This is a genomic window from Mesoflavibacter sp. CH_XMU1404-2, from assembly GCF_037029465.1.
In the GTDB taxonomy this organism is placed as follows: domain Bacteria; phylum Bacteroidota; class Bacteroidia; order Flavobacteriales; family Flavobacteriaceae; genus Mesoflavibacter.
The window spans coordinates 57,672-99,447 of sequence record NZ_JAYMEM010000018.1; the positions used below are offsets into that span (position 1 = coordinate 57,672).

At 31.3% G+C, this 41,776-nt stretch carries 43 protein-coding genes (1 of these 43 running past the window's edge); 15 read left to right on the top strand and 28 right to left on the bottom strand.

Features of this window, described 5'->3' with window-relative positions:
• The 3 genes from WA327_RS08160 to WA327_RS08170 all read right to left on the bottom strand — a co-directional run.
• Positions 1-627: the start of a sodium:solute symporter family transporter gene (locus WA327_RS08160; protein WP_336068467.1), read on the bottom strand. It extends 1,080 nt beyond the left edge of the window; only the first 627 of its 1,707 coding nucleotides appear in the window; its start codon is at positions 625-627; its stop codon lies off the left edge, out of view.
• A gap of 11 nt (positions 628-638) precedes the next feature.
• The gene (locus WA327_RS08165; RefSeq protein ID WP_336068470.1) at positions 639-1,949 is read right to left on the bottom strand and encodes an MGH1-like glycoside hydrolase domain-containing protein; all 1,311 of its coding nucleotides are present in this window, start codon (positions 1,947-1,949) and stop codon (positions 639-641) included.
• Positions 1,950-2,033: 84 nt separating this feature from the next.
• The gene (locus WA327_RS08170; RefSeq protein ID WP_336068473.1) at positions 2,034-4,700 is read right to left on the bottom strand and encodes a TonB-dependent receptor domain-containing protein; all 2,667 of its coding nucleotides are present in this window, start codon (positions 4,698-4,700) and stop codon (positions 2,034-2,036) included.
• A gap of 114 nt (positions 4,701-4,814) precedes the next feature.
• Between WA327_RS08170 and WA327_RS08175 the strand changes: the two genes are divergently transcribed.
• The 4 genes from WA327_RS08175 (at position 4,815) to WA327_RS08190 (ending at position 8,160) form a co-directional block, all read left to right on the top strand.
• The gene (locus WA327_RS08175) at positions 4,815-5,837 is read left to right on the top strand and encodes a LacI family DNA-binding transcriptional regulator (protein ID WP_336068476.1); all 1,023 of its coding nucleotides are present in this window, start codon (positions 4,815-4,817) and stop codon (positions 5,835-5,837) included.
• Between the two features lie 38 nt (positions 5,838-5,875).
• A complete protein-coding gene (locus tag WA327_RS08180; RefSeq protein ID WP_336068478.1) occupies positions 5,876-6,670 on the top strand; it encodes an undecaprenyl-diphosphate phosphatase in 795 nt (264 codons plus the stop codon).
• Between the two features lie 4 nt (positions 6,671-6,674).
• A complete protein-coding gene (gene truB, locus WA327_RS08185) occupies positions 6,675-7,370 on the top strand; it encodes a tRNA pseudouridine(55) synthase TruB (protein ID WP_336068480.1) in 696 nt (231 codons plus the stop codon).
• 73 nt (positions 7,371-7,443) lie between these two features.
• The gene (locus WA327_RS08190; RefSeq protein WP_336068484.1) at positions 7,444-8,160 is read left to right on the top strand and encodes a TonB family protein; all 717 of its coding nucleotides are present in this window, start codon (positions 7,444-7,446) and stop codon (positions 8,158-8,160) included.
• 51 nt (positions 8,161-8,211) lie between these two features.
• Here the strand turns inward: WA327_RS08190 and WA327_RS08195 are convergent, their stop codons facing one another.
• Positions 8,212-8,829, bottom strand: coding sequence for a thioredoxin family protein (locus WA327_RS08195; protein ID WP_336068486.1), 618 nt, complete (start codon positions 8,827-8,829; stop codon positions 8,212-8,214).
• Positions 8,830-8,906: 77 nt separating this feature from the next.
• Between WA327_RS08195 and WA327_RS08200 the strand changes: the two genes are divergently transcribed.
• Positions 8,907-9,470: a DNA-3-methyladenine glycosylase I gene (locus WA327_RS08200; RefSeq protein ID WP_336068489.1), complete on the top strand. Its 564-nt coding sequence runs from the start codon at positions 8,907-8,909 to the stop codon at positions 9,468-9,470.
• A 9-nt stretch (positions 9,471-9,479) separates the two neighbouring features.
• Here the strand turns inward: WA327_RS08200 and aat are convergent, their stop codons facing one another.
• The 3 genes from aat to WA327_RS08215 all read right to left on the bottom strand — a co-directional run bounded on the left by aat (position 9,480) and on the right by WA327_RS08215 (position 11,650).
• Positions 9,480-10,106 carry a leucyl/phenylalanyl-tRNA--protein transferase gene (gene aat / locus WA327_RS08205; RefSeq protein WP_336068492.1) on the bottom strand — a complete coding sequence of 209 codons (627 nt, stop codon included), beginning with the start codon at positions 10,104-10,106 and terminating at the stop codon, positions 9,480-9,482.
• 269 nt (positions 10,107-10,375) lie between these two features.
• Positions 10,376-10,750: a DUF3127 domain-containing protein gene (locus WA327_RS08210; protein WP_336068494.1), complete on the bottom strand. Its 375-nt coding sequence runs from the start codon at positions 10,748-10,750 to the stop codon at positions 10,376-10,378.
• A gap of 45 nt (positions 10,751-10,795) precedes the next feature.
• Complete coding sequence (locus WA327_RS08215; protein ID WP_336068496.1) at positions 10,796-11,650, bottom strand: flavin reductase family protein; 855 nt, start codon at positions 11,648-11,650, stop codon at positions 10,796-10,798.
• Positions 11,651-11,771: 121 nt separating this feature from the next.
• On the opposite strand from WA327_RS08215, the gene WA327_RS08220 reads away from it, so the two are divergent.
• Together WA327_RS08220 and WA327_RS08225 are read left to right on the top strand one after the other, a co-directional pair.
• Positions 11,772-12,956 carry a HAMP domain-containing sensor histidine kinase gene (locus WA327_RS08220; protein WP_336068498.1) on the top strand — a complete coding sequence of 395 codons (1,185 nt, stop codon included), beginning with the start codon at positions 11,772-11,774 and terminating at the stop codon, positions 12,954-12,956.
• 2 nt (positions 12,957-12,958) lie between these two features.
• Positions 12,959-13,309, top strand: coding sequence for a hypothetical protein (locus tag WA327_RS08225; protein WP_336068500.1), 351 nt, complete (start codon positions 12,959-12,961; stop codon positions 13,307-13,309).
• On the opposite strand, the gene WA327_RS08230 is transcribed toward WA327_RS08225, so the two are convergent.
• Both WA327_RS08230 and greA read right to left on the bottom strand, forming a co-directional pair.
• Positions 13,300-13,689 (bottom strand): HIT family protein, encoded by a 390-nt coding sequence (locus WA327_RS08230; protein ID WP_336068502.1) that lies wholly within the window; start codon positions 13,687-13,689, stop codon positions 13,300-13,302. The two genes, WA327_RS08225 and WA327_RS08230, sit on opposite strands and share 10 nt — an antisense overlap.
• A 113-nt stretch (positions 13,690-13,802) precedes the next feature.
• Complete coding sequence (gene greA / locus WA327_RS08235; RefSeq protein ID WP_336068505.1) at positions 13,803-14,276, bottom strand: transcription elongation factor GreA; 474 nt, start codon at positions 14,274-14,276, stop codon at positions 13,803-13,805.
• A gap of 159 nt (positions 14,277-14,435) precedes the next feature.
• Here greA and WA327_RS08240 point away from each other — a divergent pair, with 159 nt between their 5' ends.
• Positions 14,436-14,879 (top strand): hypothetical protein, encoded by a 444-nt coding sequence (locus WA327_RS08240; RefSeq protein WP_336068507.1) that lies wholly within the window; start codon positions 14,436-14,438, stop codon positions 14,877-14,879.
• Positions 14,880-14,944: 65 nt separating this feature from the next.
• On the opposite strand, the gene WA327_RS08245 is transcribed toward WA327_RS08240, so the two are convergent.
• The 8 genes from WA327_RS08245 to WA327_RS08280 form a co-directional block, all read right to left on the bottom strand.
• A complete protein-coding gene (locus tag WA327_RS08245) occupies positions 14,945-17,074 on the bottom strand; it encodes a TonB-dependent receptor domain-containing protein (RefSeq protein ID WP_336068508.1) in 2,130 nt (709 codons plus the stop codon).
• 333 nt (positions 17,075-17,407) lie between these two features.
• Positions 17,408-17,815, bottom strand: a complete 408-nt coding sequence (gene arfB, locus WA327_RS08250) for an alternative ribosome rescue aminoacyl-tRNA hydrolase ArfB (protein WP_336068510.1) — start codon at positions 17,813-17,815, stop codon at positions 17,408-17,410.
• The gene (locus WA327_RS08255) at positions 17,815-19,368 is read right to left on the bottom strand and encodes a DUF4301 family protein (protein ID WP_336068511.1); all 1,554 of its coding nucleotides are present in this window, start codon (positions 19,366-19,368) and stop codon (positions 17,815-17,817) included. The genes arfB and WA327_RS08255 overlap by 1 nt, the downstream gene beginning before the upstream one ends.
• Complete coding sequence (locus WA327_RS08260) at positions 19,352-19,942, bottom strand: ATP-binding protein (RefSeq protein WP_336068513.1); 591 nt, start codon at positions 19,940-19,942, stop codon at positions 19,352-19,354. The genes WA327_RS08255 and WA327_RS08260 overlap by 17 nt, the downstream gene beginning before the upstream one ends.
• Positions 19,903-20,535, bottom strand: coding sequence for a nicotinamide riboside transporter PnuC (gene pnuC, locus WA327_RS08265; RefSeq protein ID WP_336068515.1), 633 nt, complete (start codon positions 20,533-20,535; stop codon positions 19,903-19,905). The genes WA327_RS08260 and pnuC overlap by 40 nt, the downstream gene beginning before the upstream one ends.
• Complete coding sequence (locus WA327_RS08270; RefSeq protein WP_336068517.1) at positions 20,519-20,779, bottom strand: thiamine-binding protein; 261 nt, start codon at positions 20,777-20,779, stop codon at positions 20,519-20,521. The genes pnuC and WA327_RS08270 overlap by 17 nt, the downstream gene beginning before the upstream one ends.
• Position 20,780: 1 nt before the next feature.
• Entirely contained in the window at positions 20,781-21,506 is a 726-nt protein-coding gene (locus tag WA327_RS08275; protein ID WP_336068569.1) for a geranylgeranylglyceryl/heptaprenylglyceryl phosphate synthase, read from the bottom strand.
• Complete coding sequence (locus WA327_RS08280) at positions 21,503-22,129, bottom strand: 4'-phosphopantetheinyl transferase superfamily protein (RefSeq protein WP_336068520.1); 627 nt, start codon at positions 22,127-22,129, stop codon at positions 21,503-21,505. The genes WA327_RS08275 and WA327_RS08280 overlap by 4 nt, the downstream gene beginning before the upstream one ends.
• A 136-nt stretch (positions 22,130-22,265) precedes the next feature.
• On the opposite strand from WA327_RS08280, the gene ahcY reads away from it, so the two are divergent.
• Positions 22,266-23,582, top strand: coding sequence for an adenosylhomocysteinase (gene ahcY / locus WA327_RS08285; protein ID WP_243473700.1), 1,317 nt, complete (start codon positions 22,266-22,268; stop codon positions 23,580-23,582).
• A 147-nt stretch (positions 23,583-23,729) separates the two neighbouring features.
• Here the strand turns inward: ahcY and WA327_RS08290 are convergent, their stop codons facing one another.
• From WA327_RS08290 to WA327_RS08310, 5 genes are all read right to left on the bottom strand, one after another.
• Entirely contained in the window at positions 23,730-24,743 is a 1,014-nt protein-coding gene (locus WA327_RS08290) for a phytase (protein ID WP_336068524.1), read from the bottom strand.
• The gene (locus WA327_RS08295; RefSeq protein ID WP_336068527.1) at positions 24,743-27,601 is read right to left on the bottom strand and encodes a TonB-dependent receptor; all 2,859 of its coding nucleotides are present in this window, start codon (positions 27,599-27,601) and stop codon (positions 24,743-24,745) included. Before WA327_RS08295 ends, WA327_RS08290 begins: the two co-directional genes overlap by 1 nt.
• A 194-nt stretch (positions 27,602-27,795) precedes the next feature.
• Positions 27,796-28,056: a 50S ribosomal protein L27 gene (gene rpmA, locus WA327_RS08300; protein ID WP_304145841.1), complete on the bottom strand. Its 261-nt coding sequence runs from the start codon at positions 28,054-28,056 to the stop codon at positions 27,796-27,798.
• A gap of 65 nt (positions 28,057-28,121) precedes the next feature.
• Entirely contained in the window at positions 28,122-28,775 is a 654-nt protein-coding gene (gene rplU, locus WA327_RS08305) for a 50S ribosomal protein L21 (protein ID WP_336068532.1), read from the bottom strand.
• Between the two features lie 97 nt (positions 28,776-28,872).
• Positions 28,873-29,325, bottom strand: a complete 453-nt coding sequence (locus tag WA327_RS08310) for a DUF4199 domain-containing protein (RefSeq protein WP_336068533.1) — start codon at positions 29,323-29,325, stop codon at positions 28,873-28,875.
• Positions 29,326-29,514: 189 nt separating this feature from the next.
• Here WA327_RS08310 and WA327_RS08315 point away from each other — a divergent pair, with 189 nt between their 5' ends.
• A complete protein-coding gene (locus tag WA327_RS08315) occupies positions 29,515-30,837 on the top strand; it encodes a pitrilysin family protein (RefSeq protein WP_304145831.1) in 1,323 nt (440 codons plus the stop codon).
• A gap of 49 nt (positions 30,838-30,886) precedes the next feature.
• Positions 30,887-32,965 (top strand): pitrilysin family protein, encoded by a 2,079-nt coding sequence (locus WA327_RS08320; RefSeq protein ID WP_336068536.1) that lies wholly within the window; start codon positions 30,887-30,889, stop codon positions 32,963-32,965.
• Between the two features lie 35 nt (positions 32,966-33,000).
• Here WA327_RS08320 and WA327_RS08325 read toward each other — a convergent pair whose 3' ends face one another.
• Positions 33,001-33,897, bottom strand: a complete 897-nt coding sequence (locus tag WA327_RS08325; RefSeq protein ID WP_036227636.1) for a DMT family transporter — start codon at positions 33,895-33,897, stop codon at positions 33,001-33,003.
• Between the two features lie 99 nt (positions 33,898-33,996).
• Between WA327_RS08325 and WA327_RS08330 the strand changes: the two genes are divergently transcribed.
• Both WA327_RS08330 and WA327_RS08335 read left to right on the top strand, forming a co-directional pair.
• The gene (locus tag WA327_RS08330; RefSeq protein ID WP_336068541.1) at positions 33,997-34,509 is read left to right on the top strand and encodes a heavy metal-associated domain-containing protein; all 513 of its coding nucleotides are present in this window, start codon (positions 33,997-33,999) and stop codon (positions 34,507-34,509) included.
• Between the two features lie 99 nt (positions 34,510-34,608).
• Positions 34,609-35,436 carry an alpha/beta hydrolase-fold protein gene (locus WA327_RS08335; RefSeq protein ID WP_336068543.1) on the top strand — a complete coding sequence of 276 codons (828 nt, stop codon included), beginning with the start codon at positions 34,609-34,611 and terminating at the stop codon, positions 35,434-35,436.
• 1 nt (position 35,437) lies between these two features.
• Here the strand turns inward: WA327_RS08335 and gldD are convergent, their stop codons facing one another.
• The 4 genes from gldD to mutY form a co-directional block, all read right to left on the bottom strand.
• Entirely contained in the window at positions 35,438-36,019 is a 582-nt protein-coding gene (gldD, locus tag WA327_RS08340; protein ID WP_336068545.1) for a gliding motility lipoprotein GldD, read from the bottom strand.
• A gap of 16 nt (positions 36,020-36,035) precedes the next feature.
• Entirely contained in the window at positions 36,036-37,340 is a 1,305-nt protein-coding gene (locus tag WA327_RS08345; RefSeq protein ID WP_336068548.1) for a gliding motility-associated protein GldE, read from the bottom strand.
• A 10-nt stretch (positions 37,341-37,350) separates the two neighbouring features.
• Entirely contained in the window at positions 37,351-37,806 is a 456-nt protein-coding gene (locus WA327_RS08350; RefSeq protein ID WP_336068550.1) for a single-stranded DNA-binding protein, read from the bottom strand.
• A gap of 92 nt (positions 37,807-37,898) precedes the next feature.
• The gene (gene mutY / locus WA327_RS08355) at positions 37,899-38,939 is read right to left on the bottom strand and encodes an A/G-specific adenine glycosylase (RefSeq protein ID WP_336068552.1); all 1,041 of its coding nucleotides are present in this window, start codon (positions 38,937-38,939) and stop codon (positions 37,899-37,901) included.
• 137 nt (positions 38,940-39,076) lie between these two features.
• On the opposite strand from mutY, the gene WA327_RS08360 reads away from it, so the two are divergent.
• Both WA327_RS08360 and WA327_RS08365 read left to right on the top strand, forming a co-directional pair.
• Entirely contained in the window at positions 39,077-39,367 is a 291-nt protein-coding gene (locus WA327_RS08360; RefSeq protein WP_019386001.1) for an HU family DNA-binding protein, read from the top strand.
• 309 nt (positions 39,368-39,676) lie between these two features.
• Complete coding sequence (locus WA327_RS08365) at positions 39,677-41,221, top strand: ribonuclease E/G (protein WP_336068561.1); 1,545 nt, start codon at positions 39,677-39,679, stop codon at positions 41,219-41,221.
• A 212-nt stretch (positions 41,222-41,433) separates the two neighbouring features.
• Here the strand turns inward: WA327_RS08365 and WA327_RS08370 are convergent.
• A partial coding sequence (locus WA327_RS08370) for an OmpA family protein (RefSeq protein WP_336068563.1) occupies positions 41,434-41,776 on the bottom strand: 343 nt, incomplete at its 5' end.

A 41,776-nucleotide genomic window follows, 5' to 3' on the forward strand; every position in this document is an offset into this window, starting at 1 on the left:
GCCTGTAAATGTTCCGGTATCTTCCATTAAAGAATAACCAACAATAAGGCAAATTATTAATCCTGAAAACAGAATTATCATTTGTATTGCGTCGCCCCAAACAACAGCTTTCATACCACCTTGATACGAATAGATAAGTGTTACAATACTTATAATAATTAACGTCCAATGAAAACTTATACCTACTACAGCTTGTATAATTAACGCCATAGTAAATACCATTACACCTGTTCCTAAAGCTCTACTAATTTGAAAAACAACACTAATTAATTTTCGAGTTGATTTAGAAAAGCGACGTTCTAAATATTCATAAATACTAACAATACCAGATTTGTATAAAGGTGGAATTATGAAAAACATTATACCAATCATAGCTAGAGGAACACCAAACTCAAAGGTTAGCCATTTTAATCCTCCGTTAGCTTTTAAACCAACAAAAGCTGGTGCTGAAATAAAGCTAATGGCAGATAATTGGGTTGCCATAGTTGATAAACTTAGCGGAAACCAACCTAAGCTTTTTCCTCCTAAAAAATAATCTTTAGAATCTTTATTTTCTTTGAAGAAATAGCCCATAGCCACAAAACCTATGAGGTAAACAATTATAATGGTGTAATCTAGCCAATTCATTTAGTTGCTTTTTAGTCTTTTAATAAATCTAGTAATAATGCTGCACTCCAAGAAAAGTTATTTCCTCCGTAACCAGCATTTTCTGTTACAGATTTTCTAGAATCTAAATATTCGTAGAAACCATATTTTTCGATTAGCGTTATAGAATCTTCTTTTACACGATTAGCAATATCTGTAAACCCATAATTATTTAGTCCGTTATAAAGCATCCAATTAAGGTTTATCCAAATTGGTCCACGCCAATATTTTTTAGGGTTAAATCTATCACTTTCTGGATCGAAAGATGCACAAAGATAACGGTCTTCTCCTCCAAATTTTTCAATTAGCGTTTTTACCATTACCTCAGCGTGTTCTTTTGTTGGTATATTAGAAAATAAAGGTGCAAAAGATGAAGACGAAAGATGTTCTATCTGCTTTTCATTTCTTAAATCGTAGTGTACGTAACCTCCTAATTTTTCGTTATAAAGCTTTTCGTTAAATCTTGTTATTGCCTTTTCTTGCCAAGCTTTTAATGTACTTATTTTATCTTCGGAATCGCCAATCATTTCATACAACTCAATTAATGCTTCGTTAGATTTAATAAGCATAGCATTAAATAATGGGTCTTGTACTAAGAATGGTGATAATTCTGCAATTTTTGCATCATCGTAATTATGCGCTTTTGCAATTTCAATTAAATGAAGATAGTAATCATACTCTCTATTTGTTGGTCTTTGTGCTGCATCGACGTGAGTGGTATCTCGTCTTTCAAACTTATAGTTTGGCGGATCCATAGTCTCCCAAATATCGTCCCAAATTGGTGAATTATCTGTACCAGATTCCCAATTATGGTATATGAAGACTAAACCTTCTTGATTTGGGTCTCTGTGATTGTAAAAATGTTGATGGTTAAAGAAAACTTTGTCTATGTTTTGCTTAATAAAATTTAGCATATCCTCTTTATCATCTACAATATCATAAATTTCTTTAAGTACAAACCCTAGTACTGGCGGTTGTGTCATACCAGTTGTTCTATGACTTTTTGATGCTAATGGATGAAGTTTTGATAAGTGAAAATCTGGACCTGGAAAATAGGTATCACTATCATTATGAAATACAATATGAGGGATAAATCCGTTTTCCCATTGTGCACTTAATAACGCTTCTATTTCTCGTTTTGCTTTATTGCTATCGTAATGGGCAAATCCGATAGCTATGAAGCCTGAATCCCAATTCCATTGAAAAGGATATAAACCTTCACAAGGAATTGTAAAACCTTTATCTTCATTAAAATTAGCTTCAAGAATATGTTTTGCTTTTTCTTTTAGGTTTTCTTTACTCATAGTTTGTTTTGATATAAAAATTGTAAAAAAAGCATCGGCATTACGATAAATAATACCAATGCTTTAAGACATAATTAAATAATTTTAGAAATTAAATGTAGTGGTAATAAATAATCGTCTTGGTAATATTGGTCTTCCGTAAAAGAAGTCACCATCTGCAGATTGTCCTGCAATACCAGCTCTTGGATTTCCTTCTGTAAGTCCAGAACTATCAAATAAGTTAAATACAGAGAATCCTACTCTTAAATTACTATTGTCTTTAGTTTTAAAAGTATATCCTGCACCTAATCTTGCTATAGTGATTGCGTCTAACTCTACGTTATTAGTATCGTCTGTAAATTTTGCACCAGTATGGTTAAGAGAAAATAAAGCGTCAAATTGGCTATTGTCATAATTTAGAGCAAACGACCCTAAAAAGTTAGGTTGCCTTCCTATTTCATTTCCTTCGTTAATTGTAGTGATGCCTCCATTAACTAAATCTTCTGTTTGATTTGTTGTAATTTCATGATTTTGATACGTTAATGTTGCTGATGCTGTAAATGCATCTGTTATTTTATAGTTACCTGTTGCTTCTAGTCCTAATGTTTTTGTAGATTGTTCGCTACGACCTTGGTCTACTAACTCTCCGTTAACAATTGCTTGATCAATTCTAATACGATCACTTAACCCTACGTAATAAGCTGCAGCAGAACCTGAGAACTTAGATGTACCAAATTTTGCTCCTATTTCTCCTTGTAAAATTGTTTCAGCGTCATAATTTGTGTCTCTAATTCCTGGCGTTGGTGCAAAACCACGTTGTTGTGGGAAAAAGAATCCTCTTGAGAAGTTAGCATATAAATTTGTAGACGCTGTTAGCTTATATAAACCTGCAAGTGATACAGCCCAATCTGTTGCTTCAATTTCACCTGTTGTAAATGTACCGTCTGTATATCTTACGTTTTGAAGATCTGAAGTTAAATTAGCATCATCATAAACTTGGCTTTCTGCTAAGTTTCCTCTTCTAAATGTTCCTTTTGTAGATTCTATTCTAAAACCAACATCAAAACGCCATTTATCTAAAACCATCTCGTCAGTAATATAAAATGCTGTTCTACTTTGGTTTAAAAAGTTATTAGTTGTCATACCTATTCTGTTATATAAACCTCCTTGAGAGTAAATAACATTATCTCCACCAGCATTTGTATAACTTAAGTTTATAAGACGTGGATTATTATTAAATTCTGAAAGCACTCTATATTGATAATTAACATCTTCTGCTTCTGTACGTGCCAAGAATGTACCCGCTGTATAAGTATGTATACCGTTTTCTGATTTAAAAACTAAATTAGCCTCTCCAGAATAGTCTGTCATTGGTCTTAATCTATCAATGTGTAAATTTTCAATTACTAAATCATTACCATTAATTTGTTGTCCTGATCCACCTAAATAATTTGCAGTATAATCTATGTTATTTGGTGCTACAGCAGTTACATAATCTGATAAAGTAATAGGATTACCATAATTACCGTCACCTCCAACATATAAAGCAAAATTGTGTTGATAGTTAGCATATTTTACTTTAGACTTAAATTTTAAATTATCTGTTAAATCGTAATTAAAGTCTGCTAAAATATATCCTCCTTTAGTGTAAACACCATCTCCTATAGGGCTGTCATAATTTCCGCCAGGTGTTAAAAAAGATGTGTTAGCCAATTCTCCTGTTAATAAAGATTGTACCTCATCACCATCATTACCATTTAATCGCTCTCTTGATCCTCCTTGAAGAGGTAAAGGCATAAAAAATTGTGCGCGGTCATTTATAAACTGACCATGTACTGTAAAAAATCCTTTATCAAATTTTTGTTTAATATTAGCTCTTAATTGAAATCCTCTAGTATCTAATCCTGTATCTATAGGACCTTCGTCTTTTCTAACAAAACCAGTTACTGCGTAGTAAGTATTCGAGTCTTCTCCTCCTAATTGTCCTCCTGAGTAGAATTCAGTTTTTAATCTTCCATCTGTACCATACTCTAAATTAAGGATATTTTCATCATTAGAATCTCCTGTTTTACTAGTGTAATTAATAATACCTGCTACAGAACCAGCACCGTATAAAACTGCTGCTCCACCTCTAACAAATTCTACACCTTTAAATCCTAAATCTGGTCTTGCATACACATCATGAGCAGAAGAGTTAAGACCAAACGTACTCATTAATGGCATACCATCGTATTGTAATGGATTAAATACGTATTGCCCACCAGAAGGTAAACCTCTTACAAAAAGGTTAGTAGCTGTTTCTCCTCCACCACCTTCTGCAGTAATACCAGGAATACTACGTAAAACATCTGCCTGGCTATTTGCAGATAACTTTGTAATGTCTTTTTGTTTAACAGAACTTATAGACATTGGTGTCTCTTTTTGAGATCTAAAAGTAGAAGACGCTGTAAGCACAACTGTTTCTAATGCATTTTCTCCTTCTTGTAAAACAACGTTAATATTCACTTCACTGTTATTACAATCAATACTTTGTTCGAAAGTATCAAAACCAACGTAAGACACTTGTAAAGTCTGTTGACCTGTCAAACTTGTAGTAAACGTAAAATTACCCTCAAAATCTGTAACAGCTCCAAAGTCACTATTCTTAATAATAATATTAGCTCCCATTATAGGCGTATTATTTGCATCTGAAACTTTTCCTTTAATGACAGTCTGAGAAAAGGCAGAAATAATACTAATCATCATTAAAGATGTAAGTAAAAATTTTTTCATGTTATATATATTTTGTGTTAGTGAGGCTAAAATATTATCAAATAGTTAAATTTTTATCAAAAAAATTAATAGATTCGCACGCAAACGATTGCGGTAACGATTGCATCAATAAACATGAAAAAAAAGATAATAACCTTAAAAGACCTAGCTAAACGTCTAAATATTTCTCCATCTACAGCTTCTAGAGCTTTAAATGATCATCCAGATATAAGTATAGAAACTAAACAAAAGGTAAAAGACCTTGCAAGAAATTTAAATTATGTTCCCAATCTATTTGCTAAAGGATTTAGATCTCATAGAAGTAACATTTTAGGGGTAATTGTACCTAATATTACTCATTATTTTACGACTACTTTAATTAGAGGAATCTTAGAAGAAGCAAATCTTCAAGGTTATAAAGTCATTATATCAGAATCTAATAATGATGTAAAAAAGCAAACCGAAATGCTAAATACTATGTTACAATTTGGTGTTGACGGCGTACTAATGTCTATCTCTAAGATGACAAAAGATGTTGATGATATTCTTAAAGTATTAAATACTGTACCTCTTATTTTATTTGACAAAGCCTCTAACAAAATACCATGTACACAAGTAGTTATTAATGAAGAAGAAGCTGCTTTTAATGCAGTTGAGCATTTAATTAACATTGGAAAAAAAAGAATTGCAATTATTAAAGAAACAGAATATTCTTTTACTTCTGAAAAAAGGTATCATGGTTATTTAAGAGCTTTAAAAGAAAATAATATTCCATTAGATAGTAAAATAGTTTTAAGTGTAGAAGACATTTCTATGCATCAGGGAAAGAGAATGACCAATATATTACTATCCTTAAAAGAAAAACCAGATGCAATTTTTGCTATAACGGATAGTGCCGCTATTGGAGTAATTAAAACTTTAAAAAAACTTAGTATAAAAATTCCAGAAGATATAGCTGTAGTAGGATTTAGTAATTCTACAAACTCACAGATAATAGAGCCTAAATTAACAACAATAGACCAACCTGGACAAAAAATAGGGTCTACAGCAGTAAAACAAATAATTGAAGAAATAAACAGCACTAATCAAATTAACGTCAATAAAACTATAGAAATAAAAACAAACTTGATTATTAGAGATTCTAGCTTCAAAATTTAAAAAACAAATGTTTACTTTTGGCCAATTAATTTATTTAAATGGAGGTTTTAGATTCTATTTTATTGGGAATTATACAAGGTTTAACCGAGTTTTTACCTGTATCTTCAAGTGGTCACCTAGAGTTAGGCAAAGCTATTTTAGGCGATAGTAGCGTACCTGAAGAAAGCTTATTATTTACCGTTGTACTTCATTTTGCTACAGCTTTAAGCACTATTGTTGTCTTTAGAAAAGATATTTGGTCACTTTTAAAAGGTATTTTAAAATTTGAATGGAACGAAGATTTAAAATTTGCTTCAAAAATTGCAATATCTATGATTCCTGCGGTGATTGTAGGCTTATTTTTTGAAGAGCAATTAGAGCAACTTTTTGGAGGAAACATCTTATTAGTTGGCTTTATGTTATTAATTACAGCTATCCTTTTATTTTTTGCAGATAAAGCCAAAAACACCAATAAAAATGTATCATTTAGTAATGCGTTTATAATTGGCGTTTCTCAAGCTATTGCTATGTTACCTGGTATTTCAAGAAGTGGCGCAACAATTTCTACATCTGTATTGTTGGGTAATGACAAAACTAAAGCAGCACGGTTTTCGTTTTTAATGGTTGTTCCATTAATCTTCGGTAAAATTGCTAAAGATATTTTAAGTGGAGATTTAAGTTTAGAATCTCAAAATTTTACAGCATTATCTATTGGTTTTATAGCTGCGTTTATTTCTGGTCTTTTTGCTTGTACTTGGATGATAAGTTTAGTTAAAAAAAGTAAACTGACGTACTTTGCTATTTACTGTGCTATTGTTGGGTTAATTGCAGTAATATATTCAATTTTAAATTAAAAAAATGACTGGAGAAGACTACAAATCAGGACAAGTTTTATTAATAGACAAGCCTTTAAACTGGACGTCTTTTCAGGTAGTCAATAAGCTACGTTGGGAAATCAGACAAGCCTTTAACATAAAAAAAATTAAAGTTGGTCACGCTGGTACTTTAGATCCATTAGCTACTGGATTATTAGTAATTTGTACAGGAAAAATGACCAAACAAATCAACACCTTTCAAGGTCAAATTAAAGAATATACAGGCACTTTTGTTTTAGGAAGCACAACACCTTCTTTTGATTTAGAAACCGAAATTGAAAACACCTATCCAACCGATCATATCACAGAAGATTTAATACACCAATCAACCAAACAATTTATTGGCGAAATTGATCAATATCCACCTGTATTTTCAGCCATCAAAAAAGACGGAAAGCGTCTTTATGAATTTGCTCGTGCTGGAGAAGACGTAGAAATTAAACCCAGAAAAGTTACTATTGAAGCTTTTGAAATTACTAAAATAGACGGTTTAAACTTAGAGTTTAAAGTAGTTTGCAGTAAAGGTACTTACATAAGATCTTTAGCAAATGATTTTGGAAAAGCTTTAAATTCTGGTGCTCATCTTTCTGTTTTACGTCGCACAAGAATTGGCGAATTTGAAGTGAAAAATGCACTTTCTATCGAAGATTTTATTAAAAATTTGCCAAAAAAGGACTAAAAAACGTCTTTTCAACGTTTAGCTGCGTATATAAATTACTAACAAATTAAGCTTAATTTATTAATTCGTTTGCATGGCGTTTAGCAATTCACATAAGGCATTAGCTATAACATTTTTAATTGTTGGCATATTGGTGCTTTCAGTTTTTAATGCCACTATATTTAAGTTAGATCATGCTCAAGCCGAAACATTTTATGAGGTAGAAACTGTAGAAGATTTAAAAGAAGAAACACCTGAAATAGAAGCACAAAACAAAAATTCAAACGCTACTAATAAAGCATTTAATACAACCGAAAACTACAAACATTACGCACAAGCTTATAAACCTATTGCACCTCCAAAAGATTACACAAATCCAAAATTAGAAACCTATAAAAACAACGTTATCAAAGAAACTTCAGCATCTAAAAGCAGTGGTAATTCTTCAATTTCTGAAGAAACTATGACCAGTTTTAATAGTGTTAACAGTGTACTTTCTAAACGAAGTCAAAATCAAAGCGCAGCACAAAGCAATGTTGCAAACACCAACAGTAATGTGTACTATTCTTTAAAAGGTCGTATTGATCAACATTTACCAATTCCTATTTATTTATGTGATGCTAGAGGAAAAATAGTAGTGAATATTACAGTGAATCAAAACGGAAACGTGGTAAAAGTCAGCATTAATTCTGCATCAACTTCTAACAACGCTTGCTTAGAAGATTATGCTTTAAAGTATGCAAAAGAAGCCAGATTTGACACTGCTAATAAAACCTCTCAAATTGGTACGATTACTTTTGAATTTCAATAAAATGTTCTCGATACAATTTTTCATACCTCAAAATCACTCGAACTGACGTTATTAATTGATTAATTCTAACAAGTCATTAATCACATTTTGACCTTTATCTTTATTATACCAACGTTGTAAATCTTCTTTAAATTCGGCAGTTAACGTACCGTTTTTCTTTTTAAAATCATTAACCAGCTTGGTAGCTTCTGTTGGTCTTGGACCATAACTATTTAAAACTGTTTTTGTTGTATTATCAAACTGAATAAGTTTAGGTATTGATTTACCACCATTGGTTAAGAACAAATCCATTAATTGCTCATTTTCATCACGCATAACTAATTGCAAATTAATACCAGTATTTAACTCGGCAACCTTATTAATTACAGGTATTACATGTGCTGCATCGCCGCACCAACTTTCGGTAAGAACAATCCATGTTTGATTTACTGTTGCATTTTTAATAGCATCTATATCTTCATCACTAATTTTAACCGTTTTATTCCATCTTTTCATGCGTCTATCGTTAAGCTTGGTATAATTGGCTAAAGCTTCGGTTTTTTCATTTCCTGTATTAGAGTTTTCTGTCGCTAAATGATTAACTACTTCACAATATTGATTATAAGTCATACTGTGTTTTAAACTCTCTTTTATAATGTCTATTTGTTGCAAAGTATATGTTGTTTCCATAGTGTAAAAATACTGGATAAGTTAGGATAAATAGGTAACTGTTGTTACATTAGTAGTATATTTTTTAAAACCTTACAATGACAAAACATAGATGCGGTTGGTGCGTTGGCGATGCACTTTACGAAGCTTATCATGACCAAGAATGGGGAAAACCTGTTTATGATGACGATACCATTTTTGAGTTTTTAATTCTTGAAACATTTCAAGCAGGATTAAGCTGGATTACTGTGTTGCGTAAACGCGAAAATTTTAGAGCTGCTTTTGATGATTTTGATTATAAAAAAATAGCCTCTTATGACGAAAAGAAGCTTGAAGAATTAATGCAAAACGAAGGTATTATCCGCAATAAATTAAAAATAAAAGCTACAGTTACTAATGCACAAGCCTTTATGAAAGTGCAAGAAGAGTTTGGAACGTTTAGCAAATACATTTGGGCTTTTGTTGATGGTAAACCCATAAAAAACAAGATTAAAAATTACAAAGAAGCACCAGCAAATACTGCTATAAGTGATGCTTTAAGTAAGGATTTAAAAAAACGCGGATTTAAATTTGTTGGTAGTACAGTTATGTATGCGCATATGCAAGCAACCGGAATGGTTAACGATCATGAGGTTGATTGTTTTAGGTATAATGAAGTGTAGTTAAAATAATTATCCTAAATACTTTAAAAACTCATCTCTAGGTATATCTTCTGCGCCTAAACTTTCTAAGTGATTGGTATAAACTTGACAATCTATTAATTTGTAATTACTGTTTTGAATAAAGGTGATAAAACCTGCTTTACTAGCATTACTAACTTTAGTAAACATACTTTCGCCACAAAACACACCATTATTTAAATCGACGCCATATAAGCCAGCAACTAACTTTTGGTCTTGCCAAACCTCGACAGATTTTGCAAAACCTAGTTGATGTAGTGTATTGTAAGCCTCTACCATTCCGTTAGTAATCCATGTGCTATCTTGACCAGGTCGTTTTGCTTTGGCGCATTCGTTGATTACAGCATTAAAATTTTTATTTACTGTGACTTCAAAATCACAATTACGTAAAACTTGTTTCATACTTTTGGACACTTTTAATTTGGAAGGAAATAGCACAAAACGAGGATCTGGCGACCACCACAAAATGGTATTATCATCTTCAAACCATGGGAAAATTCCGTTTTGGTAAGCAGACAGAAGTCTTTCAGGACTTAAATCGCCACCAAACGCTAAAAGACCATCTTCTGTTGCTTGAGATACTGGTGGAAAAAAGTGATGTTTATTTAAAAATTTCAATGCAATTATTTTTACTTAAAATAAATATTTATCATGAAATTGACAAAACACAAAATTTCGAAAACGTTTTAGTTAATTTATATGCTTTAAATTCAATGATTTATTTTGATATTTTTATTTTAACCATGATATTTATTTAGGTCTAAATTTCTAAGTTAATGTATTCAAAAGTTTAATTATATAAAGACCTAACTAAACCCACTAAAACTTAAAACCCTCAAAACCATTTGGCTTTGAGGGTTTTTATTTTCCGCGAAAGCGAAATATGTTTAAAACGGTAAATCGTCGTGATCTTCTTCGTTTACATCTGTTGCAGGCTCAAAAGCTTGTGCTGGTGGCACTTCTGGCATACCTTGTGGCGCACCTGCCTGAACAGCTTCTATACGCCAACCTTGAATAGAATTGAAATACTTTGTTTCTCCCTGTGGATTAACCCATTCTCTACCACGTAAATTGATGTTTACTTTTACATCTTGACCTACTTGGTAGTTGTTTAATAAATCTGTTTTATCTTGAACAAACTCTATCATGATATGTTGTGGATACTGCTCTTCTGTAGTGACTACTATTTCTCTTTTTCTAAACCCATTACTACCAAAAGTCTGCGTTTCTCCAATTAATTTTACTTTTCCTTGTACTTCCATTTTCTATATAATTATTAAATATTCGTCTAAATTTGTATTGCTATTTTACAATAATAGCATTTTCCAAGCACTTTCTACATCATTATAACTTAAAAAATCATGTGCTTTTTTGTGTTTATCTTCTTGGCTAATTTCGGCTAAATTATGTTCTTCTTTAAACGCTAATATAGCATCTTCTGTTGGTAATGTTTCTACATTTGCTAATAAACCTAAATCATTACCTGTTAATATGTTACTGTTTCTAACATGTTCTGGTAAAGCGTCTACACCAATACCTAATGTACTTAAAGGTTTTGGTATTTCAAAAAAACCAGACTTTGCTCTACTATAAAAACTACCACCTGCTCTTGATACTAAGTCTAATTTTACTTGGTCGATAGCTCCATTTTCATCTAAAACTTCATCGTTAATATGCATTTTAACCACTTCGCATATTATTAAGTTACCTGCGCCACCTTCTGTCCCAAGTTTAACTATATCGTTAATTTTACACTCCATTTGCACAGGACTTTCTGCCACTCTAAAAGGTTTAACAATGTCCGATTTTAGCATGGTTAACCCTGCTTTTTCAAATTCGTTAACACCTTCAGGATATTCTGTACTACTTAATGACATTTGTTGTACAATATCATAATTTACCACATTAATTACGACTTCATTTGTAACTTCTACATTTTCTAAAGTATGTTTTGTGGTATTGCCTCTAACACGTCTTGCAGGAGAAAAAATTAATATTGGTGGATTTGCACTAAAAACGTTAAAAAAACTAAACGGTGATAGGTTGGGTCTTCCATCTTTATCTACTGTACTTGCAAACGCGATTGGTCTTGGTGCCACAGCGCTAAGCAGGTAACTGTGTAGTTTTGGTGTTTCTAAATCCTTTGGCAAAAATGATAACATACTACTTGTTTATTTTGTACAAAAGTACATAATCTGGCACGCAACTAAAAGCAATTTAATAGGTAACTCTCACAATATTATTAACAGAATTGCATTATATTAACAACAAAAATTAACCATCATGTTTTTTACTAAACATCGTCAGCTAGTACGTTGGATTATTATTATTGCGTCTTTTGGAATTATCTCTTTGATTTTATGGAATACATATGTGTTCTTTCAGAAATTTAAAGAAGAAGAACGTCGTAAAATGGAGATTTGGACCTATGCTCAAAGTGATTTTTTAAACAGTTTTACTAATGGGCTAGATGAAGAAGTTAATAATATTACAACTTTTATTCTTACAGATTCTACATCCACAAATCCAAGAATTTTAGTTGATCCTTCTGGAGAGTTTAGCAGTTTTAATAACATAGATACAGTTGGTGTAAAAAACTTAAAAGAATTTTTAGAAAAGAAGCGCATTCAATATAAAAATGAAAACAAACCAATTCCTTTAAAGTATAGAGATAATGATTTAAAAGAAGATGTTTTTATTGGAACTATTTACTACGGAAATTCTCCTTTATTAAACAAGCTTAAATACTATCCACTAGCTCTACTACTAATCATTTTATTGTTTGGTGCAGTAGTTTACTTTTTTTATAAAAGTTCTAAAAATGCAACCGAAAACAAATTATGGTCTGGAATGGCAAAGGAAACGGCACATCAAATTGGTACGCCGCTATCTTCTTTAATTGGTTGGACAGAAATTTTAAAGACCGAAAACACCAATCCAGAATACATTAAAGAGATTGAAAAAGACATAAATAGATTACAAACTATTACCGAACGTTTTAGTAAAATAGGCTCTTTACCAACGTTAGAACAATTAGATATTGTTGAAGAAACTAAAGAAGCTTACGGTTATTTAAAGTCTAGGTCGTCAAAATTGATTAACTTTAGTATTGATGCTCCAGACACACCAATTTATGTAAATTTAAATAGACAGCTATACGGTTGGAGCATTGAAAACTTGGTTAAGAATGCGATAGATGCCATGAAAGGAAAAGGGAATTTGAGAGTTCAAATTACACCACATCAAAAACATGTAGACATTACGGTTAGCGATACTGGTAAAGGCATCTCTAAAAACGAATTTAAAACTATTTTTGAACCAGGTTACACCACAAAAAAACGTGGTTGGGGATTGGGATTATCTTTAACAAAACGAATAGTTGAAGATTTTCATGATGGAAAAATAAAAGTTCAAATGTCTGAAATTGGAGTTGGTACAACCATGTTAATTTCGTTAAAAACGGTTTAATTATGCATAAAAGCTATGTTACTGTAAAGCAAGTAGAATTAAAAAACAACTGTCCAGAATGTTACAGCAATTCTGGATTACAACTTACTTTTAAACAAGAGTTTTTAGAAACAACACTTCACAAAACTTTGACTCAAAAAATAAGTCATAGTCTATATTGTAATACTTGTGAAACTGAAATTTTTCCAATACAATGGACAGATGATATTGAGCGTGTTTACGATTATCAATTAAAAGCTTTTACACCAAAAAAAAGCTACTTAAAACTAAAACCATTGGCGTTGATTTTAATTTTAGTATCTATAGTTTTAATTGCTGCTTTAGTTACGTTTTTAATTAGCTCCTACAGGTAAGATTGTATTGCTTTTGCAGTTGCTTCAAAATCTTCTTTAGTAAGTGTTTCTTTGCTGATAAAGCGAGCGTCTTCCATACTATTTAAAGGAATTAAATGTACATGCACATGTGGCACTTCTAGACCAATTACGCTTACACCAACACGTTTGCATGGTATTGCTTTTTCTATAGCTATAGCTACTTTTCTAGAAAATTGCATTAAGCCAGTATACGTAGCTTCATCTAAATCAAAGATTTTATCAACTTCTTTTTTTGGTATACAAAGTGTATGTCCTTTGGCGTTAGGGTTGATATCTAAAAAGGCGAAAAAATCTTCTGTTTCTGCGATTTTGTAGCAAGGAATTTCACCATTTATAATTTTTGTAAATATTGAAGCCATATTGATTAATTTATGATTTAAATATAAAAAAGATTCCTGCCAAACTGAAAACATTTTTCAGAATAAACAGGAATTTTTATGTTTTTAATTTCCGCGAAAGCGAAATATTATTTTTATCTAGAAATTTCGATAACATCAAATTTCATTACACCACTTGGCACTTGTATTTCGGCAACATCACCAACAGATTTACCAAGCAAACCTTTACCAATTGGACTGTTTACAGAGATTTTTCCAGACGCTAGGTCTGCTTCACCATCTGCAACTAACGTGTAAACCATTTCCATACCATTGGTTTGGTTTTTAATTTTCACTTTAGATAATACTAATGCTTTTGATGTGTCTAATTGAGACTCGTCAATTATTCTGGCATTAGATAAGGTTTCTTCTAATTTAGAAATTTTCATTTCTAATAATCCTTGAGCTTCTTTAGCAGCATCATATTCTGCATTTTCACTTAAATCTCCTTTGTCTCTTGCATCTGCAATTGCTTGTGATGCTTTTGGACGTTCTACATCTTTTAAGTGATTTAGCTCATCTCTTAATTTTTTTAATCCTTCGGCTGTATAATAAGATACTTTACTCATAATTATTTCGTTTTAAATAAAAAGACGCCGAAAAAAATTTCAGCGTAAAACGCAAAAATCTCGCATACACGAGATCTTGTTAAGCAAATATACAAAATATTTATTTTACACTACTTATTGTTGTAAATTTGTACAAAAATCAGACTTATAATTTAGAATATGAAAATCAAGTTATTAACCCTATTATCTTTAGTTATTATTTGTATTTCTTGTCAAAAAAATGATGATGATAACAACAATAATTATATCCCAAATATTGCTTTTGATACGCAAAACTCAATAGATACTTCTTTACCGCAATATAACGACTTACAGTTTGCAGGTAACCACTTAGTTTTAAACGCTTTTGGTTATAATGCTATTGTTATTTATAATGTTGGTAATGGCAATTATGTCTCTTTTGAATTAACAGATCCAAACCATGCGCCTTCTGATTGTTCTAGATTAAGTGTTGAAGGTATTACTGCAACTTGCAATTGTGATGATGGAAACAGCTATAACATAGTTACCGGAGCGCCTTTTGATGGCACTAATGGCAACTTTAGTTTAAAACCTTATTTTGTTGAAGTAAATGGTAGCGTAATACGTGTTTATAACAATTAAAAAAAGTATTTATAAATAAAAAAAGCACCTTTTTTAAGGTGCTTTTTTTTGTAATTAATTACTAATTAAAATTTTAAAGTCATTCCTAACAAAAAGTTTATTGTTGCTTGTGGATAGTATCCTGCATAATCTAAAGTTGTTGTTTGACCAGGTACTGACCAAGTATCATCATATGTACCGTAATATCCATTTGAAACATACTTTTTATTAAACACATTATTTACTAAACCAGAAAAAATTATTGACTTAAATAGTTTATTTGGTTTAATTTGATAATTAACGTTTAAATCATTTACAAAATAACTTTCTAAAATAGAAGCTTCGTTATCTGTGTTACCCATATATTGTTCACCAACATATTTACTTAAAAATGAAATTTGTAAATTTTTATTAGGCATAAAATTAATAGCGTTACCAATAACTAACTCTGGAGAAAAAGAGATATTTGTATTGCCAAGATTTACAAATTCTCCATCTAATGATGTTGTAAAATCTTGATTTTTATTTTGGCTCACTGCTATGTTTAAAGAAGTACTAAACATTTTACTAAAAGCAATATTAGCATCAACTTCTAAGCCTAATCTATAACTTTCTCCACTAGTAGCTCTTATAGGACTACCAACATCATCTAATTCGCCCGTTAGCACTAACTGGTTTTGATAAAACATGTAGTATAAGTTAGTATTTACATTAACTTTATTATTTGCATAACGCCAACCTAACTCTATATCATTTAAAGTCTCATTGTCTGTTACACCAGCTTTAAAGTCGTCACGATTTGGCTCACGATTAGCTCTTGCATAAGATACGTAGTAGCTATTTTTTTCTGAAGATTTATAGGTTAATCCTAATTTAGGATTGAAAAAACTAAAATCTGCATCGGTAACAAATTCATTTAGATCTGAATTTATACCATTGGTTTTATAGCTTACAAAGCGTCCTTGTAAATCTACAAATCCTGTAAATTTAGGTGCTAGTTTAAATGTAGCTTTAGAGAATACACTAAAGTCGTTTTTTGTAGCATCACCATCATAGTAACGATCTCTAATTTGTGTGTTTGGTGCTAAATCGCTTCCCCAAATTACTTCACCAAAATGATCATTTGTAAAACTGCTATATGAGATACCAGAGATAACCTCTAAAGCATCTTTTTTGTAAACTACATTGGCATTAAGTACATAAAAATCGCTATCTAACCAACGACGTACAATAACATCTGAGTCGTCTTCTATTAAATTAGAAAAATCTGCTGCAGCTTCTTCTTCTTTATATTGCTCAAAGTATCCTTTCCCTTTTGTATAGTTTAATCCCAGGTTTGTTGACCAATTATTATTGTAGCGTTGGTTCCAGTGTAATTGATAATGATCTTGCCAGTAATTATCTGTTTCGTTATCATAAGTATATGGATTTTGACGACGATCTTCTTCTAACTCTTCTTTAGTTAAACCGTACCATGCTTGATAAGTTCTTTCTACATTACCAAAAGTTAAGGCTTTAATTAAGGTATTTTCGTCTTTATAAATTCCTTGTAAAAAGTAAGATTTTAAATCGGTAAAAGCTCTATCTATATATCCATCTGAATCTATTTTTGATAACCTTCCTGAGAATTCAAAATGATCATTTAATAATCCTGTACTTAATTTTACTGTATGTTTTCTTGTATTGTAACTACCAAAACTGTTTGATATTTCGGCATAAGCTTCTTCAGAAAACACATCGGTTAACAAGTTTAAACTTGCTCCAAACGCTCCAGAACCATTGGTAGATGTACCAACACCACGTTGTAACTGAATGCTTTCTGTTGATGATGCTATATCACCTAAATTAACCCAAAAAGTACCTTGACTTTCTGGATCATTATAAGGTATCCCGTTAATAGTTACATTAACACGTGTTGCATCTGTACCACGTACTCTAATACCAGTATATCCTATACCTGCTCCAGCATCACTTGTAGTAACAACAGACGGTAAATAATTAAGTAATATAGGTACATCTTGACCCAAGTTACGCTTTTGGATTTCTGCTTTAGAAACATTACTGTGCGTGATTGGCGAGTCTGCATCTACACGTACTGCTTTTACTAAAACTTCGTCTAATTGTTGGGTTTTTGTTGTGTCTTGTTGCTTTTCTTGTTGCGCATTAACACTGACTGATAACACTAAAAGTGTTAAAAAAAGAAATAAATTTTTCATTACGATTATGAAATTTATAATCGAATAAAAAGAGGTAATTATTCTTTACTATTAATAATTAATTTGTTGAATGTTAATCATACGTTTTTACTTGTAAGATTGTCCATTCTTTGTCCCTAAACAGCATTACCTGTTCTAGGTTCGTTGGGTATGATCTCAGCCTGTATGATTTAAGTTTAACTAGTATATCTTAAATCAAAAAAGCACCCCTTTTTTGAGAACGGCGCAAAGATAAATAGGTTTTTTGAAATAAAAATAAGAATTCTAACTTTTATAAAATTAATTTAAAAATAGCCGAAAATAAAATTGTTTTTTTTTTAAAATAATATCAAACTAATCAATGTTAGGTTTACGTCTATTTACTTTCTTTTCGGATTGTATTTTTTTGTTTTTTAGTCGCTTTTTAATAACTGACTTTGGCACTTTTGTAGGTTTTCTTTCTGCTTTAACCTCTAGTGCTGCTTCTAAGATCGAAAATGCTCTACTTATTGCAATTCGTTTATTTTTAAGTTGACTACGAGTTTCTCCGCATTGTAGAATTAAAACGTGCTCTTTAGTTAACCTATTAGATAGTTTTTCTGTTATTATTGCTTTTTGATCTTCAGTTAATACCGAAGAATCTGACACAGAAAAACTCAATTCAATTTTTGTGGCTACTTTGTTTACGTGTTGTCCTCCACTACCTGAGCTACGAATGGCTTTAAAATTAAACTCTCTTTCTAATTCTTGATAAGGCAACATTAGTCTACTTGATGAGATGATTTAAGCAAATCGTTTACCGTTTTTACTGGGTTAAATGTTGCTAATGGTACTTCTACAAAAATAGTATTCCAGTTAGACATACTACCATTCCAAAGTCCTGGTAATTCTAATGCTTTTATACTTTTACCGTTAACGGTTTTTTCTGTTATAAAAGCTGCTTTGGCGTCTAAATATTGTTGTAAATCGTATGTCTCTCCTTTGTAGTTTTTTATACAACAAACAATATCTACGGGATTAAAATGAGTTGCTTTTTTTAGAATTTTTTTCTGGGATTTTGCTTTAGTATCTATTTGAGCTGTTTCTACAATTTGAAGTGAAATATTAGCTGATTCATCTTTTACCCAAAATGGTCCTCCGCCAGGTTCACCTTCGTTTTTCACTATTCCACAAACTCTAATTGGACGATTTAATTTTTTCTGTAGATATTCTACTTGGTATTTTTTAGCATACTTTTCAAATTCAGCAGAAATAACAACATTAAGTTTGTTTTGTAAAAAGTTGGCAATCTCTATTAACTCCTGTTCGCTTAGTTCTTTTTCGTCTAAAGCTTTAGCGTATTCAAAAGCTTTGTTTTTTGCTTCTAACAGTAATCCTGCAAGGACTTTTTTCTGCTTACCAACTTCATCTTTATATTTTGAAACTACTACATTATCTATGTTTTTTATAAAAATAACATCGGCATCCAATTCATTTAAATTGTTTAATAACGCACCATGACCAGATGGTCTAAAGTATAAATCTTTAGATTTTGTTCTAACAATTTCGTCTTTACTGTTTACCGCAATCGTATCTGTAGATTGTTTTTGAAATGAAAACGAAATATCAAATGTAGTTTCTGTTTTTGCCTCTACTTTGTCTTTGATCTTTTCAAATTCTTCTTCAAAAAGTTCTAAATGTTTATCTGAAATTGTGAAATGAACCTTTGCTTTTTTATTTGATGAAGCGTATTGCGCAGCTTCATATAAATGCTCTTCAAACGCAGTTGCTGTATGATCTTGATATTTATGAAATGGTAATAAACCTTTAGGATAAAAACTGTAATTAAGCTGATTTTCTTCCAACAAAGCTTTAACAAATTCTATACGTTGTTCTTCTAAAGTTAATTGTGAGTAATGTGGTTTTGTATTTTTTAAATGCTGAATAACATCGTTATAAAACGGCAACTTTTCTAAACCGATAAAAAATAACGAAATGTCTAATGCTTTTTTACGGTTGATGTATGCATTGATACTTTCGTCTTTAGATTGATAAGATTTTAAAAACTGAAATAAGAATTTAAACATGCGTGTTGCTGCACCAGAAGCAGGCACAAACTTGACAATGTCTATATTTTCTTTAGATGAATCATATAATGAAATGAATTGATCTTTTTCTGCATCATTTAGCTTCAAAATCCCATCATCTACAGTTGCTGCACGTTTTAAATTGATAAACGGTAATCCTGTCTTAAATATCTCAACTTGCTGTTCTATTTTTTTTACAGAAATTCCTTTTTTATCTAATAAATTTTGGTCTTTAGTGCTTAACTTCATCTTTCTTTTCTCTTTGTTCTAATAGTTGATTAATATGCTTTGCAGCTAATGCTAACCGCATTTTTTTATCACCCTTTAATAAAACATATGGTTTGTTATATTTTATTAAAGCTGCTTCAAACGCTTCAAACATTTCTTGTCTTTCTTCTGGTTTATCTCTTAAATCATCTGCTTCCCAAGGTGTATCAATATACGTTAAAAAGTATAAATCGTAGGTGTTTTTTAAGGCATATTTTTCTAATAATGGATCACATGTACCTGAATAATATTCTTCTGAATATACTTTAGTTTCTAATAAATCGGTATCGCAAATTAAAACTGAATCTGTTTTTTGGGCTAATGTGTTTTCTAATTGCATTTGACCAATAGCTATTGGCAAAAGGTCTTTAGGCTCGCAAGTTTTACGCTCGTTATTCCATTTATTTTGAAGATATTCGCGTGCATATTCTGGTACCCAAACAGAATTATAATATCGCGCTAATTGCCTAGAAAGTGTCGTTTTACCACTACTTTCTGGTCCAAAAAGCACAACTTTTATACAATTGCTTGGTTGTTGTTTAAGAGCTTTTTCCATGCTAAATATCCATAAATTGCTATGACCGTAAATCCTAAATATTGAAAACTGGTAAACGTAAATCCTTTATAGAAATATAAAGGTACTGAAATGATATCTCCGATAATCCAAAAAATCCAATTTTCAATTTTTCTTTTTGCCATTAACCACATTCCTACAAAGAAAATTGCTGTAGTTAGCGCATCTAAATAAGCAACCCAACTTGTCCATTTTCCAAAAGTTTGATAAACTGCAAAGACAAAAACTAATGTTACAAAAAATATAGCAATACTAGCTTGTTTTTCTTTAATTGTTATGCATGAAATTGGTGTAACATGAGTTTGATCTACCTTTTTAGTCCAAAAATACCAACCGTAAACACTCATTATAAAATAGTAAGCGTTTATCATCATATCTCCTAAAAGTTCCCATTTCAGTAATAAATACACAAAAATTATGGTACTAATCATACCCGTTGGAAACACAAGAAAATTGTTTTGTTTAGAATACCAAACTGATAAGAATCCAAAAATTACAGCAATGATTTCTAAAACAATATCTACAGTATCGTAAGTTGCATATTGACCAAAAAAGAAATCAAAAATGTGGTTCATAATCGCTTCTGTTGGTTTTTACAACCTTCATAGTTAACACACTAATATCTGCATTTTCAAAAGACGTTTTGATAGCTTGATTTAAAAAAGGCATTAGCGTATCAAAATCGCCAAATATTTGAGTGCTTAAAGGGTTTTCAAGCACTTTAAACTCAGAATTTCTTAGTGTTTTTATAAAATCTATAATGTGTGCCTCATAATCGTTTTGTAACGGAGACAAAGTTAAATCTACTGAAATTTGCATACTAATGTTTTAATTGTTCAAAAAACTGTTGATCTTCTTCAAAAGCAGTACCAATAACTACCAAATCTGCACCTGCTATAAAAGCATTTTCAATTTGAGATTTTGATCTAATACCACCACCAACAATTAACGGAATATCTATTTTATTTTTTACCGAAGTAATTACCTCAACTGGCACTTCATAAGTAGCGCCGCTACCAGCTTCTAAATAAATCAACTTTTTACCTAGTAATTCTCCTGCTTTTGCTGTGTTTGTTATAGCATCTACGTCTGTTCTATTTAAAGGTAACGTGTTTGTAACGCGCTGTACAGCTGTTGTTTTACCAGATTCTATTAAAATATATCCTGTTGAAATGACTTCTAATTGTGTTTTTTCTAATAAAGGTACAGCCTGTACTTGCTTGTCTATTAAGTAGTCTGCATTTCTTCCGGAAAGCAAAGACAAAAACAAAATAGCATCTGCATCTTTTGAAATTTGTGTGACATCACCCGGAAATAAAACTATAGGTAAATCGGTTAGCATTTTTATAACCTCAACTAATTGTTGGGTTACGTTTTGCCCAACTTCACTACCACCAACAAAAATGTGAGTTATTACAGATTTATTGACTTTATCTATAAATTGCAATGCATTTTTAAGCTGAAACTTATCTGGATCTATTAAGACTGCTAATAGTTTATTTCCTTCGTTTTTAGCTTGTAATATATGGTTATAAATGTTCATTATTCAATAACGTAAGCGCAAGTAAAATCTTCAAATTCTAAGAAGTGTGAGTTGTATCTTTTTTTAAGACCGTTATAATCAATCCAACACACGGTTTCTTCATCTTTCATAGAAAATGGAATGACTAAAAAGTGTTCTCTAAACAACATTCCTGGTGTTGCAAATAATTTATATAAAGATTCTTTTATGCCCCAAATTACGGTTAACTTGTTAATATAATCTTCAGCTTCAGTATCTAAATATTCAAACTCGTATTCTACAAATTTCTTGGCGATTTTAGCTATTTTTTCACGCTGCATTTCTATGTCAATACCAACTTCATTGTCACTAACAATGACTCCAGAAAACGTAAAACTATGCGTTATCGAAATATGCTTTCCGTCTTTTAAATGAGGTTTACCGTTTTCATCATAATACAAATCTTGATCGGTGTATCCAAACTCACGCAACAAGTGTCTTACACTTAAAAATCCACGTTGGTGCAACTCGCTTTTCATTCCTAAAACTCTAGTCAAACTTTCTAATTTTAAGTCTAATGGCGACAGTAAATCGTCATAAGTTTCTTCAATTTTCCAAATTTTAACAGTAGTTTGGCTATTAGGAGTAATGGATTTATAAAGAGGCATTTAATATTCTAAATGTTATTAGTTATCTTTGCATCGCTTAAGGCGATTTTGGCATTTTATATAGCGAATTTAGTTATTTTAAAGCACTAAAACCAAAGTTTAGCCTTTTAATAAACACTGAAAAAAAAAATTAAAGATGAGTACAAAAACAGTTGCTTACGTACCAAATAAGGTAAAAGACATGTCGCTTGCGGCTTGGGGAAGAAAAGAAATTGAATTAGCCGAAGCAGAAATGCCAGGTTTAATGAGCTTACGTGAAGAATATAAAAACGAACAACCTTTAAAAGGTGCACGTATTGCTGGTTGTTTACACATGACCATTCAAACTGCAGTTTTAATTGAAACATTACAAGCTTTAGGTGCAGAAGTAACTTGGAGTAGTTGTAACATTTTCTCTACGCAAGATCAAGCTGCTGCTGCTATTGCTGAAGCTGGAACAGCTGTTTATGCTTGGAAAGATATGACAGAAGAAGAGTTTGACTGGTGTATAGAGCAAACTTTATTTTTTGGAGAAGATCGTAAACCATTAAACATGATTTTAGATGATGGTGGAGATTTAACTAACATGGTTTTAGATAAATACCCAGAATTAGCGTCTGGCATTAAAGGTTTATCTGAAGAAACTACAACTGGTGTACACCGTTTATACGAGCGTGTTAAAAACGGAACGTTACCAATGCCTGCTATTAATGTAAACGACTCGGTAACAAAATCTAAATTTGATAACAAATACGGTTGTCGCGAAAGTGCTGTAGATGCTATACGTCGTGCAACAGACGTGATGTTAGCTGGAAAGCGTGTTGTAGTTTGTGGTTACGGAGATGTTGGTAAAGGTACAGCTGCCTCTTTTAAAGGTGCTGGAAGTATCGTAACAGTTACTGAAATTGACCCAATCTGTGCGTTACAAGCTGCAATGGACGGTTTTGAAGTCAAAAAATTAGAAACTGTTGTTGGTAATGCAGATATCGTAATTACTACAACTGGAAACAAAGACATTGTACGTGCAGAGCACTTTAAAGCAATGAAAGATAAAACTATAGTGTGTAACATTGGTCATTTTGATAACGAAATACAAATGGCTTGGTTAAACGAAAACTACGGTAATACTAAGAATACTATCAAACCACAAGTAGATAAATATACTATTGATGGTAATGATATTATTGTTTTAGCAGAAGGACGTTTAGTAAACTTAGGTTGTGCAACTGGTCACCCAAGTTTTGTGATGAGTAACTCTTTTACTAACCAAACATTAGCACAAATAGAACTTTGGAATCATTCTGATAAGTATGAAAACGAAGTATATATGCTACCAAAACATTTAGATGAAAAAGTAGCTGCATTACACTTAGAAAAAATTGGTGTAGAGCTTACTGAGTTAAAACCAGATCAAGCTAAATACATTGGTGTAGAAGTTGAAGGTCCTTTTAAACCTGAACACTATAGATATTAAGACTTCCTGCGAAAGCAGGAATCTCAAATTCCAAAAATTAAAAAAAACAAATCCCAAACAGAAATGTTTGGGATTTTTTATTGTACATTTTAAAATCAAAAACCCTTTCCAGTCTGGAAAGGGTTTTCTTAATTTATGAAAAAATTATTATTTATTCAATTGTAATGAATCTACTGCATGATAAAAGAAATCTTGCTCATCATTCATTGAAACAAATAATCCTTTGGGAAATTTTTCACCTAAAGCTTGTGTTGTAATATCACAACCATCGGTTTCTAAAGTTCCTAAGTTTAAAGTTTTTACGTAAGTATTATCACTTCTAGTAAAAAAATTAAACGTATGATCTTGTTGATTAGATATAATTAAATAACCTTTACCATTTGGATAAGTTGCTATAGCAATACCTTCTATATCGTCTTTAAAATACTCAGAACCAAACATGGATATTTCTTTATTCCCATCTTTTGGGTTAGCGTGATATTTTCTTATACCTACACCTTCATCAGAAAAATATACAAAACCTAACTCGTCGTCTACAGCTATGGCTTCGATTTCTTTTTGACCACTAAATGTTCCTAATTTTCTAAGTAATTTTGCAGAAACTCCTGTCGAGTCAGGCTCTAATCCATACTGGTATAGATAACCTTCTTTTGGACCAGCTTTTCTACTAACAAATACAGAAACTTCGTTTGTTTGTGGGTTTTTATAAATTGAAATTCCCATTGGTCGTTTCATTTCTATATCAGTTTCGTCTTCAAATACTTTAAAGCCTCCATTATCAAGTGGTTTTAAATCTGGCACAGAAAATAATCGTATTTGATTTTTTTCTCTTTCTGTAAACATCATAATATCGGTTTCTGTACTATCTGTTAACTTAAAACCATATTCTACATCTACATTGTTTGGGTAACTAACACCAGTAATTGCTTTGTCTTTAATTAGTTTTCCGTTTAAATCAAAAGCGTAAACACCACCATTTACTTCATCTTTATCTGTACCAAAAATTATACTTTGTTCTAGGTTTTGTTTGTTTACCCAAATTGCTGGATCATCACTATCGTGAGGTACTTTATCTGTTTTTAATGTTGGCGGTATTTCTGGCAAGTTAGTTTTGCAAGCTACCAATAATATTGCGCAACATAGTATTAATAATTGTTTCATTATTTTTTGCTTTTAAATAGATCGTACTTTAATCCAAAGGTTAAACGTTTCTCGTAATATTCCATTTGCATAGTTCTTCCTTTTACACCTTGGTAATAACGTAATGGTTGGTTAGTGATGTTATTTAAGTTAGCGTATAAGGTTAGATTTTTACTTAAAGCGATGTTTGCATTAAAGTCTAAGAAAAACTGCTCGTCATAATATCTGTCTTCAAAAGCATTTCCTCCTATTTCATCTACATAATCGTCAGAGAAATTAGCAGATAAACGTAAACTGAACTTTTTAGCATCATAGCTTAAAGATCCGTTAAACATATTTGGCGCTGTTTGTGGTAAATCTAAATCTGTACGTTCTTCTCCATCTTCGTTATAAATACCATCTGTATTTGAAGTTAAATACGTGTAGTTTAAATAAATATTAAAGTTTTTAGCAAAACCTGGCAAGAAATCTAAACGACGTTGAAATGAAAATTCTGCTCCAAAAACTGATGCTCCATCTCCGTTTAGTGGTTGGTAAACTTCATAACCATTTTCATTTTCTGTTTGTCTTACATAAACAAAATCTTGAATATCTTTATAAAATAAACCTCCTGAAATTATACCAACAGATTTAAAGTAATGCTCTGCCATAATATCAAAGTTCATAGATGTAGTTGGGTCTAACTCTGAATTACCTAAGAAAATCTCTTCATCTTCATTATTAATTTCTTGATAAGGCACTAAATCTACATAGTTTGGACGCGCTAAAGTATTTGTCCATGCAAAACGTAAAACAGTATTATCTGTTACGTTATATTTTAAATGAACACCTGGTAAAAGGTTTGTGTAAGAATTTTTATCTGTTAATTTTTGAATACCATCTACATCTCCATCTTCATTAAAAGTTAACTCGTTACCTTCACTATCAATAGAAGTATGCTCTAACCTAACACCTGCTAACACGCTAAATTTATCAGAAAAATCTTGATTTAACATAACATATCCTGCGTATACGTTTTCATTAACATCGTAGTTAGCTGTAATATATTCTTCTGGCAAATCTTCACCTTCAAATAGGTTTGTGTTGTTAAGATTAAGTCCTCCTAAAAATTCTTCAGAAGCAAATGTTCCTATTTGATATTGACTACCTGCTAAAAAGTCTACGTCTGAATAGTTTTTAGTTGGTATCATACCTAGTTGATCTAACATTCCTGTTGCATCACTGTATTCTGTAAAATCGTTATCTCTATTTTTATTTTTTAATCTGGTTTTTACTCCAAATTTTAAAAATCCATCTCTATCTTCAACAATAGAAACTGGTAATTTTGCGTTTACAAAAAAGTTAAAATCTTCTTCTTCTGTATATTGATTTTCTTCTGATAACTCATTAAACGTAAAAATTGAAAAATCAGAATTAGCAGCATTTACTGGTGAATAGTTTGGTTTATCTTGATTGTTATTAAAGTTAACCATGTACTCGCTTTCGTATTCTAGATAACGTTCGTTTAATCTTTCTTCAGATGCTTTAGCAAATGAAGCCATCCAATCAAATTCTACATTACCTAATAAATGATCTCCACCTAAACTAAAGTTAAACATACGTTGATCTTCTAAACGCCTGTTTTTATTTCTATTATTATCAATTCCGCCTTTAGATTGTCTTTTTGCCTCAACCGGAAACATGGTTAAATTTCCATTGCTATCAACATTAAAATCGCCTAAACCAATATCTTCTCCATCTAATATTTCATGTTCTAATCTAAATCTGTTTTCGCGATCATCTCTCCAGTTATAAATCGATTTGAAATAAACTGTGTTATTTTTATCTAACTCGTAATCAAAATTTGCAGAAAAACTTCTTCTAACACGTTGTACTAAGTATTCTCTAATTTCAAAAACATTAGCGTAAGGATTTACATCTACTTCTTCAAGGATATCATCACCTTCTATGTCTTGGACTCCTGTATTATATTCAAACTCATCTGTCCATTCTGCTTCTACGTTATCACTTCCAAAATCATTATCATTGATAGATGCAGAAACCATCCAACCAAATTTACCATCGTTAGAACGGTCTCCTACTAAAAATGAACCATTTAAAATACGCTTATCTGTAATAAAGTTTAAACCAGAACCTGCTGTTGCAGACAATCTAAATCCTTGTGGCGATGTTCTTGTAATTAAATTTACAGATCCTCCAAGTGCATCTGCATCCATATCTGGTGTAACTGCTTTATTAACTTCGATAGTTTGAATCATATCAGATGGAATTAAATCCATTTGTATGTTTCTATTATCACCTTCAGCAGAAGGAATTCTACTTCCATTAAGTGTTACTGAGTTTAATTGAGGTGATAAACCTCTAACAATAATATTTCTTGCTTCACCTTGGTCAACTTGCATTGTAATACCAGGTATACGCTTTACAGCATCTCCTATGTTAGCATCTGGAAACTTACCTATTTGATCTGTAGAAACAATATTGGTAATATTTTGTTTGTTTTTTTGAGTGTTTAGGGCTCTTGCTTGGCTACCTATACCATAACCAGTTAATACTACAGTTTCTAATTCTGTATTTTCAGAATTTAAATTAATATTAAGTGTCGTTGTAGTATTAGCTTTAACTTGTACAGACTCTGAAACATCAGAATATCCTAAGTATTTTACTAATAAAGTATAATCTCCTTCAGGAACATCTACTAATGTATATTTACCGTTAAAATCAGAAATAGCGCCTTTATTTAGAGTTTCGATTAAAACAGTTGCTCCTGGTATAGATATACCGTTTTCATCTGTTAAAGTTCCTTGGATGTTTCCCGACTGAGAATAGCCACTAAATGAAATAGTTAGCAGCATTAATAAGGTGTAAAAGTATTTCATATTTTGTTGATTTTTGTTCAACGCTAAATAATAAAATACCCTTTTAAGTGAAATTAGATAAACTTAAAGATTGAGTTATCTTTGAATAAAAAAACAAGCTTTTTAATATTGACAAAACTTTGAGTTAATATTTAAGAAACAAAAAACCCTTTCTAATCAGAAAGGGTTTTTTTAATATTTTGGGCTAAAAATTCTTAAGCCTGAAAAGGCTCTATAGAAACATAAGATTTGTTATCTTTTTTCTTAGTGAATTTTACAACACCATCAACTTTAGCATGTAAAGTGTGGTCTTTCCCTTGGTATACGTTTTCACCTGGGTGATGTGTATTACCACGTTGTCTTATGATAATGTTTCCTGCAACAGCAGCTTGACCACCAAAAATCTTAACACCTAATCGTTTCGATTCTGATTCTCTACCGTTTTTAGAACTACCAACTCCTTTTTTGTGAGCCATAATTTTAAGGTTTTAAAGTGTCCGCTTTGTAACGGATACGTTGTGTTATACTTAAGCTTTGTAGATTATTTCTCTACGCCACCATCTAATTTGTCTTGTAATTCTTTTAACTCATCCCACTTACCGTCAGCAGCTAATTGAGCTTGCTTTGGCCAAGTGTCTGGCACGTGATTACCACGAACACCTTCGATGATTTCAGAAATTTTTGCTGGTTTAGCTTTTGCTAAGTCTGCGTAAGTTGCAATACCTGCTTCTACTAAAGTTTCAGCAATTTTAGGGCCAATACCTTCAATTTTCTTTAAATCGTCTGCTTTACCAGTAGACTTTTTTGCAGCTGCTTTTGGCGCTTCTGCTTTAGCCTCTTTTTTTGGAGCAGCTTTTTCAGCTTTTTTTGCTGGCTTAGCTCCTGATGCTACTATGTTTTCGATTACGATTTCAGATAAAGCTTGTCTGTGTCCATTTTTTACACGGTAACCTTTTCTTCTTTTCTTTTTGAAAACAATAACTTTATCACCTTTAAGGTGCTTTAAGACTTTTGCACTTACTTGTGCTCCGTCTATAGCTGGGGCGCCTACTGTTACATTGCTACCGTCTGCTAATAAAAGTACGTTGTCAAAATCAACTTGTTTACCTTCTTCTACTGCTAAACGATTAACAAAAACTTTTTGGTCTTTTTCAACTTTAAATTGATGCCCTGCTATCTCTACAATTGCGTACATAGCGTAACGTTTTTATTAATTTAATTATTACTTTTTGCTTCTGTTTTCTCAGAAAGCGGATGCAAATATACTCCTAATTAATTAATCTACAAACGTTTTAAGCATTTTGAAGCATATTTCTGCTCTTTTTAAACATTTGCATACATGTTAAGGTTAAAACTACAGTTGTAGCAAAACCCATAATTGCAACTACAAAAGCTACTAAACCTACATGTACGTTGTAGTCTCTTTTAAAAACCGTTAGTAATTCTCCTAAAAAATCTGGATTAATTTCGGTAGCATAAAGCGTGAAAAAAATTGTAAAAACTATAGTAGCTAAAAAGCCAGCAACTAAGCCAACTGTAAATCCACTTGTGTAACTAAAATTTTCTTCTTGTCTTAATTTATGGTACTTAATAACTTCATAGATACCAAATCCTATAATCACACTATTAAAAAGACTAAAAAAAGGATTGGTATGTAAATTAAACAGTGCTAAAATTAAAAAATAAGCGATAAGAGCTGCGCTAATGGCAAACCCATATTTGATAGGTAGTGAGATACTTTTCATAGTTCATTTTTTATTGGTTAAATAGTCCTTTTAAGATCGTGAAAAAAAATCCGTTTTTTTATAATTTGATGTTAATTTTTCCCTTTTAAAGCCCTTTAAGCCGTTTGTATTGTTATTTTTGTTAAAAAAGTGTAACAAATTTTTACAATTTGATACTTATACCTAAATAGACAATTAAATATCTTAAACATGAAAAAAAGTTTATTCTCATTAGCAGCTTTAGTGTTGGCTGGTTTTACAGCTAATGCTCAAGAAGTTAAGTATGAAGAGTATGATTTAGATAACGGTATGCACGTTATTTTACATCAAGACAATTCTGCACCAGTAGTTACTACTTCTGTAATGTATCACGTTGGTGCTAAAGACGAAAATCCAGAGCGCACAGGTTTTGCTCACTTTTTTGAGCACCTTTTATTTGAAGGAACAGAAAACATTCCGCGTGGAGAATGGTTTAAAATAGTATCTTCTAATGGTGGTAGCAATAATGCTAACACTACAGACGACAGAACATATTACTACGAAGTATTCCCTTCTAACCAAGTTGAATTAGGTTTATGGATGGAATCTGAGCGTTTAATGCATCCTGTAATCAATCAAATTGGTGTAGACACTCAAAACGAAGTTGTTAAAGAAGAAAAACGTTTACGTGTAGACAACTCACCTTATGGTAAGTTTTTTGAAAACGTAAAGAAAAACATGTTTAAAAAACACCCTTACCGTTGGACAACCATTGGTGAGATGGAACATTTGGATGCAGCAACTTTAGAAGAGTTTCAAGCATTTAATAAAAAATTCTATGTGCCAAACAATGCAGTATTGGTTGTTGCTGGAGACATAGACGTACCTCAGGTTAAAAAAATGATTAAAGATTATTTTGGGCCAATACCAAGAGGTGAAGAAATTACAAGAAACTTCCCAAAAGAAGATCCAATTACAGAGCAAATAGACGCAAAAGCTTACGACGCAAACATCCAAATACCTGCTGTTGTAGCTGCTTACCGTACGCCTTCTATGAAAGATAGAGATGCTTACGTTTTAGACATGTTATCTACTTATTTAAGTAGCGGAAAATCTTCTGTACTTTACAAAAAATTAGTAGACGAAAAGAAAATGGCATTACAAGTTGGTGCTTTTAACAATAGTCAAGAAGATTACGGAACTTACATTCTTTTTGGTCTTCCTTTAGGAGATGTAAAACTTTCTGACTTAATGAAAGAAATTGATGAAGAAATTGTAAAAGTTCAAAACGAATTAATCTCAGAAAGAGACTATCAAAAACTTCAAAATCAATTTGAAAACCAATTTGTAAATTCTAACTCTAGTATTTCAGGTATTGCTAACTCTTTAGCTAGATACTACATGCTTTACGGTGATACAGATTTAATCAACTCAGAAATTGACATCTACAGATCTATCACAAGAGAAGAAATGCAGGAAGTAGCAAAAAAATACTTAAACCCTAATCAACGTCTTGTATTAGAGTATTTACCAGAGGAAAAAGATAACAAATAAGAAATGAAAATTAGCTTCGGCAATTTTTCAATTTAAAATATAAAACACAATGAAAACAAAAATAACAGCCTTATTAGCCGTATTGTTCTTATCGATTTCTGCAACAGCACAAATTGATAGATCTGTACAACCTAAACCAGGTCCTGCTCCAACCATTACTTTAGAAGTACCAGGAGAATTTCAACTTAAAAATGGACTTAAAGTTTTAGTTGTAGAAAACCATAAATTACCACGTGTATCTTACTCTTTAACTATTGACAATAAACCAATCGTAGAAGGAGACAAAGCAGGAGTATCTAGCATGCTTGGCGCAATGTTAGGTAATGGTACAACTAGCATCTCTAAAGACGATTTTAATGATGAAATTGACTTTTTAGGAGCTAGATTAAACTTTGGATCTAGCAGCGCATATGCTTCTGGTTTATCTAAATACTCTGAGCGTATTATGGAGTTAATGGCAGACGCTGCAATCAATCCATTATTAACACAAGAAGAGTTTGACAAAGAAAAAACTAAAGTTTTAGAAGGTCTTAAAAACTCAGAAAAAAGTGTTTCTGCTGTAGCAGGTAGAGTTGGTTCTGCACTTGCTTACGGAAAAAAACATCCTTACGGTGAATTTGTAACCGAAGAAACAGTAAACAACATCACGTTAGATAACGTAAGAGCATTTTACCAAAAATACTTTAACCCAAACAATGCTTACTTAGTTATTGTTGGTGATGTAGACTTTAAAACAGTAGAAAAAAACGTAAAAAAATACTTCAAAAACTGGGAAAAAGGTATCGATTTTACAACTAATGTAATCGAACCAAATCCAAATGTACCTACTACGCAAATCAACTTTGTAGATATGCCTAACGCAGTACAATCTAACATTGCTGTAACTAACAATGTAGATTTAAAAATGAATGATGACGACTATCTTGCTGCAAAAGTTGCTAACTATATTCTTGGTGGTGGTGGTGAAGGTTATTTATTCTTAAACCTTCGTGAAGATAAAGGTTACACCTATGGATCTTATTCTAGTATAGGAGCAGATAAATATGGTGCATCAAGATTTGAAGCTACTGCAGAAGTAAGAAATATGGTTACAGATAGCTCTGTAGTAGAAATGCTTAAAGAGGTAAACCGTATTAAAAACGAAACGATTACTGAAGAAGCTTTAAAAAATGCAAAAGCTAAGTATGTAGGTAGTTTTATCATGTCTTTAGAACAACCACAAACTATTGCAAGAAATGCTCTAAACATTAAACTAAACAATCTTCCTGCAGATTACTACAAGACTTATTTATCAAGAATTAATGCACTTACAGTTCAAGACATTAAAGATGCAGCTAATAAATATTTTAAGCCTGAAAACGCAAGAGTTATTATAGTTGGTAAAGGAAGCGAAGTAATACCTAACTTAGAAAAAACAGGATTACCTATTAAGTATTTTGACAAATTTGCAAACCCTGTAGAAAAGCCAGTATTTTCTAAACCAATACCTGATGGTGTTACTGCAAAAATAGTAGTTGACAATTATTTAACAGCTGTTGGTGGAATAGACAAAATCAAAGCTGTAAAAACAGTACACATGAGTGGAGATGTAAAAATTGAAGGTGTGCCAATTCCTTTAACTGCTGAAGTAAAATACATGATGCCAAATAAAGAATCTTTAGAAATGAATGCTGAAGGCATGGGTACATTAATGAAGCAAAAGTGGAATGGTACAACTGGATATATGGAGCAACAAGGAATGAAAAGAGATATGACAGAAGATCAAATTGCAGAGAAAAAAGCAAGCCCAGCATTATTCCCAGAAACTGATTTGGACATGAACAATGTAAGCTTAGAAAGCATTGTTTCTATTAACGGAGAGGATAACTACAAAGTAAAAGTAGTTAATGGAGATAATGAAATTTTCCGTTATTACAATACGTCTACTAATTTATTAACTCAAGTAGAAAGTACTTCTGAAGCACAAGGTCAAGAAATTAAAACAGTTGTAACTTACAACAACTATTCTCCAGTTAACGGAGTACAGTTACCGTATGGTCAAACAATTGTTTCTGGACCACAGACGATAGCTATGAATTTTAAAGCAATTAAAGTTAACGAAGGTGTTACAGACGCAGACTTTGAATAATTAATTGTTTATGATATTTATTAAAAATCCGGAGTTTAATTACTTCGGATTTTTTTTTGCTTTCTATTTGCTAAAAACACACCAAATAATATTATCAAACTACCCAAACCTTGGGTCCAACTAAAAGTTTCATTATCTAATAATCCCCAAATTAATGCTACAATTGGCATTATATAAGTTACAGAAGATGCAAACACAGGTGTTGACATCTGCACTAACTTATTAAATAAAACTTTGGCTAAAGCGGTACCAAAAAAAGATAAAACAACTACAAAACCAATAGAACTTACAAATTCTGATTGGTCTAAGTTTTCAACATTAAAAAAGTCAGTCAAAATCAACACCAATAATGCAGGAATAAAAATTATAACATAATTACCTGCTGCAATACTTAATGGTTTAACATGTTGCAAATAAGTTTTTATAACATTTACATTAATTGCATACATAATTGTAGATGCAATTACAAAACCTGCATACCAATAATTTTGATTTGGATTTAGATCTGCTCCTTCAAGTATCAAAATAGAAGTTCCTACAAAACCAATTACAATCCCAATAACTTGCCTAGTATTTGTCGCTATTTTAAAAACAGCAGCACCTAACAAAACCGTATTTAAAGGCACTAAACTATTTAAAATAGAAGCCACAGCACTATCAATTTCAGTTTCTGCTATAGCAAAGAAAAACGCAGGAAAAAATGAACCTACAAAACCTGAAAGCGCTATCCATTTCCAGTCTTCTTTTTTGAGAAGCTTCAATTTATTATAACCAACAATAAACAAAAATACACCGGTAATAATCGTGCGTAAAGCTCCTAATTGATAAGCATTTAATCCTATCAATGCCTTTTTTATCAGGATAAAAGATGTACCCCAAATTAAAGACAACATTAATAGGTAAACCCATTTTAAATAATCATTATTTTGCATAGTCAATTTTTACACTACAAAAATGGAATAATAAATACAATAATTAACAATATTTCTTAGTTTTGTAATCTATTCAGTAATAATTAAATACTATATAAAATGAAATTATTTAAAAATATATTAGCTTTAGCTATTGTCACTCTTTTTGCGTTTAGTTGTAAAAACGAAGCACAACCAGAAGTAGTAACTTCTCCAAATTCTGAAGCTACAACAACTACAGAAGTTGCTAAATTAGATCCAAACGCTAATTATGCTAAAGCAGAATTTACTATCGAAGGAATGACTTGCGCAATGGGATGTGCAAAGACTATCGAGAAAAAAATGGCTAAAATGGAAGGTGTAAAATCTGCAACAGTAGATTTTGACAAAAAATTAGCAATGGTAGAATATGATGATGCTAAAGTAACTCCTGAAAGTTTAGAAAACACAGTTACAAGTGTTGCAGACCAATACAGTGTAAAAGACATGAAAACTGTAGAAAGTTTTACTAAAGACAAAAAAGAATGTTCTGCAAAATGTAAAGAAAAATGTGCAAACAAAACAGATGCAGAAAAAATGGCTTGCAAAGAAACGTGCAAAAAAACTTGTGCAGAAAAAGCTAAAAAAGCCTAAGACATTTAAAAATTAATAATAAAAAGCCTCGATTAGTCGAGGCTTTTTTATGCTTATAAAATCATTAAATATTCATATTTTGGATAAAATTTATTAAAGATGAAAAATAGGGTTTTCTTATTCATTACAATTTTGTGTGCTTATTTTATAAAAGCTCAAACATTACCTCAAACCATTAGTGATACAACTTTTACTATTGGTAAAACAGTTAAAATTAAATCTGAAATATTGAATGAAAACAGAGAATTAAACATTTATTTACCTGCATCTTACAATCTAGACAGTTTAAAGACCTATCCTGTAATCTATTTATTAGACGGTTCTAAAGACGAAGATTTTATACATATTTCAGGAATTGTACAGTTTGGTTCGTTTTCTTGGATTAATATGTTGCCAGAGTCTATTGTTGTAGGAATTGCTAATGTAGACAGAAAAAGAGACTTTACATATCCATCTAAAAATGAACTTGACCAAAAAGAATTTCCTTCATCTGGAAAATCTGAAAAATTTATAAGTTTTATTGAATCAGAACTTCAGCCTTACATAAACTCTAAATTTAGAACTACAAACAATACTACAATTATTGACCAATCTTTAGGCGGATTATTAGCTACTGAAATACTATTAAAAAAACCAGATCTTTTTGACAATTATATTATTGTTAGTCCTAGTTTGTGGTGGGATGATGAAAATTTATTAAACTTCAAACCTATTAATTATAACAATAATAAATCTATTTACATAGCAGTTGGTAAAGAAGGGCAAGTTATGGAACGTACAGCCAAAGAACTTCACAAAAAACTAAACTCTAATAAAAAACAAAACACAAGGTTGCTTTTTAACTTTTTAGAAAATAAAACTCACGGAGATGCTTTACATATTGCAGTATATGATGCTTTTGAGAAAATTTATAGTTCTAAAAAATAAATTATTTCCACTCTAAAGTTTCCATTATATGCTTAATATCTTTTTGCAGATAGTTTGCTGCAGGTAATATAGAATCGTAATTAGGTTTTGCGTAAAAATATAAAGAACCTGTTAAAAAGTGCTTTGTACTATCTGTAACATAAAATTGTGATTGGCTTGCGGCATTACCACCAACTTCGTAAAACATTCCGTAAACCTTTCGTTCTTTATTATCATAAACTTGCTCTACAATTTCATCAGCTTTACGTGTGTGCTCTTGTGTAAAATTTTGTGCGTCTTTTAAAAACTTGGTTAATTCTTCTTCGTCATGTATCGTTTTATAAGTAAGATAAATTGTTCCTTTTAATTTATCATACTCTAAGTTTAACCCAAAACTACTTGGATCATTAGGAATGGTTTTAATTTTAACGGTATCACTAAGTGTATTTCTTTCAAAAGAAAACGGTAATTGTTTATTATAACTTTTATAAGTTGCTTCTGGATACTCTAACCTTAAATACCCTTTTGGTTTTGGTACAGGATCTTCTGCGCAACTGGTTAATAAGAGTAAACCTAAAAGTAAATATGTTAGTTTTTGTATCATCAATTCTACATTTTGGTTAGGGCAAAGTTACCTTAACACGCTTAATACGTTTTTTATCTAAAGACTCTATAGTAAAAACGTAATTTTCAAATTTTATTTTACTGTTTCGTTTAGGAAAACCTCCAGAGTTTTCTAAAATAAACCCAGCTAAAGTTTCGGCTTCTCCTTTATTGTCTTCAAAAACAGTATCGTCTTCAAGTTTTATAATTTTATAAAAATCTTTCAATGCTGTTTTACCTTCAAAAACATAATTTTTATCATCTAGCTTAGAAAAGATTAAATCTTCGTCATCAAACTCGTCACTAATATCACCAACAATTTCTTCTATAATATCTTCTAAAGAAACCAAGCCTGAAGTTCCACCATATTCATCAACTACAACAGCAAGGTGTACTTTTTTCTCTTGAAATTCTGACATTAAATCATCCAATTTTTTGTTTTCTGGCACAAAAAATGGATCACGTAAAAGTGATGTCCAATCAAATTCTTTTTCATTTAAATAAGGCAACAAGTCTTTTACGTATAGAATACCTTTTATATTATCCATATTATCTTGGTAAACTGGTATTCTGGAATAACCGTTGGCTACAATTTCTTCTACAATTTCAGCGTAAGTTTGATCTATACTTAATGCAAATACATCAATACGTGGTTGCATAACTTGTTTGGTATCTGTATTACCAAAACTTACAATACCTTGTAATATTTTTTGCTCTTCTTTGGTTGTATCATGCTCGCTTGTTAGCTCTAGTGCTTGAGATAATTGATCTACACTAAGGTTTGATTTTTGTTTTCCTAATCGGCTATGTATTGTTAATGTTATAGCGCGCATTGGTAAACTTAACGGAGAAAAAACAACATCTAAAACACGTAAAGGATATGCCATAAAAGTGGCGAATTTTAAATTATTACGGCTAGCATATATTTTTGGCAAAATTTCTCCAAAAAGCAAAATTAAAAAAGTAACAACTACTACATCAACTATAAATTTTATTAAAGTAGATGTAATACTTTTAAACATAAACTCACTTAAAAAAGCAAACAAAATTACTATACCAATATTTATAAAATTATTTGCCACCAATATGGTTGCCAGTAGTTTTTTTGGTCGTTCTAAAAGCTTGGTAATTATTTTTATTTGGTTTTTTGTAGCTAGTTCTTCGTCTTCTAAGTCTGTTCTTGACAGAGAAAATAAAGCAACTTCTGCTCCAGAAATTAATGCAGAACCAATTAAAAGAACTATTAAAAGTACAAATCCTAGTACTATATTTATATTAGTACTAGCTAAAAGTAAGATAAAACACGAGGGTTCAGGATCCATATAATATTACTTAAAAAGGAAGATCGTCATTATCGTCTTCTATAGGTTGTGTATTTGGTGTTTCTGGTTTTGGTGTTTGTTGTTGCATAGGTTTTGCTTGTGCGTTACCTTGCATAGCTTCAGATTCATTTTTATTACTTAAAAACGTAAAATCTGTCACTTGTATTTCGGTACTATAACGGTCGTTACCAGAATCGTCTTGCCATTTTCTAGTTTTTATACGACCTTCAACATATATTTTATCACCTTTTGAAAGGTATTTTTCACATATTTCTGCCGCTTTGTTACGTACTACAATATTATGCCATTCGGTATTGCTTACACGCTCGTTAGTTTGCTTATTGGTATAAGTCTCATTAGTTGCTAAAGGAAAACGTCCTATGCAACCGCCACCTTCAAAATAGTGCATTTTTACTTCGTCTCCTAAATGCCCAATTAGCATTACTTTATTAAGTGTTCCTGACATAAATATTGAATATTAAGGACGCAAAATTACAGAATTGCGTCTGTATGTTACTAAAATTAATAATTTTTTTTGAAGTGAATGAATTTTGGATTTCAAAAATTAAATTTATCGATAAAGTTTCCTATCAAAATAGGCACAGGATAGTCTTCTATGGTAGAAATATCAATACCATTTTCAATTCTTTCATCTAAACTTACTATCCAAAACTTAGTGTGTAAATGTTGATGCGATAGCTTGTGTATTATATCTGTATCATTATATAAATGAATATCAAAATCCTTTCCTTCAAGAATACCTAAACTTTCAATATTAGACTTTATATTATTGTAAGTTGAAGGTTTTTCAGTTTCAATTAATGGAAATTGATATAAGTTTTGCCAAATGCCACTTCCTATACGTTGCTCTAAAATAGTTTGCTTATTTTCAGAAATAATGACTATAAAATTAAAATACTTATTAGTGATCTTAGTTTTTTTGAGCTTAACAGGTAATACATCAATTTTATTTTCTTTCAATGCCAAACAACTTGTTTTAAAAGGACAAATACTACAATCTGGATTTTTAGGTTTGCACTGTCTTGCACCAAACTCCATTATAGCTTGATTAAAAATAGCAGGTTGCTTTTTATCTATTAATTCTTGCGCTAATGCTTTAAATTCTTTTTGTCCTGGTGTAGAGTTTATTGGTGTTTTAATTCCAAAAATTCTTGATAATGCTCTGTAAACATTACCATCAACAACAGCAGTCACTTCGTCAAAACAAATAGAAGCAATTGCACTAGCGGTATAATCTCCAACTCCTTTTAACTTTAAAATCTCTTTATATGTATTAGGAAAAACACCATCAAGTTCATTCACTATATATTTTGCCGACCAATGTAAATTTCTTGCGCGTGAGTAATAGCCTAATCCTTGCCATAATTTTAACACTTCTTCTTCATTGGCGTTTGCAAGGTCAAAAACTGTCGGAAATTGACGTGTAAAAGCATGATAATAAGGTGTACCTTGAGCCACTTGGGTTTGCTGTAAGATGATTTCAGAAAGCCAGATATAATAAGGGTTAGTCGTGTTACGCCAAGGTAAGTCACGCTTGTTTCCTGTATACCAATTAATTAAGTTTTTTGAAAAATTCATAGAGCTAAAAACTATAAGAAAAACAAAAGTAAAGTTTATAGCATTAAATTTTAATGAATTAGGTTTGAAATATTGAATATTAAATGCCTATATTTGCCAACCCTTAAAAATTTTAATAACCCAAATAATAAAAGAAAATGACTAAGGCTGATTTAGTAGCAAAAATTTCTGAGAAATTAGGAATTGAAAAAGGAGATGTTCAAGCGACTGTTGAAACTTTTATGGAAGAAGTAAAAACATCTTTAGAGAGTGGAGATAATGTGTATTTAAGAGGATTCGGTAGCTTCATTATCAAAACTAGAGCTGAAAAAACTGGAAGAAATATTTCTAAAAATACAACAATCAAAATTCCAGCTCACAATATTCCAGCATTTAAGCCTGCAAAAGTATTTGTAGAAGGCGTTAAAACAAATGTTGACGTAAAGTAAAAATTTAAACGAATTATTAATTAAAAAAACATTAACCTATGCCAAGTGGTAAAAAACGTAAAAGACACAAGGTTGCTACGCATAAGCGTAAAAAACGTAGACGCGCTAACCGTCACAAAAAGAAAAAATAATTCCAAAAAGTAGTTTTTTAACTACTTTTTTGGTTTTTTAAAATTTCGTTCTTTGAAAATAGAGTTTAATAAAATTTACGTGTAAACCTTGCGTAAAATTAAACTCAGCCGGATTAAAAATCCTGTGAAAATTGTATAATCCATCTGTACTTAATTGTATGGATAAAAATTAACCTAAATGGATAAAGAATTAATTATTAGGTCTAGTCCAGAAGCTGTTGATTTTGCCTTATTAAAAGATGGAAAATTAGTTGAATTACATAAAGATGAAGATGGTAACAAGTTTGCTGTTGGTGATGTGTTTATCGCCAAAATAAGAAAAGCTGTACCAGGTCTTAATGCTGCATTTGTTAATGTAGGATATGAAAAAGATGCCTTTTTGCACTATCATGATTTAGGACCACAAATTTCTTCACTTTTAAAATTCACAAAACGTGTAAGCACAGGTAAATTAAAAGACTTTTCTTTAAAAGATTACCCATTTGAAAAAGACATTGATAAAGACGGTAAAATAAACAACGTCTTAAAATCAAACCAGTCTATTTTAGTACAAATCGTAAAAGAACCAATATCTACAAAAGGTCCAAGGATAAGCTCAGAGCTTTCTATTGCCGGTAGATATATTGTTTTAGTCCCTTTTTCTGATCGTATATCTATTTCTCAAAAAATAGAAAATAGAGAAGAAAAAGACCGTTTAAAACGATTGGTAAAAAGTATAACTCCACCAGGTTTTGGCGTTATTGTACGAACAGTAGCTGAAGGCAAAAAGGTAGCCGAACTAGACAAAGATTTACAGCATTTGTTAAGTCGTTGGACAACAATGTGTAAAAAGCTACACAAAGCCCATCATCCTACCAAAGTATTAGGAGAATTAAATAAAGCATCTTCAATTTTAAGAGACATATTTAACGACACTTTTACAGGTATACATGTAGATGATGAAGAGCTTTATTTTCAAATAAAAGATTATTTGCAAGAAATTGCACCAAATAAAGAATCAATTGTCAAACTCTATCAATCTAAAGTTCCCATTTTTGAGAAATACGGGATAGAACGACAAATAAAAACTTCTTTTGGAAAAACAGTATCTATGGCTAAAGGTGCCTACCTTGTTATAGAACATACTGAAGCACTTCATGTAATAGACGTTAACAGCGGTAATAGATCTAACAAATCAAACTCACAAGAAGACACTGCACTAGAAGTAAATCTTATCTCTGCAACAGAAGTAGCACGACAGTTAAGATTACGCGATATGGGCGGTATTATTGTAGTAGACTTTATAGATTTAAACTCTGCCGAAAACAGAAAAAAACTTTACAATCACTTACGTGAAGAAATGAAAGATGATAGAGCCAAACATAAAATATTACCTCCTAGTAAGTTTGGATTGATTCAAATAACACGTCAAAGAGTACGACCAGAAATGAACATTAAAACCAGAGAAGTTAACCCTAATGGTGATAATGGAGAAGAGGTCGAAGCACCAATAGTATTGGTACAAAAAATAACTCATGACTTAGAACAACTATTTAAAAAAGACTATAAAAAGGTGACCTTAAACACACATCCTTTTATAGCAGCCTTTTTAACAAAAGGTTTTCCATCTGTACGTTCAAAATGGTTTTTTGAACACAAAAAATGGGTAAAAATACAACCTAGAGATGCTTACACATATTTAGAATATCATTTTTACGATAAAAATGGTGATTTAATAAAATAACCCAAAGCCTTGCTAAATAATTAGTGAGGCTTTTTTTATTGTAAAGATTTGGGCGTTTTAACAGGCTGTTCGTTATATCTTTTTTTGCCTTATATGGAAGCAAAAAAAGGATGCCACTACCATCCTTAACGCAAAAAAGCGGTAATTTGAATGGTTCAAATTACCGCTTTTTTAGTATTAATAAAGCTGATTATTTCAGCATAAAATTTAGATTACTGCTTCACAATTAAGAACTGACTTCTTCTGTTAAGTTGGTGTTGTTCTTTACTACAAGGGTTACAATCTACAGCAGGCTCAGTTTCACCTTTACCAGTTGCAGATATTCTGCTAGCATCAATACCTTTAGAGATAATGTACTGTCTTGTAGTTTGCGCACGTCTTTCTGATAAACCTTGGTTGTAGCTATCAGAACCTCTAAAGTCTGTGTGAGACGTTGCTTCTATAACCATATTTGGGTATTTGTTCATTACTTGTACTAAGTTGTCTAATTCAAACGCTGCTTTTGCTGTGATGTTTGATTTATCAAACTCAAAGTAAATTGGGTTTAATACCACT

Excerpts from the sequence above, each read along its gene's own strand:
- WA327_RS08315 (WP_304145831.1), top strand. The coding sequence starts at position 29,515 with ATGAAAAAAAGTTTATTCTCATTAGCAGCTTTAGTGTTGGCTGGTTTT.
- rpmA (WP_304145841.1), bottom strand. The coding sequence starts at position 28,056 with ATGGCTCACAAAAAAGGAGTTGGTAGTTCTAAAAACGGTAGAGAATCA.
- WA327_RS08190 (WP_336068484.1), top strand. The coding sequence starts at position 7,444 with ATGGCGTTTAGCAATTCACATAAGGCATTAGCTATAACATTTTTAATT.
- WA327_RS08320 (WP_336068536.1), top strand. The coding sequence starts at position 30,887 with ATGAAAACAAAAATAACAGCCTTATTAGCCGTATTGTTCTTATCGATT.
- WA327_RS08365 (WP_336068561.1), top strand. The coding sequence starts at position 39,677 with ATGGATAAAGAATTAATTATTAGGTCTAGTCCAGAAGCTGTTGATTTT.
- WA327_RS08360 (WP_019386001.1), top strand. The coding sequence starts at position 39,077 with ATGACTAAGGCTGATTTAGTAGCAAAAATTTCTGAGAAATTAGGAATT.
- WA327_RS08245 (WP_336068508.1), bottom strand. The coding sequence starts at position 17,074 with ATGAAAAATTTATTTCTTTTTTTAACACTTTTAGTGTTATCAGTCAGT.
- WA327_RS08215 (WP_336068496.1), bottom strand. The coding sequence starts at position 11,650 with ATGTTATCATTTTTGCCAAAGGATTTAGAAACACCAAAACTACACAGT.
- WA327_RS08170 (WP_336068473.1), bottom strand. The coding sequence starts at position 4,700 with ATGAAAAAATTTTTACTTACATCTTTAATGATGATTAGTATTATTTCT.
- WA327_RS08175 (WP_336068476.1), top strand. The coding sequence starts at position 4,815 with ATGAAAAAAAAGATAATAACCTTAAAAGACCTAGCTAAACGTCTAAAT.
- ahcY (WP_243473700.1), top strand. The coding sequence starts at position 22,266 with ATGAGTACAAAAACAGTTGCTTACGTACCAAATAAGGTAAAAGACATG.
- mutY (WP_336068552.1), bottom strand. The coding sequence starts at position 38,939 with ATGAATTTTTCAAAAAACTTAATTAATTGGTATACAGGAAACAAGCGT.
- WA327_RS08310 (WP_336068533.1), bottom strand. The coding sequence starts at position 29,325 with ATGAAAAGTATCTCACTACCTATCAAATATGGGTTTGCCATTAGCGCA.
- WA327_RS08200 (WP_336068489.1), top strand. The coding sequence starts at position 8,907 with ATGACAAAACATAGATGCGGTTGGTGCGTTGGCGATGCACTTTACGAA.
- WA327_RS08350 (WP_336068550.1), bottom strand. The coding sequence starts at position 37,806 with ATGTCAGGAACACTTAATAAAGTAATGCTAATTGGGCATTTAGGAGAC.
- WA327_RS08295 (WP_336068527.1), bottom strand. The coding sequence starts at position 27,601 with ATGAAATACTTTTACACCTTATTAATGCTGCTAACTATTTCATTTAGT.
- WA327_RS08225 (WP_336068500.1), top strand. The coding sequence starts at position 12,959 with ATGCATAAAAGCTATGTTACTGTAAAGCAAGTAGAATTAAAAAACAAC.
- WA327_RS08165 (WP_336068470.1), bottom strand. The coding sequence starts at position 1,949 with ATGAGTAAAGAAAACCTAAAAGAAAAAGCAAAACATATTCTTGAAGCT.
- WA327_RS08345 (WP_336068548.1), bottom strand. The coding sequence starts at position 37,340 with ATGGATCCTGAACCCTCGTGTTTTATCTTACTTTTAGCTAGTACTAAT.
- gldD (WP_336068545.1), bottom strand. The coding sequence starts at position 36,019 with ATGATACAAAAACTAACATATTTACTTTTAGGTTTACTCTTATTAACC.
- WA327_RS08220 (WP_336068498.1), top strand. The coding sequence starts at position 11,772 with ATGTTTTTTACTAAACATCGTCAGCTAGTACGTTGGATTATTATTATT.
- arfB (WP_336068510.1), bottom strand. The coding sequence starts at position 17,815 with ATGTTGCCTTATCAAGAATTAGAAAGAGAGTTTAATTTTAAAGCCATT.
- rplU (WP_336068532.1), bottom strand. The coding sequence starts at position 28,775 with ATGTACGCAATTGTAGAGATAGCAGGGCATCAATTTAAAGTTGAAAAA.
- greA (WP_336068505.1), bottom strand. The coding sequence starts at position 14,276 with ATGAGTAAAGTATCTTATTATACAGCCGAAGGATTAAAAAAATTAAGA.
- WA327_RS08255 (WP_336068511.1), bottom strand. The coding sequence starts at position 19,368 with ATGAAGTTAAGCACTAAAGACCAAAATTTATTAGATAAAAAAGGAATT.
- WA327_RS08230 (WP_336068502.1), bottom strand. The coding sequence starts at position 13,689 with ATGGCTTCAATATTTACAAAAATTATAAATGGTGAAATTCCTTGCTAC.
- WA327_RS08260 (WP_336068513.1), bottom strand. The coding sequence starts at position 19,942 with ATGGAAAAAGCTCTTAAACAACAACCAAGCAATTGTATAAAAGTTGTG.
- WA327_RS08210 (WP_336068494.1), bottom strand. The coding sequence starts at position 10,750 with ATGGAAGTACAAGGAAAAGTAAAATTAATTGGAGAAACGCAGACTTTT.
- WA327_RS08330 (WP_336068541.1), top strand. The coding sequence starts at position 33,997 with ATGAAATTATTTAAAAATATATTAGCTTTAGCTATTGTCACTCTTTTT.
- WA327_RS08325 (WP_036227636.1), bottom strand. The coding sequence starts at position 33,897 with ATGCAAAATAATGATTATTTAAAATGGGTTTACCTATTAATGTTGTCT.
- WA327_RS08335 (WP_336068543.1), top strand. The coding sequence starts at position 34,609 with ATGAAAAATAGGGTTTTCTTATTCATTACAATTTTGTGTGCTTATTTT.
- WA327_RS08195 (WP_336068486.1), bottom strand. The coding sequence starts at position 8,829 with ATGGAAACAACATATACTTTGCAACAAATAGACATTATAAAAGAGAGT.
- WA327_RS08240 (WP_336068507.1), top strand. The coding sequence starts at position 14,436 with ATGAAAATCAAGTTATTAACCCTATTATCTTTAGTTATTATTTGTATT.
- WA327_RS08290 (WP_336068524.1), bottom strand. The coding sequence starts at position 24,743 with ATGAAACAATTATTAATACTATGTTGCGCAATATTATTGGTAGCTTGC.
- WA327_RS08280 (WP_336068520.1), bottom strand. The coding sequence starts at position 22,129 with ATGCCTCTTTATAAATCCATTACTCCTAATAGCCAAACTACTGTTAAA.
- truB (WP_336068480.1), top strand. The coding sequence starts at position 6,675 with ATGACTGGAGAAGACTACAAATCAGGACAAGTTTTATTAATAGACAAG.
- WA327_RS08270 (WP_336068517.1), bottom strand. The coding sequence starts at position 20,779 with ATGCAAATTTCAGTAGATTTAACTTTGTCTCCGTTACAAAACGATTAT.
- WA327_RS08180 (WP_336068478.1), top strand. The coding sequence starts at position 5,876 with ATGGAGGTTTTAGATTCTATTTTATTGGGAATTATACAAGGTTTAACC.
- pnuC (WP_336068515.1), bottom strand. The coding sequence starts at position 20,535 with ATGAACCACATTTTTGATTTCTTTTTTGGTCAATATGCAACTTACGAT.